This is a genomic window from Streptomyces sp. URMC 126 (assembly GCF_051386555.1).
Classification (GTDB): domain Bacteria; phylum Actinomycetota; class Actinomycetes; order Streptomycetales; family Streptomycetaceae; genus Streptomyces.
Genome location: NZ_JBPQTX010000015.1, coordinates 1 through 45,710, shown reverse-complemented (window position 1 = coordinate 45,710; position 45,710 = coordinate 1). Strand labels below are relative to the sequence as shown.

The 45,710-nt window shown below is 72.0% G+C and carries 45 protein-coding genes and 1 tRNA gene; 20 read left to right on the top strand and 26 right to left on the bottom strand.

Translation table 11 applies throughout. The features are described from left to right. The first annotated feature begins 45 nt into the window (after window positions 1–45). A complete protein-coding gene (locus ACSNOK_RS03720) occupies window positions 46–471 on the top strand; it encodes an arsenate reductase ArsC (protein ID WP_436779083.1) in 426 nt (141 codons plus the stop codon). A 93-nt stretch (window positions 472–564) separates the two neighbouring features. Here ACSNOK_RS03720 and arfB read toward each other — a convergent pair whose 3' ends face one another. Further along, window positions 565–993, bottom strand: a complete 429-nt coding sequence (gene arfB, locus ACSNOK_RS03715) for an alternative ribosome rescue aminoacyl-tRNA hydrolase ArfB (protein ID WP_185941537.1) — start codon at window positions 991–993, stop codon at window positions 565–567. Window positions 994–1,206: 213 nt separating this feature from the next. Between arfB and ACSNOK_RS03710 the strand changes: the two genes are divergently transcribed. Continuing rightward, a complete protein-coding gene (locus ACSNOK_RS03710; protein WP_436779082.1) occupies window positions 1,207–1,782 on the top strand; it encodes a TerD family protein in 576 nt (191 codons plus the stop codon). 107 nt (window positions 1,783–1,889) lie between these two features. Here the strand turns inward: ACSNOK_RS03710 and ACSNOK_RS03705 are convergent, their stop codons facing one another. Beyond that, entirely contained in the window at window positions 1,890–2,585 is a 696-nt protein-coding gene (locus ACSNOK_RS03705) for a class I SAM-dependent methyltransferase (RefSeq protein ID WP_436779081.1), read from the bottom strand. A 66-nt stretch (window positions 2,586–2,651) separates the two neighbouring features. Further along, a complete protein-coding gene (locus tag ACSNOK_RS03700; RefSeq protein ID WP_436779080.1) occupies window positions 2,652–3,101 on the bottom strand; it encodes a glycine-rich domain-containing protein in 450 nt (149 codons plus the stop codon). Window positions 3,102–3,512: 411 nt separating this feature from the next. On the opposite strand from ACSNOK_RS03700, the gene ACSNOK_RS03695 reads away from it, so the two are divergent. From ACSNOK_RS03695 to ACSNOK_RS03680, 4 genes are all read left to right on the top strand, one after another. Then, complete coding sequence (locus ACSNOK_RS03695) at window positions 3,513–4,292, top strand: helix-turn-helix domain-containing protein (protein WP_436779079.1); 780 nt, start codon at window positions 3,513–3,515, stop codon at window positions 4,290–4,292. A 287-nt stretch (window positions 4,293–4,579) separates the two neighbouring features. Continuing rightward, window positions 4,580–4,984 (top strand): YunG family protein, encoded by a 405-nt coding sequence (locus ACSNOK_RS03690; RefSeq protein WP_436779078.1) that lies wholly within the window; start codon window positions 4,580–4,582, stop codon window positions 4,982–4,984. 161 nt (window positions 4,985–5,145) lie between these two features. After that, window positions 5,146–5,442, top strand: a complete 297-nt coding sequence (locus tag ACSNOK_RS03685) for a hypothetical protein (protein ID WP_436779077.1) — start codon at window positions 5,146–5,148, stop codon at window positions 5,440–5,442. A 189-nt stretch (window positions 5,443–5,631) separates the two neighbouring features. Next, window positions 5,632–5,820, top strand: a complete 189-nt coding sequence (locus ACSNOK_RS03680) for an antitoxin (protein WP_436779076.1) — start codon at window positions 5,632–5,634, stop codon at window positions 5,818–5,820. Between the two features lie 248 nt (window positions 5,821–6,068). On the opposite strand, the gene ACSNOK_RS03675 is transcribed toward ACSNOK_RS03680, so the two are convergent. Further along, window positions 6,069–6,626: a GNAT family N-acetyltransferase gene (locus ACSNOK_RS03675; RefSeq protein WP_436779075.1), complete on the bottom strand. Its 558-nt coding sequence runs from the start codon at window positions 6,624–6,626 to the stop codon at window positions 6,069–6,071. A gap of 460 nt (window positions 6,627–7,086) precedes the next feature. Here ACSNOK_RS03675 and ACSNOK_RS03670 point away from each other — a divergent pair, with 460 nt between their 5' ends. The 3 genes from ACSNOK_RS03670 (at window position 7,087) to ACSNOK_RS03660 (ending at window position 10,899) form a co-directional block, all read left to right on the top strand. Further along, a complete protein-coding gene (locus tag ACSNOK_RS03670; RefSeq protein ID WP_436779085.1) occupies window positions 7,087–8,628 on the top strand; it encodes a M4 family metallopeptidase in 1,542 nt (513 codons plus the stop codon). An 81-nt stretch (window positions 8,629–8,709) separates the two neighbouring features. Then, entirely contained in the window at window positions 8,710–9,207 is a 498-nt protein-coding gene (locus tag ACSNOK_RS03665; protein WP_436779074.1) for a hypothetical protein, read from the top strand. Between the two features lie 111 nt (window positions 9,208–9,318). Further along, window positions 9,319–10,899: an MFS transporter gene (locus ACSNOK_RS03660; RefSeq protein WP_436779073.1), complete on the top strand. Its 1,581-nt coding sequence runs from the start codon at window positions 9,319–9,321 to the stop codon at window positions 10,897–10,899. 32 nt (window positions 10,900–10,931) lie between these two features. Here the strand turns inward: ACSNOK_RS03660 and ACSNOK_RS03655 are convergent, their stop codons facing one another. Further along, a complete protein-coding gene (locus ACSNOK_RS03655; RefSeq protein ID WP_436779072.1) occupies window positions 10,932–12,068 on the bottom strand; it encodes an aminopeptidase P family protein in 1,137 nt (378 codons plus the stop codon). A gap of 269 nt (window positions 12,069–12,337) precedes the next feature. Between ACSNOK_RS03655 and ACSNOK_RS03650 the strand changes: the two genes are divergently transcribed. Then, entirely contained in the window at window positions 12,338–14,503 is a 2,166-nt protein-coding gene (locus ACSNOK_RS03650) for an MMPL family transporter (RefSeq protein ID WP_436779071.1), read from the top strand. A gap of 197 nt (window positions 14,504–14,700) precedes the next feature. Here ACSNOK_RS03650 and ACSNOK_RS03645 read toward each other — a convergent pair. Continuing rightward, window positions 14,701–14,774 (bottom strand) — tRNA-Thr (locus tag ACSNOK_RS03645). Between the two features lie 190 nt (window positions 14,775–14,964). Here ACSNOK_RS03645 and ACSNOK_RS03640 point away from each other — a divergent pair. The 3 genes from ACSNOK_RS03640 to ACSNOK_RS03630 all read left to right on the top strand — a co-directional run bounded on the left by ACSNOK_RS03640 (window position 14,965) and on the right by ACSNOK_RS03630 (window position 17,506). After that, window positions 14,965–16,101, top strand: coding sequence for an ABC transporter ATP-binding protein (locus tag ACSNOK_RS03640; RefSeq protein WP_436779084.1), 1,137 nt, complete (start codon window positions 14,965–14,967; stop codon window positions 16,099–16,101). Between the two features lie 200 nt (window positions 16,102–16,301). After that, complete coding sequence (locus ACSNOK_RS03635; protein ID WP_436779070.1) at window positions 16,302–16,718, top strand: hypothetical protein; 417 nt, start codon at window positions 16,302–16,304, stop codon at window positions 16,716–16,718. Window positions 16,719–16,783: 65 nt separating this feature from the next. Next, complete coding sequence (locus tag ACSNOK_RS03630) at window positions 16,784–17,506, top strand: nucleotidyltransferase family protein (protein WP_436779069.1); 723 nt, start codon at window positions 16,784–16,786, stop codon at window positions 17,504–17,506. A 40-nt stretch (window positions 17,507–17,546) separates the two neighbouring features. Here the strand turns inward: ACSNOK_RS03630 and ACSNOK_RS03625 are convergent, their stop codons facing one another. The 3 genes from ACSNOK_RS03625 to cysS all read right to left on the bottom strand — a co-directional run bounded on the left by ACSNOK_RS03625 (window position 17,547) and on the right by cysS (window position 21,763). Next, window positions 17,547–19,151, bottom strand: coding sequence for a DoxX family membrane protein (locus ACSNOK_RS03625; protein WP_436779068.1), 1,605 nt, complete (start codon window positions 19,149–19,151; stop codon window positions 17,547–17,549). 198 nt (window positions 19,152–19,349) lie between these two features. Further along, window positions 19,350–20,300 (bottom strand): 23S rRNA (guanosine(2251)-2'-O)-methyltransferase RlmB, encoded by a 951-nt coding sequence (rlmB, locus tag ACSNOK_RS03620; protein ID WP_351503347.1) that lies wholly within the window; start codon window positions 20,298–20,300, stop codon window positions 19,350–19,352. A gap of 71 nt (window positions 20,301–20,371) precedes the next feature. After that, window positions 20,372–21,763, bottom strand: coding sequence for a cysteine--tRNA ligase (gene cysS / locus ACSNOK_RS03615; RefSeq protein WP_436779067.1), 1,392 nt, complete (start codon window positions 21,761–21,763; stop codon window positions 20,372–20,374). A 235-nt stretch (window positions 21,764–21,998) separates the two neighbouring features. Here cysS and ACSNOK_RS03610 point away from each other — a divergent pair, with 235 nt between their 5' ends. Both ACSNOK_RS03610 and ACSNOK_RS03605 read left to right on the top strand, forming a co-directional pair. Next, entirely contained in the window at window positions 21,999–23,192 is a 1,194-nt protein-coding gene (locus ACSNOK_RS03610; RefSeq protein ID WP_436779066.1) for an acyltransferase family protein, read from the top strand. 140 nt (window positions 23,193–23,332) lie between these two features. Continuing rightward, on the top strand, window positions 23,333–24,556 hold the full coding sequence (locus ACSNOK_RS03605; protein ID WP_436779065.1) for an acyltransferase family protein: 1,224 nt from the start codon (window positions 23,333–23,335) through the stop codon (window positions 24,554–24,556). A gap of 55 nt (window positions 24,557–24,611) precedes the next feature. Here the strand turns inward: ACSNOK_RS03605 and ACSNOK_RS03600 are convergent, their stop codons facing one another. From ACSNOK_RS03600 to ACSNOK_RS03585, 4 genes are all read right to left on the bottom strand, one after another. Continuing rightward, window positions 24,612–25,019 (bottom strand): PPOX class F420-dependent oxidoreductase, encoded by a 408-nt coding sequence (locus tag ACSNOK_RS03600; protein WP_436779064.1) that lies wholly within the window; start codon window positions 25,017–25,019, stop codon window positions 24,612–24,614. A gap of 133 nt (window positions 25,020–25,152) precedes the next feature. Continuing rightward, window positions 25,153–25,644, bottom strand: coding sequence for a 2-C-methyl-D-erythritol 2,4-cyclodiphosphate synthase (gene ispF / locus ACSNOK_RS03595; protein WP_436779063.1), 492 nt, complete (start codon window positions 25,642–25,644; stop codon window positions 25,153–25,155). Next, the gene (ispD, locus tag ACSNOK_RS03590) at window positions 25,634–26,434 is read right to left on the bottom strand and encodes a 2-C-methyl-D-erythritol 4-phosphate cytidylyltransferase (RefSeq protein ID WP_436779062.1); all 801 of its coding nucleotides are present in this window, start codon (window positions 26,432–26,434) and stop codon (window positions 25,634–25,636) included. The genes ispF and ispD overlap by 11 nt, the downstream gene beginning before the upstream one ends. A gap of 393 nt (window positions 26,435–26,827) precedes the next feature. Beyond that, the gene (locus ACSNOK_RS03585; RefSeq protein WP_003953493.1) at window positions 26,828–27,310 is read right to left on the bottom strand and encodes a CarD family transcriptional regulator; all 483 of its coding nucleotides are present in this window, start codon (window positions 27,308–27,310) and stop codon (window positions 26,828–26,830) included. Between the two features lie 521 nt (window positions 27,311–27,831). Between ACSNOK_RS03585 and ACSNOK_RS03580 the strand changes: the two genes are divergently transcribed. Next, the gene (locus ACSNOK_RS03580) at window positions 27,832–28,581 is read left to right on the top strand and encodes a DUF461 domain-containing protein (RefSeq protein WP_436779061.1); all 750 of its coding nucleotides are present in this window, start codon (window positions 27,832–27,834) and stop codon (window positions 28,579–28,581) included. Window positions 28,582–28,628: 47 nt separating this feature from the next. On the opposite strand, the gene ACSNOK_RS03575 is transcribed toward ACSNOK_RS03580, so the two are convergent. Together ACSNOK_RS03575 and ACSNOK_RS03570 are read right to left on the bottom strand one after the other, a co-directional pair. After that, the gene (locus ACSNOK_RS03575) at window positions 28,629–29,309 is read right to left on the bottom strand and encodes a response regulator transcription factor (protein WP_185941562.1); all 681 of its coding nucleotides are present in this window, start codon (window positions 29,307–29,309) and stop codon (window positions 28,629–28,631) included. A gap of 88 nt (window positions 29,310–29,397) precedes the next feature. Further along, complete coding sequence (locus ACSNOK_RS03570) at window positions 29,398–30,657, bottom strand: sensor histidine kinase (protein ID WP_436779060.1); 1,260 nt, start codon at window positions 30,655–30,657, stop codon at window positions 29,398–29,400. 206 nt (window positions 30,658–30,863) lie between these two features. Between ACSNOK_RS03570 and phoU the strand changes: the two genes are divergently transcribed. Both phoU and ACSNOK_RS03560 read left to right on the top strand, forming a co-directional pair. Then, window positions 30,864–31,553: a phosphate signaling complex protein PhoU gene (gene phoU / locus ACSNOK_RS03565; RefSeq protein ID WP_436779059.1), complete on the top strand. Its 690-nt coding sequence runs from the start codon at window positions 30,864–30,866 to the stop codon at window positions 31,551–31,553. A gap of 132 nt (window positions 31,554–31,685) precedes the next feature. After that, complete coding sequence (locus ACSNOK_RS03560) at window positions 31,686–31,811, top strand: hypothetical protein (protein ID WP_436779058.1); 126 nt, start codon at window positions 31,686–31,688, stop codon at window positions 31,809–31,811. Window positions 31,812–31,896: 85 nt separating this feature from the next. Here ACSNOK_RS03560 and ACSNOK_RS03555 read toward each other — a convergent pair whose 3' ends face one another. Continuing rightward, window positions 31,897–32,658, bottom strand: coding sequence for a phosphoglyceromutase (locus tag ACSNOK_RS03555; protein ID WP_436779057.1), 762 nt, complete (start codon window positions 32,656–32,658; stop codon window positions 31,897–31,899). Window positions 32,659–32,821: 163 nt separating this feature from the next. On the opposite strand from ACSNOK_RS03555, the gene ACSNOK_RS03550 reads away from it, so the two are divergent. Further along, the gene (locus tag ACSNOK_RS03550) at window positions 32,822–34,090 is read left to right on the top strand and encodes an MDR family MFS transporter (RefSeq protein WP_436779056.1); all 1,269 of its coding nucleotides are present in this window, start codon (window positions 32,822–32,824) and stop codon (window positions 34,088–34,090) included. 7 nt (window positions 34,091–34,097) lie between these two features. Here the strand turns inward: ACSNOK_RS03550 and ACSNOK_RS03545 are convergent, their stop codons facing one another. Together ACSNOK_RS03545 and mshA are read right to left on the bottom strand one after the other, a co-directional pair. Beyond that, window positions 34,098–34,625 (bottom strand): YbjN domain-containing protein, encoded by a 528-nt coding sequence (locus tag ACSNOK_RS03545; RefSeq protein ID WP_436779055.1) that lies wholly within the window; start codon window positions 34,623–34,625, stop codon window positions 34,098–34,100. Then, entirely contained in the window at window positions 34,618–35,985 is a 1,368-nt protein-coding gene (mshA, locus tag ACSNOK_RS03540) for a D-inositol-3-phosphate glycosyltransferase (protein ID WP_436779054.1), read from the bottom strand. Before mshA ends, ACSNOK_RS03545 begins: the two co-directional genes overlap by 8 nt. Before the next feature lie 150 nt (window positions 35,986–36,135). Here mshA and ACSNOK_RS03535 point away from each other — a divergent pair, with 150 nt between their 5' ends. Continuing rightward, window positions 36,136–36,951, top strand: a complete 816-nt coding sequence (locus ACSNOK_RS03535) for a class I SAM-dependent methyltransferase (protein ID WP_436779053.1) — start codon at window positions 36,136–36,138, stop codon at window positions 36,949–36,951. Window positions 36,952–37,167: 216 nt separating this feature from the next. On the opposite strand, the gene ACSNOK_RS03530 is transcribed toward ACSNOK_RS03535, so the two are convergent. The 8 genes from ACSNOK_RS03530 to ACSNOK_RS03495 form a co-directional block, all read right to left on the bottom strand. Further along, on the bottom strand, window positions 37,168–37,608 hold the full coding sequence (locus tag ACSNOK_RS03530; protein ID WP_436779052.1) for an NUDIX hydrolase: 441 nt from the start codon (window positions 37,606–37,608) through the stop codon (window positions 37,168–37,170). After that, window positions 37,605–38,867: a CHAD domain-containing protein gene (locus ACSNOK_RS03525; protein ID WP_436779051.1), complete on the bottom strand. Its 1,263-nt coding sequence runs from the start codon at window positions 38,865–38,867 to the stop codon at window positions 37,605–37,607. Before ACSNOK_RS03525 ends, ACSNOK_RS03530 begins: the two co-directional genes overlap by 4 nt. Beyond that, entirely contained in the window at window positions 38,848–41,253 is a 2,406-nt protein-coding gene (locus tag ACSNOK_RS03520) for an RNA degradosome polyphosphate kinase (RefSeq protein WP_436779050.1), read from the bottom strand. Before ACSNOK_RS03520 ends, ACSNOK_RS03525 begins: the two co-directional genes overlap by 20 nt. Window positions 41,254–41,493: 240 nt before the next feature. Beyond that, window positions 41,494–42,519 carry an ABC transporter permease gene (locus tag ACSNOK_RS03515; RefSeq protein ID WP_436779049.1) on the bottom strand — a complete coding sequence of 342 codons (1,026 nt, stop codon included), beginning with the start codon at window positions 42,517–42,519 and terminating at the stop codon, window positions 41,494–41,496. Next, window positions 42,516–43,451 carry an ABC transporter ATP-binding protein gene (locus ACSNOK_RS03510; RefSeq protein ID WP_436779048.1) on the bottom strand — a complete coding sequence of 312 codons (936 nt, stop codon included), beginning with the start codon at window positions 43,449–43,451 and terminating at the stop codon, window positions 42,516–42,518. Before ACSNOK_RS03510 ends, ACSNOK_RS03515 begins: the two co-directional genes overlap by 4 nt. Beyond that, window positions 43,448–43,960, bottom strand: a complete 513-nt coding sequence (locus ACSNOK_RS03505; RefSeq protein WP_436779047.1) for a GntR family transcriptional regulator — start codon at window positions 43,958–43,960, stop codon at window positions 43,448–43,450. Before ACSNOK_RS03505 ends, ACSNOK_RS03510 begins: the two co-directional genes overlap by 4 nt. Window positions 43,961–44,132: 172 nt before the next feature. Next, complete coding sequence (mshD, locus tag ACSNOK_RS03500) at window positions 44,133–45,065, bottom strand: mycothiol synthase (protein WP_436779046.1); 933 nt, start codon at window positions 45,063–45,065, stop codon at window positions 44,133–44,135. A 54-nt stretch (window positions 45,066–45,119) separates the two neighbouring features. Beyond that, window positions 45,120–45,710: hypothetical protein (locus ACSNOK_RS03495; protein ID WP_436779045.1), on the bottom strand; the 591-nt coding region annotated here is incomplete at its 5' end.

Below are 45,710 nucleotides of genomic sequence, written 5' to 3'. Positions count from 1 at the left end.
CCTCCCCCACCGGCCACCCGGCCACCCTCCCGGAAGGCTCCCCCCATGCCTGAGTCGGCCAAGCCCTCGGTCCCGTCGGTCCTGTTCGTGTGCGTCCACAACGCCGGACGCTCACAGATGGGCGCCGCCTTCCTCGCCCACCTGGGCGGCGACCGCGTCGAGGTGCGCTCGGCCGGCTCGGCCCCGGCGGACCGGGTCAATCCGGCCGTCGTCGAGGCGATGCGCGAGGTCGGCGTCGACATCTCCGCACGGACACCGAAACCGCTGACCACCGACGCCGTCCGGGCGTCCGACGTCGTCATCACCATGGGCTGCGGCGACGCGTGCCCCGTCTTCCCCGGCAAGCGCTACCTCGACTGGAAGCTCGACGACCCCGCCGGACAGGGCGTCGACGCCGTCCGCCCGATCCGCGACGAGATCGAGCGCCGGGTGCGCGGCCTGCTCGCGGAACTGGGCGTCTTCGGCGTCTAGGGACACGGCACCGCGCGGCGGCGGGGGCCATGCCGAACGCCGAGGCGCCCCGGCCCCGTCCCCGTCCCCGTCCCCGAAGCGACGCAGCGTCCGTCAGCCCCAGTCGCGCGCGGAGCGCCCCCGCTTCGTCTCGGCACGCTGCTTCTTCTCCCGCAGCCGCCGCTCGTTGATGCCGCGCGGTATGCGCGTCGGCTTCCTCGGCTTCGGCGGCGGCGCGGTGGCCTCGGCCAGCAGCGCGGCCAGCCGGACGGCGGCCGCCTCCCGGTTGCGCCACTGCGAACGGTGCTCCGACGCCCGTACGGTCACGACCCCGCCCACCAGCCGGCCCGCCAGCCGCTCCAGGGCGCGCTCCTTCCACACCGCGGGCAGGGCGTCGGTGGCCGCGAGGTCGAAACGCAGCTCCACCTGGCTGTCGCTGGTGTTGACATGCTGCCCGCCCGGCCCGGAGGAGCGCGAGAAGCGCCAGACGAGCTCGGCCTCGGGCAGGCTGACGGCACCGCGGATGACGTAGGGACCGGACATGCCTCCATGGTCCCCCGCGCGCTCCGCCCGCGTCACCTCGTTTTGCCCCACTCCGCACCCGGAACCGGGGCACGCGGGCCCGAGCGGCCATCAGAAAGCAGTAAAGAAAGTAAAGGGGGATGGAACCCCACCCCCCGTCATCGACGTTATCCCGGGTGACGGGACCGCGTGGCAGCACGCGGTCCGCGAGTCGATGAGAAAGGGATCACCCCCATGCCTGTAAGCCTGTCCAAGGGCGGCAACGTCTCCCTCACCAAGGAGGCCCCGGGCCTGACGGCCGTCACCGTCGGCCTCGGCTGGGACGTCCGCACCACCACGGGCACGGACTTCGACCTCGACGCGAGCGCGATTGCGGTGAACCCCAGCGGCAAGGTCTACTCGGACGCCCACTTCGTCTTCTTCAACAACAAGCAGACGCCGGACCAGTCCATCGTGCACACCGGTGACAACACCACCGGCGTCGGCGAGGGCGACGACGAGCAGATCAACGTCAACCTGGCGGCCCTCCCGGCCGACGTCGACAAGATCGTCTTCCCGGTCTCCATCTACGACGCCACCGCGCGCTCGCAGAACTTCGGCCAGGTCCGCAACGCCTACATCCGCATCATCAACCAGGCCGGCGGCGCCGAGATCGCCCGCTACGACCTGAGCGAGGACGCCGCCACCGAGACCGCCATGGTCTTCGGCGAGCTCTACCGCAACGGCGCCGAGTGGAAGTTCCGCGCCGTCGGCCAGGGCTACGCGTCGGGCCTCCAGGGCATCGCCCAGGACTTCGGCGTCAACGTCTGAGCCTGATCGCCTGACCCGGCGCGAAGACCCCCCACCTCACCTTTGGGGGGTCTTCGCCATGTGCGACTCAAGCGCGCACTACGCGGCCCGGGAAACAGCCCCGGGCCTCAGCGGCCGGAACTTTCGTTCGTTCCGACGGCTTCGACGAGCCTGTGCCTCTCCGTCTCGGCTCGCACGAGCAACGTCCCTTCGCATGCGCCTTTCGGCGGGTCGATGACCGTCGCCGTGATGTTCGTAAAGCATGCCCCCGCCAACAGGGATGCCCACTCGTGCGGGGAATGGTCCCAACGCGCCACCGCGCGCGCTTCCCGGAGACGTTCCCCCGGCCGCCGATCGGTCTGAGGCGGCTTGTGCGAGAAAGCGAACACCCCGCCGGCGGTCAGGCTCCGGCGCACCAGCGGAAGGAACGTCGTCGGGTCCGTGAACCACACCGGTCCGAAGATCGACAGCACGACGTCGAAACTGTCGGGGTGGGCGGCAAGGAAATCCCTCGCTTCTGCCGTCCGGAAGGAGAGGCCGGGCAGGTGGCCCCACCGCTTTTCCGCCTTCTCGCGTTGACTAGGTGCGATGTCGATGCCGACGCATTGGGCGCCAAGTGTCGCGAGGTGGGCGAGGTTGCAGCCGCTGCCACACCCGATCTCCAGCACACGCCGCCCCTCAACCCCACCGATCACCGATTCGTCGGGCCCGTGATCGGCGTACTGGGTCCAGTTCAACCAGGTGGCGGCTCCGGCGGCATTGCGGGTCCTGCGCGGCGTTCGGCCGGCCGCGTAACGTTCCCATGCCGCGGTGACTGCTTCCATGCGGTTCCTCTCACACGTGATGGCTCCCCCGACCCGGAGGAGCCATCCGTCCACCGAACCTCGCTGTTACTTCCCGCCGACCGGGCTGTCAGTGCATCCGGCGTGGCACTGGGAGCAGTCGGATTCGTCGGCGTTCCACAGCTCGTAGTCGATGGCGAACCCGGATGCCTTGATCGCTTGGACGGTTTCCCGCAAGGAGGGTGCCTCGCCGCCGCCCTGCTCGGAGAGGTGCGGGACGTGGTGGATGTAGTGTCCGGCAACCGCGTTGCAGAAGGCCGCGTAGTTGATGCTGTCGAGCACGAACGAGTGAACTCCGACGTCCACACGCGGTGCCGGGCCCATGTGGACGCCGGGCCGTTCGGCAGAAGTGACCAGGTAGGCGATCGTCTGGTCAAAGGTCCGTTCCGCCGTCTCACGCTCCACACTGTGGTCGCGCATGATCAGCCGTACCTCACGTTCCCACACTTCGGGGGTTACGAAGGACCGGGGGTCGCGCGTTTGTACTGCTGTTGCCATCGTGCTGTCCTCCTGTTCCGGAGTGGTGCACTGCACTTGCCGACCAGGTCGGCCGTCACCGCTTTGAGGCGGGACATGACCGCCCGGGCGTTCTGACCCGCTCCCCTGCAGGGGCGTTCACTGCCGGGAACGGAAGTTCATTGACCCGACGCGAGCGACAGTGGTACGGACCGCCGAAGATCGCGAGCGGAACTGGCAGCGGCGGGGGAGGTGGCGATCGTTAAGGCCAGTTGTCCATCCGGATCACAGTACGTACAGCCATGCGGGCCACCCCTTCCCCACACCCCCGTCGTGGAGATAGGTGTACCAGCGACTTCTGTAGTGACGCGGCGACCGTCAAGGCGTCATTTCGGCGTCATTCATCGGTCAAAAGCCCTGACGGACTGTCGCCTTCGGGCTTACTGTCGAAGCGTGGCCGAACCGAACACGATCCTTCGTGCCGTCAGAGTCAGCCTGCGTCTGTCCCAGGATGATCTCGCCCGGGCCATACGTGAAGCCGGCCAAGAGCTCGGGCAACCGAACGAGTGCGCAAAGCGCAATGTTCAGCGATGGGAGTCGGGGGCGGTCGGGATGCCTCGGCCCATCTACGTCAGACCCCTGGAGCGAGTGACTGGCTTGCCGATTGAGGCCCTAGGTTTCGCCTTACCGGCACCGAACGCTCGACCGAAACATCCGGCCGTGACGAACGGTTACGAGCCGGTGCAAGGAGAGGTGGTAGAGGTGGGAGTCGCAACAGCCCCGGAAGGCACCGCCCCCATGCCCAAACGAAGTAACCACGGAACGCTGTCTGGCATCTGGCTTTCCCGGTACGAGTACCACTCGTCCGGCCGAGGATCCGACTTCACAGGCGAACATTTCGTCGTCATCATCCAGCACGGCGACAAGCTGACCGCGCGATCCCTGCCGGAAGGCTCTTCCAACCCGGATTCCCCGCTGACGATGGACCTGACCGTGAACGGCAATGTCGTCACAGGTACGTGGCGGGAAGAGACCGCCCAGACCGGCTACTACGCTGGTGCGGTCTATCACGGGGCGCTGCAACTGCTGGTCGAGCCCACTGGCCGCAAGATGAGCGGGAAGTGGGTCGGGTTCGGGAAGGACTTCGACGTGAACACCGGCCCATGGGAGTTGACGTTCATGGATGCGTCCGTTTCGAAGACCACCATGGCCGAGTACAACCGTCGCCCCTGAACCCGCTCGGACGGTGGCCGGTCGTACGACCGACGCGTGGCCGACAGCGGTCCGGAACAGGCGAAACGGCAGAAGCCGGTGGCCTGGCGGCTGTGCGCAAGTACGGCCGGTGGACTACGTATGCATCCCCCGAGGGACGCGCCGGACCTCCTGTCCTCGGGCCGTGGGACATCCGGATGAGCGGTCGGCTGCTCTCCCTGCGGACGAACAGTCGATCTCCTTGTCCGGCGTGGCTTCCTGTGTCTCGAAGAGAGCTCATTGTCAGAGACGACTGCGATGCTGCCGGCATGACCCCTTGGAACCTGACCGACCTGGACCGTGCCCTGCGCGCCAGTTGGGCCGCCGACACCTGCTCTCCGGACGACCTCGCTCGCTCCGGCTGGCAGTCGGAGAATCCGGCCTGGGGCCACTGCGACATCACGGCCCTGATCGTCCACGACGTCTTCGGTGGCGATCTCATGGCCGGTGAGGTGCACCTCGACGGAGTTCGGCACGGATTCCACATGTGGAACCGGCTGCCCAGCGGGGTCGAGTTGGACCTGACGCGTGAGCAGTTCCGGCGGGGCCAGACGGTCACCGAGGGCTGGGTCGTCGAACGTCCGCCTGGGCCGTTGCGCCGATGGGACGAGTATCTCCTGCTTCGCGAGCGGGTCATCGAGCGTCTCGGCTTCCTGCCGGGGCCTGCTCTCTGAGCAGTTGGGGCACCCGGTCTCCCGCCTCCGGTCGAACGCGCGGGCCTGCGAGGAGATCCGCTTCCGCACCCCCGGGAGCATGCGCCGGCCCGCGCCCCGTACGGATGAAGCCCGGCCCGTCCCCGGGACGGCCGGGCCGCCGGGCGCCATCATCGGGCCCGATGGCCGACAGCGAGGAACCCCAGGAGCCCTTTCCCGAGCCCGACGACGACAGTGCGGCGCGCCACCGCCCGCAGCCGGTCTGCCACTGGTGTCAGGGCTCCGGCTTCGTCCCCCGCGTGCTTGCCCACAATCCCGGGCCCGACCCGTTCCGGGGGCCGGCCGACACCGTGCACCGCACGGGCCAGTGCAAGCACTGCCGCGGCACGGGGACGTACGACTCGGCCCTCGACCCCACCATCGGGCCCGAGGACCGGACGGGCGACGGGTCGTGGGGCGGCCCCTGGGGCGGGCCGTGACCGCGCGGCATCCCGGCGGGCCGTCGAAGGGACGTCGACGAGCCGTCGGCGGGTCGGCCGACAAGCGTCACCCACCTGGACACCGGCCGTATCCGTCGGCACCCCTGCCCCCACCCGCCGCACCCGGAGTGCGAATCGGAACGAATGCCGCGATGCTGGGTGGGTCAGGCATGCGTTAGGAGGACACCCATGTCCATGCTCGACAAGCTCAAGGGCCTGCTCAAGGGCCACGAGGACACCACCCGCCAGGGCGTCGAGAAGGCGGGCGACGCCTTCGACGCCAGGACCGGGAACAAGTACCAGAGCCAGGTCGACGCCGCCCAGCGGAAGATCGACGAGCAGTTGGGCAACCGTCCGCCCACGGACGGGCAGCCGTAACTCGCTCAACCGTAAGTCGCCCACGGACGAGCCGTCGTAGGGTAGCCGCTCACGGGCGGGGCCGGCGCCGGAAGGAAGTCGGCCCAGGCCCCTCGGCCGCCGGCCCGACGCGGGAGGCACCCACCGCTCCGGCGAACCGCCGAACCGCTCCGGCAGACCGCCGCTCCGGCGAACCACCGCACCGGGCGGGCTGATTCAGCCCGCCCGGTGCGCGTGCGCATGGACAAGCGCCACCGTCTGTGACACCCTCACCACAGCCGGTCGATCTCCCCGGAGTACAGTCCGATCCGGCTCCCCCGGAAGGCCGCCGCCGCCCGCCGCGCCCGGGCGGTGAAGAATCCGGCCATGGTGACTTTGTCGAACCCCGGACCGTCGCTCGGGAACGGATCACCCGGTGTCCCGCCGACGAGAACGGTCCCTTCCAGCGCCTCCCAGCCCGCGCTCTCGTAGAACGCGCGCAGTGGCCTGTCACAGGTGAACAGGCCGATGTCCGCCCCGTCCGCGGCGATCCACTCCCGCGCGGCGGCCACGAGCCGGCGCCCGTGGCCCCGGCCCCGCCGGGCCCGGTCGGTGACCACCGCGCTCAGCCCGGAGGCGCGGTAACGCGCGCCCGCGTGCTCGATCTCCTTCGACAGGACGTCGAGCGCCGCCGCCACCTCACCGTCCGGTGAGACGAGCAGCATCGCGACCGGGCGCAGCGCGGGGTCGGGCGGTCCGCCGCCGGCCCACACCTGGGCGCGCAGCGCTTCCGCCCGGGCGGCCAGCTCCGCCGGAACGCACCCCTCCGCGTAGGTCCTGACCTGCACTCCGCCTCCTTCGTCCGGCGCCCCCGCGGATCCGCCGGGGCTCCCGCGCGCGCCCGCCCGGCCGGGCGGAGCGGGGTGCGGCACGTCCGTACGCCGCCCGAGGGAAGCGCCGGACGAATCCACCCGAAACCGCCTGCCCACAGCCCACTTTGCGACACGTCCCAGGTGTCACTCGGGCCACTAGAGCCCCAACTCTGCCTTTCCTAAACCTGAAGCCCCAACTCCGACCGGAACTGACCCTTTTTTGAAAACAGCAGATCACATCCTTGTTGCGCCCCTGTCAAAAGCGGTCAGTTGCTGGCACGCTCTCCTCCATTCCGCTTCTGCACCCCTCAAGCACCAGCGGGCCGTCCCACCCCCGGGCGGCCCGTAACCCCCCTCAGAGGAGACAGAGTTGAGACTCACCGCCACCCCCCGCACCACGGCCCTGCGTGCCGCCGCTCTCGTCGCTTCCGCGGCGATGGTCGTCGTCGGCGTGCAGACGGGCAGCGCGAGCGCCTCGGGTGACCGTGACAGCGGAGGGCTGCCACTGACGCTCTCCGCGAGCCAGCGCACCGCCGCCATCCAGGAGGCCCAGAGCGGCGCGTCGGCGACCGCCGCCAAGATCGGCCTCGGCGGCAAGGAGAAGCTGATCGCCCGCGACGTCGTCAAGGACGCCGACGGCACCGTCCACACGCGCTACGAGCGCACCTACGACGGCCTGCCCGTGCTCGGCGGTGACCTGATCGTCCACGAGAAGGGCGGGGGCCGCTCGGTCACCAAGGCGACCGACGCGTCCATAGCCGTCTCGACCAGCGCCTCCGTGGCCCCGGCCGAGGCGAGGAAGTCGGCGCTGAGCGCCGCCGCCGACCAGAAGACCGCCAAGCCGGCCGGCCAGGAGCCGCGCAAGGTCGTCTGGGCCGCGCAGGGCAAGCCGGTCCTGGCGTACGAGACCGTGGTCACCGGCGTGCAGAAGGACGGCACCCCGAGCGAGCTGCACGTGATCACCAACGCGGCCACCGGGAAGAAGCTCTACCAGTACGAGGCCATCGAGACCGGCACCGGCACCAGCACCTACAGCGGCACCGTCCCGCTGACCACCACCAAGTCGGGCTCGCAGTACCAGCTCACCGACGGCGCGCGTGGCGGCCACAAGACGTACGACCTCAACCAGGGCCAGTCCGGCACCGGTTCGCTGTTCACCAACAGCACCGACACCTGGGGCAGCGGCCGGCAGAAGGCCGGCGTCGACGCGCACTACGGCGCGGCCGTCACCTGGGACTTCTACAAGAACACCTTCGGCCGCAACGGCATCCGCAACGACGGCAAGGGCGCCTACTCCCGCGTCCACTACGGCAACGGCTACGTCAACGCCTTCTGGTCCGACTCCTGCTTCTGCATGACGTACGGCGACGGCGAGGGCAACAAGAACCCCCTCACCTCCCTCGACGTGGCGGCCCACGAGATGAGCCACGGCGTCACCTCCGCCACGGCCAAGCTCGTGTACAGCGGCGAGTCCGGCGGCCTCAACGAGGCGACCAGCGACATCTTCGGCGCCTCCGTCGAGTTCTTCGCCAACAACAAGACCGACGTGGGCGACTACCTCATCGGCGAGAAGATCAACATCTTCGGTGACGGCAAGCCGCTGCGCTACATGGACAAGCCCAGCAAGGACGGCAAGTCCAAGGACAGCTGGTACTCCGGCATCGGCGGCGTCGACGTCCACTACTCGTCCGGCCCCGCCAACCACTTCTTCTACCTGCTCTCCGAGGGCAGCGGAAAGAAGACGATCAACGGTGTGACGTACGACAGCCCGACCGCCGACGGGTCCAAGGTCACCGGCATCGGCCGGGACAAGGCCCAGAAGATCTGGTACAAGGCGCTGACCACGCAGTTCACCTCGAACACCAACTACGCCAAGGCGCGCACCGGCACCCTGAACGCCGCCGCGTCGCTCTACGGCAACAACAGCGCGGAGTACAAGGCCGTGGCCGCGGCCTGGTCCGGGGTCAACGTCAAGTAATCCCGGCACACCGAGCGGTACCGCAGCCCGTGCCCCCGGCCGACGCGCCGGGGGCACGGGCGCCGTGACACCATCGGGGACGTGATCGACCTCGGCTACTCGCTCTCCCGCCGCTTCCCCGACCCGCCGCAGACGGACTACCGCACCGCCGACGTCCGGGCCCTGCGGCACGACCTCTTCTGCGGCGACGTCTACCTCGCCGACACCAAGGAGGACCGGGAGCTGTCCACAGCCTGGGGATGGGTGCCGGTGCTGGACTTCGCCTGGGCGCTGTGCGACATCGTCGAGGAGCTGGACCGCGACCCGCGCGGCTCCCGGTCGGCGACTCCCCGGTACGCCGAGCTCGACTTCACCGAGTCCAGCGACCGCATGCTCTTCGAGCGCCGCTTCGGCTGGGTGGAGGTCACCGCGGACTGGGCCCCCGTCGAGGAGCCCCCGCTCGTCCTCGACCACCGGGCGCTCCGCCGGGAGGCCCGGGACTTCCTGCACGACCTGATCGCCGACCTCTCCGACATGCACGAGGGCCTGGGCGACAACCCGGTCGTGTGGATGCTGCAGAGCCGCTTCCCACGCGTCTGACGGGGCTCCGGGGGGCTCATGGGTCGTAAGTGACCCGAGAGGCGCGTGTCACCCGGAGGGCCTAGGCTGATCCGAGAGCTTCTGCACCCTCATGGCTGCGAGGTTCCCTCCATGGCCTCCCCCACCGCACCGTCCTCCCCCGCGCCCTCCGCCTCCGCGACCGACCCCCGCCGCTGGTGGGGACTGATGTTCATCGGCCTCGCCCAGCTGATGGTCGTCCTCGACGCGACGATCGTGAACATCGCCCTGCCGTCCGCCCAGCGCGAGCTGTCGATGTCGGACACCAACCGGCAGTGGGTGATCACCGCGTACACCCTGGCCTTCGGCGGGCTGCTGCTGCTCGGCGGCCGGGTCGCCGACCTGGTCGGCCGGAAACGGACGTTCCTCGCCGGGCTGGTCGGCTTCGCCGTCGCCTCGGCGCTGGGCGGCGCCGCGCAGACGGACTGGCAGCTGTTCGGCGCCCGCGCGCTGCAGGGCGTGTTCGCCGCCCTGCTGGCGCCCTCCGCGCTCTCCCTGCTGACGACGACGTTCACCGACCCGCGGGAGCGCGGCAAGGCCTTCGGCGTGTACAGCGGCATCGCGGGCGCCGGATCGGCCGTCGGCCTGCTCGCGGGCGGCCTGCTCACCGAGTACCTGGACTGGCGCTGGTGCATGTACGTGAACGCCCCGATCGCGCTGATCGCGTTCGCCGGCGGCCTGTGGTCGCTGCACGACCACCGCCCCGAGCGGCGCCCCCGGCTGGACCTGCGCGGCGTCGTCCTCGCCTGCGCGGGCCTGGTCGCCGTCGTCTACGGATGCAGCGAGGCCGAACCACGCGGCTGGGACAGCCCCCTCGTCCTCTCCATGCTGATCGCCGGAGTGCTGCTGCTGGCCCTGTTCGGCTGGTGGCAGACCCGGGCCGGCAGCCCGCTGCTGCCCCCACGCATCGTGCGCGACCGCAACCGGGCGGGCGCCTTCCTGACGCTGGGCCTGGCCGTGATCGCCATGTTCGGGATGTTCCTGTACATGACGTACTACTTCCAGGACGTCCTCGGCTACCGGCCGGTCGAGGCCGGTCTGGCGTTCCTGCCGATGTCCGTCACGATCATCCTCACCAGCACCCAGATCGCCTCCCGGCTGCTGCACCGCCTGCCGCCGCGCCTGCTGATCTCGCCGGGGACGCTGCTGGCCGCCGTGGCCCTGTTCCTGCTGACGTTCCTGCCGGTGAAGGCCGACTACGTGGCGCACGTCCTGCCGTCGACGCTGCTGTTCGGCCTGGGCATGGGGCTGATCTTCGTGGCCGTGATGGACACCGCGACGAAGGGCGTCGACCCGAACGACTCCGGCGTCACCTCCGCCACTGTCAACACCTGCCAGCAAGTAGGCGGTTCGATCGGCACGGCCCTGCTCAACACCATCGCCACCTCCACCGCCGGCACGTACGTCGCCGCCCACCTGAAGTCGGCGGCGGCCACCGGCCCGGTCACCCCGGCGGTGCGCTCGGCCATCGCCAAGGACGGGGTGGTGCACGGCTTCCACGTCGGACTGGCCTGGGCCTCGGTGATCATGCTGGCGGCCTCCGTGGTGGCCTGGTTCGTGATCACGGCCCCGGCGCCGCGCGACGGGCACCGGACCGCGGGGGACGGCGCGGACGAGGACCGGCGAGCGGGGGACGCGGAGTACGACCCGCGCCGTATGCGCGCGGGCCCCTGAACCGCCACCCCGGTCACGGACGGCCGGCACGGTCACGATACGACCAGCAGCTCCCGCCCCGTCGTGTTCAGCCGCCTGCCGCCGTCCTCCGTGCACACCACGATGTCCTCGATCCGCACCCCGAAGCGGCCCGGCAGGTAGATCCCGGGCTCGATCGAGAAGCACATCCCCGGTACCAGGGTGAGGTGTTCGCCCTCGACCATGTACGGCGGCTCGTGGGTGGTGACGCCGATCCCGTGGCCGGTCCGGTGGACGAAGTACTCGCCGTAGCCGTGCCGGGCGATCACCTGGCGGGCCGCCCGGTCGACGTCCTGGCAGGCCGCGCCCGGCCGGACGGCCTCGAACGCCGCCTGCTGCGCCTCCCGGACCAGGTCGTGGACCTTGCGCTCCTCCGCGCCCGGCTCCCCCACGTGGACCGTGCGGGTGGTGTCGGAACCGTAGCCGTCCATCAGGCCGCCAAAGTCCATGACGACCATGTCGCCGTCCTGGATGACCCGGTCGCCCGCCTCGTGGTGCGGGTTGGCACCGTTGGGGCCGGAGCCGACGATGGTGAAGTCCACTTGCTGGTGGCCATGCTCGCGGAGCAGCCGATCCAGGTCAGCGGCCACCTCGCGCTCCCGCCGCCCGGCGAACGGCAGCCGGACGATCTCCTCGTACGTGGCGTCGGCCGCCGCCCCCGCCGCCGCGAGCCGCTCCACCTCGTAGGCGTCCTTGACCGCGCGCAGCATCGGCAACGCCTCGGTCAGCGCGGCGTGGGCGCCGCCGGGGCGCAGCCGCTGGAAGGCCAGCAGGTGCAGGGCCCAGGTGTTGTCGGAGACGCCGTACCGGCCCCGCGGTTCGAGGTGGTGGGCGAGCGCGTCGTAGGGGTTCTCGGCATCCCGCCAGCCGGCGACGGTCAACGCCGTTGCGCCGGGCGCCTTTTCGGCGTCGGGCCGCTCCAGCTCGGGGACCAGCAGCAGCGGCCTGCGGCCGGGGGTCACCACCAGCGCGGTGAGGCGCTCGGTGACGGGCGGGTGGTAGCCGCAGAGCCAGGCCAGGTCGGGGCCGGGCGCGATGATCAGTCCGGCCATGCCGGCCTGGGCGGCGGAGCGGGCCGCGCGCTCCATCCGGGCCGCGTAGTGGCCCGGGTCCAGCGGGCCGGAGGACGCTTCCATCGACGTGATCGCCATGGGGGCAGCGTAATCCGGGTGGAGACGTTCGGCAGGTGATCTCTACCTCACGGGTGAGACGCCTCTCCTCCGAGGGGAGGAGAGACCCCCACCCCAGGGCCGATTTTCCCCTGATTAATCGACTATTCGTTGGACCCGGGTAAGGAGCGTCCCTAGCGTAGGGATGCCCGCGCGGGGGGCCATGCCCTCCGCCGGACCGCACCAAGTCCTTGCACTATTCACACAGTGTTCCCGTAAATCCACGCAATTCCAAGGGGGAGCTCCTCACCATGTTCCGACGAGTCGGACGGTTCGCCGTCCACCGGCCCTGGGTCACGATCCTGGCCTGGATCGTGGCCGCCGTGGCCCTCGGCATTCTGGCCCCCGGCCTGAAGTCCACCACGGACCAGGCGGAGTTCCTGCCGTCTCACTACGAGTCCGTCAAGGCGGGCAAGGTTCAGGAGAAGGCGTTCCCCCAGGACGAACAGGCCGCCGCGCTGGGCGTCTTCAAGCGTGCCGACGGCGGGAAGCTCACCGCCCAGGACAAGCGGGACGTGGCGAAGGTCGCGGCCGGCCTGGACGCCAAGCATTACAAGAAGATATCGAAGGTGGTGACCAACGAGAAGGCCGTCTCCCCCAACCAGGAGATAGCCCTGGCCAACATCTACTCCAGCGAGAAGAACTGGTCGGACAAGGACGTCACCAAGTCCATCAAGAGCCTGCGTGAGGACGCCAAACCGCTCCTCAAGGGCACCCAGTTGAAGCTGGGCGTCACCGGTCAGGCGGCGTCCAACCTCGACGCCGAGGAGTCGTCCGGCGACACCGACGCCATGATCATGATGGCCACGCTGGTCCTCATCATCGTGCTGCTGCTGGTCATCTTCCGCAGCCCGCTCATCGCCATCCTGCCGGTCGTCATCATCTTCGTCGTCGCCTCGGTGGCCAACGGCCTGATCGGCACGGCGGCCTCGGTCGGCGGCCTCAAGGCCGACGCCAGCATCACCCCGATCCTGATCGTGGTGCTCTTCGGCGTGGGTACCGACTACATCCTCTTCCTGCTCTTCCGCTACCGCGAGCTGCTGCGCAACGGCGAGGAGCCCAAGGCGGCCCTGGCCGAGGCGGTCGCGCGGGTCGGCGAGACGATCGCCTCCGCCGCCGGCGCGGTCATCGCCTCGTTCCTGGCGCTGCTGCTGTCCACGATGGGCATGATGAAGGCCATGGGCCCGTCCCTGGCCATCGCCGTCGCGGTGACCCTGGTGGCCGCGCTCACCCTGGTCCCGGCCGTCTTCTCGCTGCTCGGCACCAAGGCGTTCTGGCCCTCCAAGGCCTGGAAGAAGACCCCGAAGAACCGCATGGCCAACGGCGTCGGCGGTATGGTCTCCCGGCGTCCGGGCCTCGTGGCCGCCCTGTCCGCCGCGGTCCTGGCCGTTCTGGCGGTCGGCGCGTTCGGGTTCAAGTCGCAGTTCGACATGGAGAGCCAGCTGCCCGAGAAGCTGGAGTCCGTCCAGGCGATGAAGGACCTTCAGAAGGGCTTCTCCGCCGGCCAGGCCGACCCGTCCACGGTCTTCGTCAAGTCGAAGGACGGCAAGCCGCTCGACACCGGCTCGCTGGAGGCGTTCCGCGGCAAGCTCAAGGACGTCAAGGGCGTGGCCGAGGTCAGCCCGGGCGTCCCGAGCAAGGACAAGTCCGTCGTCCAGTTCAGTGTGATCACCAAGGCCAAGCCCAGCGCCGACGAGGCCATCGAGCTCGCCGGCGGCGACCTGCGCGACACCGCGCACAAGGCGGCTCCGCAGGGCACCGAGGCCCTGGTCGGAGGCACCTCGGCGGTCCTCGCCGACATCGAGAACGCCGTCGCCCACGACTACAAGGTCGTCTTCCCGGTCGCCGGTCTCGCGATCATGCTGATCCTGGGTCTGCTGCTCCGCAGCGTGGTCGCGCCGGTCTACCTGATGATCGCGGTCGCCCTCGGCTTCGGCGCCACCCTCGGCTCCACGGTCTGGCTGTTCCAGGACCTCAAGGGCGAGGACGGCATGCTGTTCATGCTGCCGATCATCATCTATCTCTTCGTGGTGGCGATCGGTACGGACTACAACATCCTGATGGTCGCCCGCCTCCGCGAGGAGGTCCGCAAGGGCGTGCCGCCACGCGAGGCCATCCGCACCGCGGTCGCCCAGTCGGCCCCGACGGTCGCCTCCGCGGCGATCATCCTGGCCGGTACGTTCGGTGTGCTGCTGCTCGCCGAGAACTCCATGCTCCAGCAGATGGGCTTCGCGGTCGCCTTCGGCATCCTGCTCACCGCGTTCGTGATGGCGATGCTGCTCGTGCCGACGGTCACGTCGCTGCTGGGCCACAAGGCGTGGTGGCCGGGCCACCAGGACGCTCCGCGTGAGGACCCGCTGGTGAAGGCGGAGTACGGCGGCACGCACGACGCGCCGTCGTACAGCGGACACCGGTAGGAGACCGGTGGCGCCCCTGCCGCCTACGGCGGTGGGGGCGCCCCTGCCCCGCCCTTTCACCGTTTCTCGGGGGGGCGAGCCCCCGCACCCCCGAAACCGCGCTCCGCGCGGTTGTCCTCAAACGCCGGACGGGCCGGCCGGGGGCAACGACAAAGCCCGGGCCTAAGGCCCGGGCTTCGCTCTGCGCGCAGCGAGAGAGCCGCCTGTCGGGTTCGAACCGACGACCCCCTGTTTACAAGACAGGTGCTCTGGCCAGCTGAGCTAAGGCGGCACGCGGCAAGCACGCGGAAGCAGTCTAACCGGAGACAGCCCCGCCGCTCCCCCCGATTTTCGCGACCGCGGACTGCTGACAACCGCCCGGTCCGGAGGTAGCGTCACCGGCAACCCGTCCGCATTGGACTGGACCACTCCCTCTACTCGGATCGTCCGGCACGTTCCTGCCGGTGAAGGGACCCACCACCATGGCCACGGTCACGTACGACAAGGCGACCCGGATCTACCCGGGCTCCGACAAACCCGCCGTCGACCAGCTCGACATCGAGATCGAGGACGGCGAATTCCTCGTCCTGGTCGGCCCGTCGGGCTGCGGGAAGTCCACCTCCCTGCGGATGCTCGCGGGCCTGGAGGACGTCAATGGCGGCTCGATCCGCATCGGCGACCGCGACGTCACCAACCTGCCGCCGAAGGACCGGGACATCGCCATGGTGTTCCAGAACTACGCGCTCTACCCGCACATGACCGTCGCCGACAACATGGGCTTCGCCCTGAAGATCGCGGGCGTGCCCAAGGCGGAGATCCGGCAGAAGGTCGAGGACGCGGCACGCATCCTGGACCTCACGGAGTACCTGGGCCGCAAGCCGAAGGCGCTCTCCGGCGGTCAGCGGCAGCGCGTGGCGATGGGCCGGGCGATCGTCCGCGAGCCGCAGGTGTTCCTGATGGACGAGCCGCTGTCGAACCTGGACGCCAAGCTGCGCGTGCAGACCCGCACCCAGATCGCCGGCCTCCAGCGGCGCCTCGGCATCACCACCGTCTACGTCACCCACGACCAGGTCGAGGCCATGACCATGGGCGACCGGGTGGCGGTGCTCAAGGACGGCCTCCTCCAGCAGATCGACTCGCCGCGCAATATGTACGACCGCCCGGCCAACCTCTTCGTCGCCGGCTTCATCGGCTCCCCGGCCATGAACCTGGTCGAGGTGCCGATCACCGACGGCGGCGTCAAGTTCGGCAACAGCGTGGTCCCGGTCTCCCGCGAGGCGCTGGCCGCCGCGGCCGACCGCGGCGACCGGACGGTGACCGTCGGCGTCCGGCCCGAGCACTTCGACGTCGTGGAGCAGAACGGCGACACGGCCCGGATGCTGAGCAAGGAGACCGACGACGCCCCCGCCGGCCTGGCCGTCACGGTCAACGTGGTCGAGGAGCTGGGCGCCGACGGCTATGTGTACGGCACGGCGGAGGTCGGCGGCGAGACGAAGGACCTGGTCGTCCGCGTCAACGGGCGGCGCGTGCCGGAGAAGGGCTCCGCCCTGCACGTCGTCCCGCGCCCCGGCGAGCTGCACGTCTTCTCGACCTCGTCGGGCGAGCGGCTGAGCGATTGATTCACGCCGCCGTGCCGCCCCGCGCCGGGCGGCACGGCGGGCCTTACAGGCGGTCAACCGGACGCGTCACCGATTCCACGGCGACCTCCCCTGGTCCGGGCCCACGGGCGTCAACTCTTCCCCCTGAAGGCCCACGGTAATGCCACCCGATCGGGTGACTAAATGTCGCGGTCTCATTACGCCTCGCTACCATCTGCGGCATGAACCAGGCCGCCCGCCGCATCGGCAGAACCCTCGCCCTCGTCCTCCCCGTCGTCATGGTGCTCTCCGGGACCCTCGCCGTCACCCGGGTCCCGTGGGCGGCGCCCACCGCCGAGTCCCAGGTGCTCACCGCGTCCTCGGACACCGCCTCCAGCCAGGCCAGGGCCCGCGCCCCGCACGAGGTGCTGCGGGACAAGCTGCTCACGGAGCTCCAGGAGAAGAACCCCGGAGTGGCGCTGACCCACCTCCAGGAGGCCACCAACGGCCGCCCCTCGCTGGCGCGTTACTGCGTGGACATCGCCCGCGTCCTGGGCCAGGCCGCCGTCGCCAAGTACCACTCCGCGAAGAAGGCCCAGGCGTACTCGCGCCCGGTCTGCGACACCTCGTACGCCTCCGGGGTGGCCCAGGGCCACTGACGGCCCTCCCACCCCGGCGGCGGCCGGTCGCACCGCACCCCGCGGCACGGCATATCGTGCGGGGCATGACCGGCACGCACCCCGTCCCCACGCCCGCGCAAGCCGTGATCCTGGCCGGAGGCCAGGGGTCACGGCTTCGCCCTTACACCGACGACCGTCCCAAGCCGATGGTCGAGATCCCCGGCACCGGCGTGCCCATCATCGGCCACCAGCTGGCCTGGCTCGCCGCCGAGGGCGTCACCGACGCCGTCGTCTCCTGCGGCCACCTCGCCGAGGTGCTCCAGGCCTGGCTCGCGTCGGCCGACCTCCCGCTGCGGGTGACGACGGTGGTGGAGAAGGAGCCGCTCGGCCGCGGCGGCGGCCTCAAGCACGCCGCCGCCTCCCTCCCCCACCCCGACCGGCCCTGGTACGCCACCAACGGGGACATCTGGACGCGGTTCTCGCTCCGCGAGATGGCCGCCTTCCACCACGAGCGGGACGCCACCGCGACCCTCGCCCTGGCCCGCCCCCGGATCCCCTGGGGAGCCGTGGAGACCGACGAGTTCGGGCACGTCCTGGACTTCATCGAGGCCCCGCCCTCGCCCTACCTGATCAACGCGGGCGTCTACGTCTTCTCGGCGGGCTTCGCCGACCTGCTGCCCGAGCGCGGCGACCACGAGCGCACCACCTTCCCCCGGCTCGCCCGGGAGCGGCGGCTGGCGGGCTACCCGCTGCCGCACGGCGCATACTGGCGGGCCATCGACACCGCCAAGGACCTGACGGAGGCGGCCCGGGAACTGGCCGGCTGACGTCCCTCCGACGCGCCGCGGCCGGGAGCCGGCCTCCGGCTCAGCCGAGGAGGCCGCCGAGGGCGCCACCGCCCGTCATGCCTCCGGTGGAGCCGGTGCCTCCCGACGACGTCCCGCCACCGGTCGACCCGCCGGTGGTCGCGGCACCCGTGGGGCTGTGCGGCGCGGCCGGGGCGGCGGGACGCTGGTGGGGCGTCCGGGTCGCCGGACGGGTGCCGGGCGTACCGGCCGCCGGGTGGCCGGAAGTCGCCGCCCCCGTCGGGGACTTCACCGACCCCGGAACGGCCGGCTTCGCGCTCGGTGACGGCGTCTTCCGGCCCGTGGCGCTCGGCCGGGGCGTCCCCGGCGTCGCCGAGCCGTGGGCGCCGCCGCGCGGGGTGGAACCGGCCGACGGACGCTGCGGGAGCGGCGAACCGGGCAGGTTGTTGACCGGCGGGGCGGACGGGCCCGGCGCCGGGGCCGGCCGCGAGGAGCGGACGGCGCCGCCGAGCATCGAACCCACCAGCAGCGACAGGCCGATGAGCACCGTCGCCATGACCGTGCCGCGGCGCAGCACCCGCCGCCGCAGCTGCCCGATCCCGGCCCGGGGGCCGAGCCGCCGCCACGCCTCGCCGGCGAGCCGGCCGTCGACGGAGTACACCGGGGCGCCCGCGATCACCAACGGGCTCCAGGCGGCCAGGTAGATGATGTCCGGGGCGTCGTAAGCCGGAACGGTCCGCCAGCTGACGGTGACCAGCAGGGTGGCCGAGAGCAGCACGCCGACGGCGGCGGCGAGGCGCTGCCAGAGGCCGAAGATGGTGAGGACGCCGACGATGATCTGGAGGAAGGCCACGGTCAGGCCCGCGCCCACCGGGTGGGCCAGCGCCAGCTCCCGGAGCGGGGCGGCGGCGGGCCAGGGGTGCAGCGAGGTCAGCCAAGTGACCATGGAGCCGCGCTTGCCGCCGTCGAAGTAGACGGGGTCGCACAGCTTGCCCATGCCGGCGTAGACGGAGATCAGACCGAGGAAGACGCGCAGCGGCAGCAGGACGACGCCCAGGTTCATCCGGCGCCCGGGGTAGTAGGCGTGCAGGTCGGAGTCGCCGCGGTCGCGGCCGTCGCTTCCGGTGCCCTCGCCGTCCTCGTCGGACCAGTCGCCCTCGTTCTCGTCGAACTCGCCGTAGTCGTACGGCTGTTCGTCGAACGCCCCCCGGGCCGGGCGGACCCCGGCGAGCAGCGGCTCCCCCGGTTCGACGGGACCTCGGGGGCCGATGACGGTGGTCGGGGCGTCGTCGACGCCGATCCTCGGCAGGACCTGGGTGGCCCCGGCCTCGCCGCCGGCGCGGGCGGCCCCGGACTCCCGCACGGCGTCGAGGAGCCGGGTCGGCGCCGCGTCACCGGGCTCGGCCCGCCCGCTCCACACCACGGGGGCCCGGCGTTTGGCCGGGCCCTTGACGGTGGGCAGCTGCGCCGTGTCGGCGGCGACTCCGGCGTAGTGCCGGGCGGCTGCGTGCGGGGGACGCGCGAGCTGCACGCGGAAGCTCAGGTGGTTGCCGGAGACCTGCGCGGGGTCGGACGGGACTTTCACCGTACTCAGCGCGGGCTGGTCGTCGTACCCGGAAGAGCTTCCCCCCGTAGGTGTGCGGGGTGTTCTGGTGTCCACGCTCATCTAACCGAGTGACCGGAGCTTAGGACACTGCCTTGACCGACACGGGTGTCCGAGACCCGTCAAGACGGGCAACAGGCGGAACCGCAAGGGCCGGACGGGGAGAAAATCGGCCCCGTCCGGCCCTTGCGTACACCGCGCTCGGCGCCCTTCCACCACGGACCGCGGCGCACCGCGGAAGACCGCCGGGCGGCCGCGCCGTCACGCCCGGCGGCGCGCCGCCTCGTACAGCACGACGCCCGCCGCGACACCGGCGTTCAGCGACTCGGCGCCGCCCGGCATCGGGATGCGGACCCGGAAGTCGCAGGTCTCGCCGACGAGCCGGGAGAGGCCCTTGCCCTCGCTGCCCACGACGATCACGACCGGGCCCTCCAGCGCGTCCAGCTCGTGCAGCTCGACGTCGCCGTCGGCGGCCAGGCCGACGACCATCAGGCCCTCCTTCTGGTACGCCTCCAGCGTCCGCGTCATGTTCGTGGCGCGGGCGACGGGCGTCCGGGCGGCGGTGCCGGCCGAGGTCTTCCAGGCGCTGGCCGTCATCCCGGCCGCGCGCCGCTCGGGCACGACCACGCCGTGGCCGCCGAAGGCGGAGACGGAGCGGACGACGGCGCCGAGGTTGCGCGGGTCGGTGATGCCGTCGAGGGCGACGATCAGCGGGTCCTCGCCGTCGGCGTGCGCCGCCGCGGTGAGGTCCTCGGGGTGCGCGTAGTCGTACGGCGGCACCGAGAGGACGAGGCCCTGGTGGTTGAGGCCGTTGGTCATGCGGTCGAGCTCGGGGCGGGGGGCCTCCATGAGGTTGAGGCCCTTGTCCGTGGCGAGCTGGAGCGCCTCGCGGACGCGCTCGTCGTTGTCCAGGTACTGCTGGACGTAGAGCGTGGTCGCGGGGACGCCCTCGCGCAGCGCCTCGACCACGGAGTTGCGGCCGACGACGAGCTCGTTGGTGCCCTTGGGGCCGCCGCGGCGCGGGGCCGGGCGGCGGGCCGCCTGCTTGGCCTGGGCGTTCGCGACGCGGTTCTTCTTGTGGCCCTTGCGCATGTGCGCGGGCGGGGTCGGGCCCTTGCCCTCCAGGCCCCGGCGTCGCTGGCCGCCGCTGCCGACCGTCGCGCCCTTCTTGTTGGACGTGCGGCGGTTCCTGCGCTGGCTGTTGCCGGCCATGGGGTCACCTGTTTCTTCACTGCCAGAGCCGCTGGCCGCGACTCAGTAGACGTACGTACGAAAAGTGTCGCTCAGGAAAGCGACCAGCGCGGGCCGGACGGGGTGTCCTCGATCGCGAGACCGGACTGCTGGAGCTGGTCGCGGAGGGCGTCGGCGGTGGCGTAGTCCTTGCGGGCGCGGGCCGCCTGGCGCTGCTCCAGCACCATCCGGACCAGCGAGTCCACCACACCGTGCAGGTCGTCGCCGCGGTCGCCGCCGGACCACCGCTCGTCCAGCGGGTCCAGGCCCAGGACGCCGAGCATGGCCCGCACCTCGGCCAGACGGGCGACGGCGCCCTCCTTGTCGTCGGCGGTGAGGGCCGCGTTGCCCTGGCGGACGGTGGTGTGCACGACGGCCAGCGCCTGCGGGACGCCGAAGTCGTCGTCCATCGCCTCGGCGAAGGCGGGCGGCACCTCGGCCGCCGGGGGGACCGTCTTCCCCGCCTTCTCGGTGACGCGCTGCACGAACCCCTCGATCCGCGCGAACGCCGACTCGGCCTCCCGCAGCGCCTCCGGGCTGTACTCGATCATCGAGCGGTAGTGCGGGGTGCCCAGGTAGTAGCGGAGGACGATCGGGCGCCACTCCTTGACCATCTCCGAGACGAGCACCGAGTTGCCCAGCGACTTGGACATCTTCTCGCCGCTCATGGTGACCCAGGCGTTGTGCACCCAGTAGGCGGCGAAGTCGTCGCCGAAGGCCTTGGCCTGGGCGATCTCGTTCTCGTGGTGCGGGAAGATCAGGTCGAGGCCGCCGCCGTGGATGTCGAAGGCGGTCCCCAGGTACTTGTGCGCCATGGCCGAGCACTCCAGGTGCCAGCCCGGGCGGCCGCGGCCCCAGGGGGTCTCCCAGCTGGGCTCGCCCTCCTTGGCCGCCTTCCACATGGCGAAGTCGCGCGGGTCGCGCTTGCCGGTCTCGCCCTCGCCGGAGGGCTGGAGCAGATTCTCCAGCTCCTGGTTGGAGAGGCGCAGGTAGTCGGCGTAGGAGCGGACGTCGAAGTAGACGTTGCCGTCGGCGGCGTAGGCGTGACCCCGCTCGATCAGCCCGCGCATCATCTCGATCATCTCGGGGACGTGGCCCGTGGCGCGCGGCTCGACGGTCGGGGGCAGGCAGCCCAGGGCGTCGTAGCCGGCGTTGAACGCGCGCTCGTTCTCGTAGCCGATCGCCCACCAGGGGCGGCCCTGCTCGGCCGACTTTTTAATGATCTTGTCATCGATGTCGGTCACATTGCGGACGAACGTCACGTCGTAGCCGCGGTAGGCGAACCAGCGGCGCATGATGTCGAAGTTCAGCCCCGACCGGATGTGTCCGATGTGCGGCGCGGCCTGCACGGTCGCGCCACACAGGTAGATCGAGACGCAGCCCGGGACGAGCGGGGAGAAGTCACGGATCTGCCGGGCGCTGGTGTCGTACAGGCGAATAGTCACGGAACCAGGGTAGTGGTCCCATGGCAGTGCCCCGGGCGCGCGGCACCCGGATCCGACCCTGATCCGGACCCCGAGCGCCCTCGGGGGCGTGCGCGGCCGGGCGCGGAGCGGTCGGGACGCGCCCCCTCGGCGCGCTTTGCCCGCTATTTAATGTTTTGCGGCAAAAATGCAATTCCGCGTGGTAACTTCCCGGGCACACCTCGGGACCGGAGCGCCGCGGACACCAGGAGGGGCGTTGCACTCCACTCTGCCGGTACAGCAGGAACACCCCCAACCCCGGGAACCGTCCCCGACGTCCGGCGCGCGCCGCCCGGGCCGGCTGGCCGCCCTGGACGGGCTGCGGCTCTGCGCGGCACTGATGGTGGTCGCCTACCACTGGATCGCCTTCGGCAGCGGCGCCTGGGGGCACCGCTCCGCCCGTGACCTCTTCCCCACCGCGTACCTGCCCGCGTCCTACGGCTGGCTGGGCGTCCAGCTCTTCTTCCTGATCAGCGGGTTCGTGATCTGCATGAGCGGCTGGGGCAAGGGCGTCGGGCAGTTCGCCGTCTCCCGGATCACCCGGCTCTTCCCCGCCTACTGGTTCGCGGTCCTGCTGGTCGCTCTCGCCGTCCGGCTGTGGCCCGTGGTCAACTCCCCCACCGCCCTCCAGGACGTCGCCGTCAACCTCACGATGCTCCAGGAACCCCTGGGGGTGGAACCGGTCGACGGCGTGTACTGGACCCTCTGGATCGAGGTCCGCTTCTACCTGCTGTTCGCCCTGGTCGTCCACGGGGGGCTCGACTACCGGCGCGTCGTCGCCTTCTGCGGGCTCTGGGGCGCCGGCGCGGTCGTCGCCCGGGCCACCGGCGACCAGCTGCTCGAACGCGTCCTGCTGCCCTACGACTGCTGGTACTTCATCGCGGGCATCGCCTTCTACCTGATGTACCGCTTCCGCCCGGCCCCGCTCCTCTGGCTGATCGTCGGCGGCACCTTCCTGATCGCCCAGCACGACCTGCTCGTCGCCGAGCGCCGCGCGGAGGCGTACATGGGCCACCGGGTGCCCCACTGGCCCACCCTCGCCCTGGTCGCCGTGTTCTACCTCTCCCTGATGGCGGTCGCTCTGGGGTGGACACGGCGGCTGGACTGGCGTTGGCTGTCCACCGCGGGGGCGCTGACCTATCCCCTCTACCTGCTCCACGAGCGCCTCGGCTGGGTGGTCATCCGGTACGCGGACGGGCATCTTCCGCGCCACGTACTGCTCCCCCTCCTGCTGGCGGGGGCGCTGACGGCCGCCTGGCTGGTGCACCGGGGGATCGAGCGCCCGCTGGCCCGCCGGCTCGGGGACGCGCTGCGGCGCGCCGTCGCACGGCGGGGGGCAGGCCCGCCGGGCCCGGCCGGCACCGTCCGGTCACCCGGTCGTCACGCGACCGTCGGGGAACGGCGGGGATGAATACCACCATCCAGGGGAGACGGTGGAGAAAAACCGAGACAGGAGACCACGGTCGCAGCCATGCGCACGTCCTCTGTGTCAGCATTCCCGCACACCCCCGCTCTGTATGACGATCTGACTAGCCCACGGAAGAGGACGACATGCGCTTCGCCAGGCGAGGTGGACTCGACGGCGCCCCACGAGCCGTCCGGCGCCCGGCACCCCGGCTCGCCGTACTGGACGGCCTCCGTCTGGTGGCGGCCCTCATGGTCGTGGTCTTCCACTACACCGCCCTGCGCGGCGGTTGGGACCGGCACCCGGACAAGGTCTTCCCGGTCCTGCGGACGGTCACCCGCTACGGCTTCGTCGGCGTCGAGGTCTTCTTCCTGATCAGCGGTTTCGTCATCTGCATGAGCACCTGGGGACGGTCGCTCGGCGACTTCGTGGTCTCCCGCGTCTCCCGGATCTACCCCGCCTACTGGTTCGCGGTCTTCCTCACCGCCGGGGTGATCACGCTGTGGCCGCAGGTGCGCACCGTGGAGAGCTGGGACGTCGTCCTCACCAACCTCACGATGGTCCAGGAGGCCTTCGGGGTCTGGGACGTGGACGGCGTCTACTGGACGCTGTTCATCGAGCTCAAGTTCTACGCCCTCTTCGCGATCGTGGTGGCCACCGGCGTCACGTACCGCAAGTGCGTCCTGTTCTGCGGCGTCTGGACCGTCGCGGCGGTCGTCGCCCCGCAGTCCGACAGCAAGCTGCTGGAGATGTGGGCGACCCCGCTCTACACGCCCTACTTCGTGGCCGGCATCGCCTTCTACCTGATGCACCGCTTCAAGCCCACGGCGCTGCTGTGGGGCATCACCGCGATCTCCCTGCTGATCGCGCTGCACGGGGTGCCCAAGCGGGTCGCCGACAACACCAACACCAGCATCCCGACCTGGCCGGCCAAGCTGCTGGTGGTCGCGGCCTTCGTGCTCATGGCACTGATCGCGCTGGGGTACTTCAACCGGATCCAGTGGCGCTGGCTCACCACCGCCGGCGCCCTCACCTACCCGCTGTACCTCATCCACCAGTACATCGGCATGACCGTCATCCACGGCCTGCGCTCCCACATCCCGCCGTACCCGCTGGTGGCCGGCCTGATCGCGGTGATGCTGACGGCCGCCTGGCTGATCCACCGCTGTATCGAACGCCCGGTGGGCAAACGCCTGCGGCGCGCGATGCAGCAGGGCATGGAGGAGATGCGCCGCAACTCCACCGTCCCCGCGCTGCGCAAGCCCGACCCGCAGAGCGGCCTGGCGATCCTCCAGGAGCCTCGCAACTCCAAGCCCTTCGAACCGGCCGAGTCCGGCCGGGTGGGTGCCGGCACGGTCGACGGCGGCTGAGGACGGACGACGCGCGGACGCGCCCCCCGGGGAACGGGGGGCGCGTCCGGCCGTCTCAGAGCCTGCCGACCACCTTGCGCGGCCTGACGCGGACGACGATCCGCTCGGCGTCGTTCTTCGCGTCCGGGTTGAAGTCCGCGTACGCCTTGCCCGTGTACTTGCGGGACAGCTCGTCGATGAGCTCCTGACCGCCCTCGGTGGTCAGCTCCGCGGTACCGCGGATCTCGGCGTAGGTGTAGGGGGCGTTCGGCGGGTTCACCAGGACGGTGATCCGCGGGTCGCGGCGGAGGTTCCGCTCCTTCCGGCGCCCGACGGTCGTCGAGATCAGCAGGTCGTCGCCGTCCCGCTTGATCCAGGTGACCGACAGCTGGGGGCTGCCGTCGGGCTGGACGGTGGCGACGGTGACGAAGGCGGGGTTGTCGTCCAGGTACTGCTTCAGGTCGTCCGAGAGCGTGGCTGACACCTTCCGGGTCCTTCCCTCAGTGACGGGCGCGCACCGGGCGGGTGCGCGCACGGCGAAGTGCGGTACCGGATCACCGTAAGCCACGCCACCGTCACCGAGGGGGGCAATGCCGCCTACGGCAGGGGTGCCCCGCTCAGCGCCGGTACACCAGCGCCGTCGCCACCGCCGCCAGGCCCTCCGCGCGGCCGGTCAGGCCCAGCCCGTCGGTGGTCGTCCCGGAGACGGACACCGGGGCGCCCACCGCCTCCGACAGCACGCGCTGCGCCTCGGCCCGGCGCTTGCCGATCTTCGGGCGGACGCCGATGACCTGCACCGCCACATTGCCGATCCCGAAGCCCTCGGCGCGGACGATGCGGGCGGCCTCGGCCAGCAGCGTCACGCCGGAGGCGCCGGACCACTCGGGGCGGTCGGTGCCGAAGTGGGCGCCCAGGTCGCCGATGCCGGCGGCGGAGAACAGCGCGTCACAGGCGGCGTGCGCGGCGACGTCGCCGTCCGAGTGGCCGGCGAGGCCGTGCGTAGCGCCCTCCCAGAGCAGGCCCGCGCACCACAGTTCGCGGCCCTCCTCGAAGGCGTGCACGTCGGTGCCGATTCCCACCAGGGGCAGGGCCGGTACGTCAGAAGCCATCGTTGGCCCTCCTCCGGGCGATCACTGCCTCGGCCAGCACCAGGTCCAGCGGCCTGGTCACCTTGAACGCCTCCTCGTGCCCGGGGACGAGCACGACGGGGACGCCCAGCCGCTCGACCATCCCCGCGTCGTCGGTGGCCCCGTCGCCCTCGCGGGCGGCCGTCTCGAACTTCGCGTGGGCGGCGTCCAGGGTCTGCCGGTCGAAGCCCTGCGGGGTCTGCACGGCCCGCAGCAGGGCGCGCTCCGGGGTGCCGGTGACGGTCTCGGGGCCGCCGGCGTCCGCGCCGTCGCGCGGGGCGACCTGCTTGACCGTGTCGGCCAGCGGCAGGGCCGGCACCACGGCCGGGTGGCCGGAGCGGACGGCCGCGACGACGGAGTCGACCGTGTCGACGGGGACGAGCGGGCGGGCCGCGTCGTGGACCAGGACGATCCCGACGTCGTCGGGCAGGGCCTTGAGCCCCAGGCCGACCGACTCCTGCCGGGTGGCTCCGCCGGGGACGACCGTGACCTCGGTCCGGTCGCCCGCGAGCGGGAACTCGTCGAGCAGCGACCGCACCTCGGCCTCGCCGTCGGGCGGGGCCACGACCACGACCAGGGAGACGGCCCGGGAGGCGGTCATCGCGCGGACGGCGCGCACCAGCATGGGCGTACCGCCGAGGGCGCGCAGCGCCTTGGGTGCGCCGGGGCCGAGCCGGACGCCGCGGCCGGCCGCGGGGATCACCGCGGCCGTACGGGGCGCGGGTGGGCCGGAAGTCTCCGGCCGGGCGGGAACGGTGGCTCGATCAGACATCGCGTTGGCGTTCAGGTTTGCTTCCTCGGCCGAGGTGGGTATGGCCTGGGGGAACCCCGAGCGCGCAGGGCTCGGGACAATTCCGGGCGCTCACCGTGACCAGCCCCTTCCGTGAACGACTGGTCCGGCCGCTCGCCCGCCCGACATCCGTGCGGCGGACCCTCGTCATGGAATGACACGGGTACGTTCGGTGACACGGGTGGTACGGCGGGTGCGGGTCCGGGTTCACCGGTCCCGGCGGAGCGGGGATGCCGTGCCGGAGCAGAGATGCCGCAGCGCCCGTCGGACGAGCTGTTCGTTCGTCAGCGGGCACCGCGGCACTTCCACGTCGCGACTGCGTCGCACTACTTCTGTTGTGCGGCGGGGAGCCGGCACCTGAGCGTCAGGTGTGCGTCAGGACGCGAGAACCTCGTCGAGCAGGGCCTCGGCCTTGTCCTCGTTCGTGTTCTCAGCGAGAGCGAGCTCGCTGACCAGGATCTGACGGGCCTTGGCGAGCATGCGCTTCTCGCCGGCGGACAGACCGCGCTCGCGCTCCCGGCGCCACAGGTCGCGGACGACCTCGGCGACCTTGATCACATCGCCGGAGGCGAGCTTCTCCAGGTTCGCCTTGTAGCGGCGCGACCAGTTGGTCGGCTCTTCGGCGTACGGCGCCCGAAGAACCTCGAAGACCCGGTCGAGCCCGTCCTGGCCGACCACATCGCGAACACCGACGAACTCCGCATTGTCCGCCGGCACCCGAACCGTCAGGTCACCCTGGGCGACCTTCAGCACCAAGTAGGTCTTGTCCACGCCTTTGATCTGGCGAGTTTCGATGGCCTCGATCAGCGCGGCCCCGTGATGGGGATAGACCACGGTGTCGCCAACCTTGAACGTCATGTGACAGGTACCCCTTCCGTGGCTATCCAGTCTAACACGGGAAGTGTTGGTTCTGAATGGCGTTTCCGCAGGTCAGGGCATATCTCGGGGCTTGACAACAGCGGCCGGGACGTGCTGCGCGGGGGTTCCGGAAGCAGGTATTCGCAGGTCGGAGCGGTTGTCCGGGGCAAGCGAAACGGGCACGTTACACGTACCGGGACGGGCACGCGAGCGGTCGAACGTCCCGTTTTGCCGGGGTCCGGTCGTGGCAGTTCCGGTACTCCGTTCGGGGCGGCGGCTCCTTCCGCGCGCGCATTACGGAATTGATCAAGCCGAACTTGATCAATTCCGTAACTCACTCTCCTCACCACTCACATTCCTTACCGATAATCCACCGGACGGCTCCTCGGATAAGCCGGTGGTAGGACGCCTCGCGGCCGAGTGGACCTTGAGGGGCGGGTCGGGTGCGGGGCCCGCGCGACGGCTCGGTAACCTAAGCGCGCTGACACACCTCTTACTTCGTCCAAGGAGATGCCGCCGCCGTGAGCAGCAGCCTTCGACGCGGCGCTCTCGCCGCCACCGTCCTCGCGCTCTCGATCGTCTCGCTCTCCGCCTGCGCGGCGGGCAACGACGCGGGGACGCTGCAGGTCAAGCCGGACAACGCCGCCGCCTCCGTCGGTGCCATCAAGCTCCAGAACGTCAACGTGGTCACCCAGCCGGGCCAGACCGCCACCGGTCCGGCCGTGATCACGGGCCAGGTGTTCAACAACGGTGACGAGGACCAGTCGCTGACCGCCGTCAAGCTGCCCGGCAAGAACGTCACGGTGCAGCTCACCGGCGCCAAGGGCAGCGGCCCGGTGGTCGTCCCGGCCGGGGGCTCGGTGACGCTGGGCGGCAAGGGCAACGCCTCCGCCGTCCTGCCGAACGGCCGCGAGAGCCTGAAGGACGGCGCGCAGCAGCAGCTGTCCTTCGTCTTCAGCCGCACCGGTGACGTGCGGGTCGGCGCGTTCGTCGTCCCGGCCACGAGCTACTTCAAGGACTGGGGTCCCAGCGAGGCCCCGCAGGCCTCCGGCTCCCCGCAGCCGGGCAAGCCGGGCGGCGGCAAGCAGGGCAAGCCGGGCGCGACCGCCCCGGTCTCCGGCGGCGCCTCCGCGCCGGCCTCCGACAAGGCCGGGGACAAGGCCGGGGACAAGGCCAAGAAGGACGGAAAGCCGGAGAGCGGCGACAAGAACGACAAGGCCAAGGGCGACAAGAACCGCCAGACGCCCGCCGCGCCCGACACCGAGCGCTGACGCTCCTCGCGCGGATGTGGCCGGGGCCCGGACGGTGCGGGCGCGGTCTACGGCTCGAACTTGTAGCCGAGACCGCGCACCGTCACCAGGTAGCGCGGGGCGCCCGGATCCGGCTCGATCTTGGCGCGCAGCCGCTTGACGTGGACGTCGAGCGTCTTGGTGTCGCCCACGTAGTCCGCGCCCCACACCCGGTCGATGAGCTGCATCCGGGTCAGCACCCGTCCGGCGTTCCGCAGCAGCATCTCCAGCAGGTCGAACTCCTTCAGCGGCAGGTCGACCTTGCCGCCGGCGACGGTGACGACGTGCCGGTCGACGTCCATCCGCACCGGGCCGGCCTCCAGGGCGGCGGGCGCGACCTCCTCGGGCTCTCCCCTGCGGCGCAGCACCGCGCGGATGCGGGCGACCAGCTCGCGGGAGGAGAAGGGCTTGGTGACGTAGTCGTCGGCCCCTATCTCCAGGCCCACGACCTTGTCGATCTCGCTGTCCTTCGCGGTGACCATGATGACGGGCACGTTGGAGCGTCCCCGCAGCTGCCGGCAGACCTCGGTGCCGGGCAGGCCCGGCAGCATCAGGTCGAGCAGGACGAGATCGGCGCCGTTGCGCTCGAACTCCTCCAGGCCCTCGGGGCCGGTGGCCGCGATGGCGACCTCGAACCCCTCCTTGCGCAGCATGTAGGACAACGCGTCGCTGAAGGACTCTTCGTCCTCGACGACGAGCACTCGGGTCACGGGGCGACCTCCGGTCGGATCTCGTTCTGGCGGTGCGGGCGGAAGGAGAGCATGGGGCCGGCGACGGGGCACGTGGGGCGCGGGTGACTCACCGGAGCGTCTCCGGGGTGGCGAGCCCGGCGTCGAGGCGGCCCCGGGCACCGGCCGCGGCCGGCGGATCGTCGGCGCCGGCCCGGTGCATCCGGAGCCGGTCGCGGCCGACGCCCGCCTCCGGCAGGCGGAGCGTGAAGGTGGACCCCTGGCCCTCGGCGCTCCAGACCGTGACCTCGCCGCCGTGCGACGCGGCCACGTGCTTGACGATCGACAGGCCGAGGCCGGTGCCGCCGGTGGCCCGGGAGCGGGCGGGGTCGACCCGGTAGAAGCGCTCGAAGACCCGCTCGCGGTCCTTCTCCGATATGCCGATGCCCTGGTCGGTGACGGCGATCTCGATCAGGTCGCCCCCGGGGGCGGCGACCCGGCGGGCGGCGATGCCCACTCTGGTGCGGGCGGGACTGTAGTTCACGGCGTTCTCGACGAGGTTGCCGAGCGCAGCGGCGAGCTGCCCCCGGTTGCCCCAGACGTGCAGGCCGGCGGCGCCGCCCGAGGCCATGGTGATCTGCTTGGTGCCGGCCTGGTGGCGGCAGCGGTCGACGGCCTCGGCGACGAGCTCGTCCACCCGGACGGGCTCGGCGTCCTCCAGGGGGTCGTCGTTCTGCACCCGGGAGAGGTCGATCAGCTCCTGGACCAGGTTGGTCAGCCGGGTGGCCTCGATCTGCATCCGGCCGGCGAAGCGGGTGACCGCCTCGGGGTCGTCGCTGGCGTCCATCACGGCCTCGGAGAGCAGCGACAGCGCGCCGACCGGGGTCTTGAGCTCATGGCTGACGTTGGCGACGAAGTCCCGGCGGACGGCCTCGATGCGGCGGGCCTCGGTGAGGTCCTCGACCAGCAGCAGCACCAGGCGGGAGCCCAGCGGCGCCACCCGGGCGGAGACCGCGAGGGCCTCCCCGCGGCCCGTGCCGCGGCGCGGCAGATCCAGCTCGACCTGGCGTATCTCCCCGTCCCGCCGGGTGTCGCGAGCCATCTGGAGCATCGCGTCCACGGCGAGCCGGCCGCCGCGCACCAGGCCCAGGGCGTACGCCGCCGAGCTGGCCTTGACGACGGCGTCGCCCTCGTCGAGCACGACGGCCGAGGACCGCAGCACGGAGAGGACCGTGTCGACGCCGGGCGGCAGGACCGCGTCGGTGTGCAGCGAGCTGCGGCTGGGGCGCGCCTGATCCCGCTCGCTCCAGCGGAACGCCAGCATGGCGATCACGCCGGTGCACAGGCCGGCGAGGGCTGCCGCTGCGGCGACCGCCGCGTCCACGTTCATGCCTCCAGGTTATGTGGGGGCACCGACAGCCCCACAGCGAAATGGGGGGCGTCTCGAACACACGTTGCCGAGAGTTCACCTTGAGGTCGGCGGTGGTTCACTCCGGGGGTCGACACCCGTCGCGTTCCGGCCGGATCGTGGTACCGGGACGGCCGATCCGGCGGGTTCCCCGGCCGTCGCACCACTCGAAGCGAGAGAAGGACACGATGCGGGACGCGTACCACGAGGAGCTGGACTCGATAGGCGACGGGCTGGTCGAAATGGCCCGGCTCGTCGGCTCCGCCATAGGGCGTGCCACGACGGCGATCCTGGACGCGGACCTCAAGCTCGCGGAGGCCGTGATCGCCGGGGACGGCAAGGTGGACGACCTCCAGCGGGACCTGGAGGCGCGGGCCATCGCGCTGCTGGCCCGGCAGCAGCCGGTCGCCACGGACCTGCGGATCGTGGTGACGTCGCTGCGGATGAGCGCCGACCTGGAGCGTTCGGGCGACCTCGCGCAGCACGTCGCGAAGCTCGCCCGGCTGCGCTTCCCGGAGACGGCGGTCCCGCGCGACCTGCACTCCACGGTGCTGGAGATGGGCCAGCTCGCCCAGCGGCTGATGGCCAAGGCCGGCGAGGTGCTGATCACCAAGGACGTCGACCTGGCGCTCCAGCTGGAGCAGGACGACGACGCCATGGACCTGCTGCACCGCGCCCTCTTCCAGCACCTGATGGACGACCGCTGGCAGCACGGCATCGAGACGGCCGTGGACGTGACCCTGCTCGGCCGCTACTACGAGCGGTTCGCCGACCACGCCGTCTCCGTCGCCAAGCGCGTCGTCTACCTCGTCACCGGGGAGCACGCGGACGAGCTCGGCCAGACGGCGAGCGCCCCCGGCGCGAGCGAGACACCGTGATACCCCGCGTGCGCCCGTGCGCTCCCCGGCGCTCCCGGTGCGCCCGCACACTCGTACACCCTGCGCATTGACGGCCGGTGTGCGATGAGCGTTGAGTGGGGTGTGGCAGACCACCCATCGAGGAGGTACCGCATGACCGGTTCCCCAGACCGTGTGACGCCCGCAGCACCCGCGATGAGCGGTTGCAACTGCGGTCCCGGCTGCCAGTGCGGCTGCCAGAGCGGCGGCTCCTGCAACTGCGGCGGCGGCTGCGGCTGACACACCTCATCCACGTCACTCACGGGAAGGGCCCCCGAGCGGCCGACGCCGCTCCGGGGGCCCTTGCCCGTACCGGGCCGGTGTCCTACTTCTTCTTGCCCTGGTTCTTCACGGCCTCGATCGCGGCCTTCGCGGCCTCCGGGTCGAGGTAGGTGCCGCCGGGGACGACCGGGCGGAAGTCGGCGTCCAGCTCGTAGGCGAGCGGGATGCCGGTGGGGATGTTCAGGCCCGCGATGTCGGCGTCGGAGATGCCGTCCAGGTGCTTGACCAGGGCGCGCAGCGAGTTGCCGTGGGCGGCGACCAGGACGGTGCGGCCGGCCAGCAGGTCCGGGACGATGCCGTCGTACCAGTACGGCAGCATGCGGACGACGACGTCCTTGAGGCACTCGGTGCGGGGGCGCAGCTCCGGGGGGATGGAGGCGTAGCGCGGGTCGTCGCTCTGGGAGAACTCGGCGCCGTCCTCCAGGACGGGCGGCGGGGTGTCGTACGAGCGGCGCCAGAGCATGAACTGCTCCTCGCCGAACTCGGCCAGGGTCTGGGCCTTGTCCTTGCCCTGGAGGGCGCCGTAGTGGCGCTCGTTCAGCCGCCAGGAGCGGTGGACGGGGATCCAGTGGCGGTCGGCCGCCTCCAGGGCCAGCTGCGCGGTGCGGATGGCGCGCTTCTGGAGGGAGGTGTGGACCACGTCAGGGAGCAGGCCGGCGTCCTTGAGCAGTTCTCCGCCGCGGACGGCCTCCTTCTCGCCCTTCTCGTTCAGGTTGACGTCCACCCAGCCGGTGAACAGGTTCTTCGCGTTCCACTCGCTCTCGCCGTGGCGGAGGAGGATGAGCTTGTACGGTGCGTCGGCCATGCCCTTGAGCGTAATCGACGGGGCGGGGACGCCGCTCCCGGCGTGCCTCCCGGGACGTTTGACGCACCCCGTCAATTGAATGGCGTGCCCACGCCAGGCGCTCGTAACGTGCGGACCATCGGACCGGCACTTACCGACAGGGGGCGGACGCGTGATGGGGCGCATGGGCAGGGCGGCGCGGGACAGTGTGGCGGGGCTCCCCCGCGCGTTCTGGTGGCTGTGGGTCTCCACCCTGGTCAACCGGCTGGGTTCGTTCGTCTCCACGTTCCTGGCCATCTACCTGACGCTGGAACGCGGCTACTCCGCCTTCTTCGCCGGGCTCGTCGCCGCCCTGCACGGGCTCGGCGGGGTGATCGCCTCGGTCGGCGCGGGGGTGATGACCGACCGGCTCGGGCGGCGGCCCACACTGATGGCCGCCCAGGTGTCGACGGCCGCCTCGGTGGCGCTGCTCGGCTTCGTGCACGATCCGATGTGGATCGCGGGCGCGGCGTTCCTGGTGGGGCTGGCGAGCAACGCGTCCCGGCCCGCCGTCACCGCGATGATGGCCGACATCGTCCGGCCCGAGGACCGGCTCCGGGCCTATTCGATCAACTACTGGGCGATCAACCTCGGCTTCGCGATCTCCTCCACGGCGGCCGGCTTCGTCGCCGAGTACAGCTACCTGGCCGGCTTCCTCGGGGAGGCCGCGATCACGCTGGCCTGCGCCCTCCTGTGCTACTTCACGCTCCCCGAGTCGCGGCCCGAGCCGGCCGCGCCGTCGGACGCCGGCGGCGCGCCCGCCGTGGGGCTGGGCACGGTGCTGCGGGACGGGCGGTTCATGGGCGTCACCGGCCTCGCCTTCCTGGTGGCGCTGATCTTCACGCAGAGCTCGGTGGCACTGCCGGTGGCCATGGGCCGGGCGGGGCTCTCCACCCATGACTACGGGATGGTCATGGCCGTCAACGGCGTCATGATCGTCGCCTTGCAGATCCCGGTGACCCGCCTCATCGAACGCCGCGACCCCCGGCTGCTGCTGGTCTTCTCCGCCCTGCTCGCCGGCTACGGCTTCGGGCTGACGGCGTTCGCCGGTTCGGTCGGCTTCTTCGCGGTGACCATCGCCGTCTGGACGCTCGCCGAGATCGTCAACGCCCCCACCCAGTCCGGCATGGTCGTGCGCTTCTCGCCGCTCCACGCGCGGGGCCGCTACCAGGGCGTGTTCTCGCTCTCCTGGACCCTGTCGTCCCTGGTCGCGCCGCTGACGGGCGGCGCCGTCATCGAGGAGTTCGGCGCCGGCGCGCTCTGGGCCGGGTGCGCGGTGATCGGCACGTTCGCCGCGGCCGGCTACTGGCTGCTCACCCGGAACCTGCCGGAGGAGGGCGCCATGGACACGGTGTACGCCGCGGGCGGCGGGAGCCGGGAAAAGCGCTCGGCCCCCGCGCCGCAGGAGGCTTGACGCCCCGTCAGGACGACGGTGCGTCGGGCCCGCCGCGCCCCTCGCCCGTCAGCCGGCCGAACGCCTCCAGGTTGCGCGTGGACTCGCCCCGCGCGGTGCGCCACGCGTACTCCTTGCGGATCGCGCTCGCGAACCCCATCTCCAGCAGGGTGTTGAAGCTGCCGTCGGCGTTCTCCAGCACCACGCCGAGGATCCGGTCGACCTCCTCCGGCGTGACGGCGGCCAGCGGCAGCCGGCCGACGAGGTAGACGTCGCCGAGATGGTCGACGGCGTAGGCGACCCCGTACAGCCGGGTGTTGCGCTCCAGCAGCCAGCGGTGCACCGCCTCGTGGTTCTCGTCGGGGCGGCGCACGACGAAGGCGTTGACGGAGAGGGAGTGGTTGCCGACGACCAGCGACACGGTCGTCGACAGCTTCCGCGTTCCGGGCAGCTTCACGACGTACGTGCCGTCGGACGGGCTCTCCCACTCCAGCCCGGCCTCGCCGAGCGTCCGCTCGATGACCGTCTTCGCGTCGGACATGCGCTGATCAGACATGTGCCGAGCGTAGGCGACGCCGCCGCTCGCCGATCGCCTCGGTGTACACCGCGGCCGTGGCGGCGGCGGCCGTGTCCCAGCCGAACGACCGGGCGTGTGCCGCCGCCGCGGCGCCCATCGTGGCCGCGAGCTCCGGGGCGTCCGCGAAACGTTCCAGCGCCCGCGCGTAGTCGGCGGGGTCATGGCCGTCGACCAGGAAGCCGCTGGTCCCGTGCCGGACCGCCACCGGCAGGCCGCCCACCGCCGCCGCGACGACCGGCGTGCCGCACGCCTGCGCCTCCACCGCCACCAGGCCGAACGACTCGCTGTGCGAGGGCATGACCAGCACGGACGCCGCCCGGTACCAGTCCGCGAGCCGCTCCTGGTCGACCGGCGGGCGGAACCTGACCACGTCGGCGATGCCCAGCCGGGCGGCCAGCTTGTGGAGCTCCTCCGGCTTCGCCATGCCGCTGCCGCTCGGCCCGCCGACCACCGGCACGACCATCCGCGACCGCAGCGCGGGACGCCGGTCCAGCAGCTCGGCCACCGCGCGCAGCAGCACGTCCGGCGCCTTCAGCGGCTGGATCCGGCCCGCGAACAGCGGAACCAGCGCGTCCTGCGGCAGCCCGAGCCGCTCCCGGGCCGCGGCCCGGCCGTCGGCCTCCCGGAACCGCTCCAGATTGACGCCGGGATGCACGACGGCGACCTTGTCGGGGGCCGCGTCGTAGTGCCGGACGAGCTCCTCGGCCTCCCCCTCCGTGTTGGCGATCAGCCGGTCGGCCGCCCGGACGATCTGCGTCTCGCCGATCACCCGGGCCTGCGGCTCCGGGGTGTCCCCCTCGGCCAGCGCCGCGTTCTTCACCTTGGCCATCGTGTGCATCGCGTGCACCAGCGGCACGCCCCAGCGGTCGGCCGCCAGCCAGCCGACGTGGCCGGACAGCCAGTAGTGCGAGTGCACGAGGTCGTAGTAGCCCGGTCTGTGGCCCGCCCACGCCTGCGTCACCCCGTGCGTGAAGGCGCACAGCTGGGCCGGCAGCTCCTCCTTCGCCAGCCCCTCGTACGGACCCGCGTCGACGTGCCGGACGAGGACGCCGGGCGCCAGCTCCACGGCGGGCGGCAGCTGACCGGTGGTCGCCCGGGTGAAGACCTCCACCTCGATGCCGAGCGCGGCCAGGCGCTTGGCGAGCTCGACAATGTAGACGTTCATGCCGCCCGCGTCGCCCGTGCCGGGCTGGTGCAGCGGCGAGGTGTGGACGCTGAGCATCGCGACGCGGCGCGGCAGCCGGCCCTGCGCGCGGCGCAGGAACTGCTGCGACCGGGCGAAGGGGCTGCCCTGCGTACGGGTACGGCGCGTGCCGCGCCGGGGTGCGTACTGGCTCACCGTTCGGGTCCTCCGTCCGCCTGGGGGGCGTGCGTACGTCAGGGGTCAACCCTTCGAACACGGGGCCGGGGATTCCCCTTCCCTCCTTTACCAAAGAGTGATGCGGCCCTCACGGTCCGGTGCCGTACCGGAACCGCTTACGCTCGGTGCATGGCCGCCGTCCGCCCCTCCCCCGCCCCGCAGCACCGCCCCGTCGGGACGGCGACCCGCGGCACGACCAATCCGAACCGGTTGCGCCGGATGGACCGCTGGATCACCGCCGCCCACGCCTCCGCGCTGCGCCGCGCCGCCGACCCCGTCGCCGTCGACCTCGGCTACGGGGCCGCCCCCTGGACCGCCGTCGAGCTGCTGGAGCGGCTGCGCCGGGTACGCGCCGACGCGCGGGTGGTCGGCGTCGAGATCGACCCGGCCCGGGTGGCCGCCGCCGTGCCGTACGAGCGCGACGGGCTGACCTTCGCCCACGGCGGCTTCGAGGTGCCCCTCGCGGCCGGGCGGCGCCCGTTGATCATCCGGGCGGCGAACGTGCTGCGGCAGTACGACGAGGCTTCCGTCGCCGCCGTCTGGGAGCGGCTGTGCGCCCGGCTCGACCCCGACGGCCTCCTCGTCGAGGGCACCTGCGACGAGATCGGCCGCCGGCACGTGTGGGTCGCGCTCGGCCCGGAGGGGCCGCGCACGGTCACCTTCGCGACACGGCTCGGGTCGCTCGGCACGCCGTCGGACCTGGCGGAACGGCTGCCCAAGGCGCTCATCCACCGGAATGTGCCGGGGGAACCCGTGCACGCTTTCCTGCGGGACTTCGACCGGGCTTGGGCCGCCGCCGCTCCCTACGCTTCGCTGGGGGCCCGGCAGCGGTGGATACGGGCGGTGTCCGGCCTGGCCGGGGACTGGCCGCTCGCGGACGGGCCTCGGCGGTGGCGGCAGGGGGAGGTCACGGTGCGGTGGGAGGCGGTGGCCCCTCGGGGGTAGGCGCGCCCCGGTCCCACCCCTTCGCCGCTTCCTGGGGCTGCGCCCCAGACCCCCTTTTCGCGGCTTCGCCGCTCGTCCTCAAACGCCGGACGGGCTGAAATTTCGCGCCCGGGCGCCGTACTCAGCCCGTCCGGCGTTTGAGGACAGCGCCCGCAGGGCGCTTCGGGGGTGGGGGGGCTCGCCCCCGCGAGAAACGGTGAAAGGGCGGGGCCGGGGCTACCCCTCCCCCAGCGCGGCCAGGAGCGCATCCACCAGCCCCCGGTCCCGCTCGTGCGTCAACCTCCGCCGTGCCTCCTCCGGCGACAACCACGCCAGCCGATCGACCTCACGATTGGGAACGAAGGTGCCGGAGACAGGCAGGCCCGCCCAGTAGCGGACCTCCTTAAGACGCCCGTCCGCGACCGGGTAGCGGGAGGTCGGGAGGGCCGGGCCCAGGACACAGTCCAGTCCCGTCTCCTCGCGGACCTCACGGAGCGCTCCGGACCGCGCGTCCTCGCCGCGCCTGAGCTTGCCCTTCGGGAAGGACCAGTCGAGGTACTTCGGCCGGTGGACGAGCGCGAGCTCGACGCCGCCGCCCGGTCCGCGCCGCCAGAGGACGCAGCCGGCGGCGCGGACGACCGCGTCCTCCGACCCGGCCTCCGGCCGTATCGGCTTCACCGCGCCACCCCCATCCGCTGCCAGGCCCGGCCGAAGGCGAAGCGCGCCGCCTCCACCTCGTACCGCTGGTCCGCGTGGAGCACCCCCAGGGCGTACGCCGTGGCCGGGGCGATGCGCGGGGTACGGGCGGCGGCCGCGGCGTAGGCGGCGGCCTCGGCCGCGTCGCGGTGCCGGTCGAGGGCTTGGCCGGCGTTCAACAGCCGCACGGTGAGGCCGGGTTCGATCTCCGTCTGGTGCTGCTCGTCGAGCACCTCCTGTGCGTACCGGCGCAGCCGCACCAGCAGCCGCACCTGGTGCCAGGGGGCGTCCTGGCGGCTCTCGGCGGCCGGGACGCCCGCGTCGGCGAGGCCGTGGGACAGCGCCTCGGCGTTGTAGGGCAGGCCGGCGGCGGCGAGCGGCAGCGTGCCGACCGCTTCCAGGAGGAGCCGGTGGCTCTGTTCGGCCAGCAGCGGCAGGGCGTCCTGGGCCGGCAGGTCGTGGGCGGACGGGTCGAGCGGCGGGTCGGTCGACAGGACGGCGACGGCGTCCGCGACCGCGTGGAAGCGCGCCGAGCCCAGGGCCTGGAGGGCCGCCGAGTGGGCGCGCGTCCGGGCCAGCGTGAGCTGGCGTTCGAGCAGTGCTCCGGCGCGCGCGGCGCCCACGGCGGGCGCCGCGGCGCTCCCCGCCTCGGCCGCGCCGGACAGCCGGTGCAACGCGCCCCGCAGCCGGGCCAGCCGGGCCGCGCAGGCGTACTCGCGTCCCAGCGTCTCGGTCAGCCAGGCGAGTTCGGACCGGAACTGGTCGGTCCAGGGCACTTCGGCCAGCGGGCGGAAAACGTGGAGCGTCCCCGAGATACGGCGGGCGGCGCCGCGCAGCAGCCGGACGGCCTCGGCCGCCTCCTCGGCCGCGCCCCCGGCGCCGTGCCCGCTGTCCCCGTGCAGCCGCAGGCCGCGCAGGAACTCCGTCGCCTGCTGGTGCAGATAGCGGGCGAGCACGTCGGCGGCGCTGCCCGTGCCGTGCGGCGGGCGGCCGGTGTCCGGCGCCCGGCGTGTCGGGGGCGTCCGGGGCGGCTGGTGTGTCCGGGGCGTCTGAGGTGTCCGGGACGGCTCGGGTGACCGCCCGGCGCCGGGCGGCGCGACGGCCGTGGTCGTCGCCGTGTCCGCCCTGTTCGCCGTCGGGTCCGCCCTGTCCGTCGTCGCGTCGGCCCTGTTCGCCGTCGAGTCGGTCCGCCCCCCGGCCGCGGTGAGGGCGCCCGGGATGTCACGGGGTCGCTGTGCCACGCCGGCGCCTCCGGGCGTCGATGAGGATTTCCTGGACGTTGCGCAGCGGCCGGCCGTCGGCGTCGGTCGCGCGCCGGGTCCAGCCGCCGTCCGGGCCGAGGTGCCAGGACGCGGTCCGGTCGGACATGCCGAGTTCCAGCAGCCGGCTGAGCGAGGCGCGGTGCGCGGGGTCGGTGACCCGGACGAGCGTCTCGATACGCCGGTCGAGATTGCGGTGCATCATGTCGGCGCTTCCCAGCCAGACTTCGGGCTCGCCGCCGTTCGCGAAGGCGAAGACACGGGAGTGTTCCAGGAACCGTCCGAGGACGCTGCGCACCCTGATGTTCTCCGACAGGCCGGGCACACCGGGCCGCAGCGCGCAGATCCCGCGCACCCACACGTCCACCGGGACGCCCGCGCGCGAGGCGCGGTACAGGGCGTCGATCACCGTCTCGTCCACCATCGCGTTGACCTTGACGCGGATGGAGGCGGGCCGTCCGTCCCGGCGGTGGGCGATCTCCCGGGAGATGCGCGCCACCAGGCCGTCGCGGAGCGAGCGGGGGGCGACCAGGAGCCGCCGGTAGGTCTGCCGGCGGGAGTAGCCGGACAGCCGGTTGAAGAGGTCGGAGAGGTCGGCACCCACCTGCGGGTCGGCGGTGAGCAGGCCCAGATCCTCGTAGAGCCGGGCGGTCTTGGGGTGGTAATTGCCGGTTCCCACATGGGAATAGCGGCGGAGGGTGTCGCCCTCCTGCCGGACCACCAGGGACAGCTTGCAGTGCGTCTTGAGCCCGACGAGCCCGTAGACGACGTGGCAGCCGGCCTCCTCCAGCTTCCGCGCCCATTTGATGTTCGCCTGCTCGTCGAAACGCGCCTTGATCTCGACCAGGACGAGGACCTGCTTCCCGGACTCCGCGGCGTCTATCAGCGCGTCGACGATCGGGGAGTCACCGGACGTCCGGTAGAGCGTCTGCTTGATGGCGAGGACGTCCGGGTCGGCCGCCGCCTGTTCGAGGAAGGACTGGACGGAGGTGGAGAACGAGTCGTACGGATGGTGGAGCAGCACGTCCCGCTCGCGCAGGGCGGCGAACACGTCGGGCGCCGTCGCCGACTCCACCTCGGCCAGGTCCCGATGGGTCCCGGCGACGAACTTGGGGTACTTCAGCTCCGGCCGGTCCAGCGCCGCGATATGGGACAGGGCGGTGAGGTCGAGCGGGCCCGGCAGGGGATAGACCTCCGCGTCGGAGATCTTCAGCTCGCGGATCAGCAGGTCCAGGACGTACGGGTCGATGGACTCCTCGACCTCCAGCCGCACGGGCGGGCCGAAGCGGCGGCGCATGAGCTCCTTCTCCAGCGCCTGGAGCAGGTTCTCCGCGTCGTCCTCCTCGACCTCCAGGTCCTCGTTGCGCGTCACCCGGAACATGTGGTGCCCCAGCACCTCCATCCCCGGGAACAACTCCTCCAGATGCGCCGCGATCACGTCCTCCAGCGGCACGTACCGCTGCGGCGACGCCTCCAGGAACCGGGACAGCAGCGGCGGAACCTTCACCCGCGCGAAGTGCTCGTGCCCGCTGACCGGGTTGCGGACGACCACGGCGAGGTTGAGCGAGAGCCCGGAGATGTACGGGAAGGGGTGCGCCGGGTCGACGGCGAGCGGGGTGAGGACGGGGAAGATCTGCCGGCGGAAGAGGGTGAAGAGGCGGGACTGCTCCTTCTCGGTCAGCTCCGGCCAGCGGATCAGGTGGATGCCCCGCTCGGCCAGCTCGGGGGCGACGTCCTGCTGGTAGCAGGCGGCGTGCCGGGCCATGAGCTCGCGGGAGCGGGTCCAGATCAGCTCCAGCACCTCGCGCGGCTGGAGGCCGGACGCGGAGCGGGTGGCGACGCCGGTGGCGATGCGGCGCTTGAGGCCGGCGACGCGGACCATGAAGAACTCGTCGAGGTTGCTCGCGAAGATCGCCAGGAAGTTGGCGCGCTCCAGCAGCGGGGTGGCAGGGTCCTCGGCCAGTTCCAGGACGCGTTCGTTGAACGCCAGCCAGCTCCGTTCGCGGTCCAGGAAGCGGTTCTCCGGCAGCGGCTCGCCGTCCCGGGCGGGGTCCTCCTCGCGGTCGTCGTAGCCGTCGGCGTAGTCGATGCCGGCGGCATCCGCGCCGGCCGCCTCGGCGTAGCGGGCGGGGTCGTGCCCCTGCCCGTCGTAGCCGTGCCCGGGCCCGTCACCGCCGCCGTAGCCGTCATAGCCGTCGAGGTCGGCGTCCAGGTCGGGTTCCGGTTCCGGGACGTCCGGGGCGGCCGGGCCCGGCCCGTGCGCGGCGGTCAGGAAGCCGACGGGGCGCGCGGCCGCGTACCGGTCGCCGGACGGCCGCTCGTCTTCCCCGTCCTCCCGGGGGCACGAGAACGCCGGAGGGTCTGCCATGCCCTCATTGTTCCGCTCGTCCGGGAGGGCGGGCACGGCGGAGACCGCGGTTCCGCGTGGCCTGCGTTGTCGTGCGTGGGGGGCGACCGGCTGCATTCCGCAAGACTGGCAACCGCTGTTGAATCACGGGTAACGCCCACATGGCGTGCGGGAAACCCGAGAGCCTCTCGGGGGTGACCGGAGGATTCCGGGTGGTGAGCCGGGGTTCCTGATGGGCCGGCCCGAGGGCGGCCATCGCCGCTACGGCACCGAGTGCCGTACCCAGCGCACCGCCGCCCAGGCCGCGAGCGCCGCTAGGGCCGTGAGGATGCCCGCCTCCAGCCACGCCAGGGGCCAGTGGTGCGCCGGGGAATGGAGGTCGAGGTACCAGCGGTCGGCGTCGTGCGCGGCGAGGCAGCGCTCGGGGGAGACCCCGATGCCGCAGACGTCATCCGGCAGACTTTCACCCGAACGGGTGAGGAGGCCGCGTCCCAGGACCCACGTTCCGTCGCTCGGGTACCCGGGCATGCTCAGCGAGACCGCCCGCGTGCGCGGCCACAGATAGGGCCGGACGAAGCCGAGCGCGAACCGCACCAGCCCGTACCCCACCAGGGTCAGGACCATCGCCGCCACCGTGCGCCGGGTCACCAGCGCGGCCAGCGCGCCGAGCGCGACCCCGCACAGGGCGCCGGCGACCGGCACCGGGCCGAGCATCCCGAACGAGTCGTACCAGCGCTGGCCGGGCAGCAGCTCCGGGGGAACGGCCGTCCAGCACCAGGTGTAGAGCGCCGACATCAGCGACACCCCGACGAGCACCAGCACCACGGGCACGGCGAGTTTGGCCGCGAGCCAGCAAGCCGGGGTGCCGGACTGCGTCCAGGCCAGCCGCCACGTACCGCTCTCCAGCTCCCGGGCGACCATCGGCCCCGCTGTGAACAGGCCCGCCAACAGCGGCACATACTGCACGACCAGCCCGTTGAAGTGCAGCGCGTCCCCGTACCCGGCCTGGAAGTCGGCGGCCGGCGACCAGCGTTCGGCGCATTCCGGTCCGCCGTCCGCGCACAGGTCGCGCAGCGTCCGGACGTCCGCGTTGTGGCGCAGCATCAGGCCGAGGAGCGCCAGTTGCCCGAGGTAGAGCAGCAGGAGTCCCGCCAAAGTGATCAGCGTGGCCCGGTGCTGGCGCAGGACGAGCCAGACGAACCCGCGCGGCCGCAGCCGGTCCCGGCGGCTCACCGGCGGGGTGGCGGTGGGATCGGACGGGGGTACGGGCGTCAGGGTGGCGGTCACGCGGCGGCCCTCCCGGACCGGGGCTCGGCGCTCGGGGTGAGCAGGGGCGGCACTTCGGGGGCGCGGAGGTGGGCGAGGAGCAGGTCCTCCAGGGTGGGCTCCGAGATCTGCCACTCCCCCGCGACCGGCCCTTCCGGCCGGAGGACGGCGGTGAGCTGCCGGCCCGTGATCCGCGACGAGACGACCGTGTGCGCCCCGAACGCCCGGGGCGGCTCCGGGCCCTCGTGGCGGCCCACGACGACGCGGTGGACGCCGATCAGGTCCTCGACCTCGCCCGCCAGCCGGATCCGGCCGTCGCCGAGCAGCAGCAGGTAGTCGCAGACGCCGTCGAGTTCGGACAGGACGTGGGAGGCCAGCACGATGGTGGTGGCGTGTTCGGCGGCCTCGGCCATCAGGGCCGCGGTGATCTCGTGTCGCACCAGCGGGTCGAGGTCGGCCATCGGTTCGTCCAGCAACAGCAGGTCGGGGCGCTTGCCGAAGGCCAGGGCCAGCGCGACGCGGGTGCGCTGGCCGCCGGAGAGGGCGCCGACGCGGGCGTGCGCCGGCAGGTTCCCCTCCCGGACGAGCCGCTCCGCCGCCGCCTGGTCCCAGCGGTCCGGGTTGAGCTCGCGGCCCATGCGCAGGGTGTCGGCCACCGTGAACTGCGGGTACAGCGGCTTGTCCTGAGGCAGGTACGCCACCCTGGGCCGCGTCCCGGCGCCGCCCGCCGGCCCGCCCAGCACCTCCAGCCGGCCCGACTGCGGCCGCCGCAGCCCCGCGACGACGGACAGCAGGGTGGACTTGCCGGCGCCGTTGGGTCCGACGAGCGCGCAGACCCGCCCCGTGGGCACCCGGAACGAGCAGTCCCGCAAGGCCTGGGTACGCCGCTGCTTCACCCCCAGCCCGACCGCCTCGATGGCGGTTCCGCCGGGGACATAGGTCAGGTCGGTCATCCGGTCCCCTCGTCGGCGCGGGCGGTGCGGGTCGTGGTGACGGGTGTGAGGGGTGTGGTGGTCGTGTCCGGCGCCGGGGATCCGGCTTCCGGCCCGGCCGCCACGGCCCGTTCCTCGCCGGGCGGTACGCCGTCGAAGCACGCCTCCAGCACGGACGTCATCAGGGCGGCGACGTCGGCACGGCCGAGCCCGGCCGCACGGGCCCGCTCGGCCCAGCCGGCCAGCTCGACGCCGAGCGGCGAGTCCGTGGCGGCGCCCGGCCGGGCCAGGGAGCGCCGGACGAACGTCCCGAGCCCGGGGCGCGCCTCGACCAGGCCCGCGCGGTCGAGTTCGCGGTACGCCTTCAGCACCGTGTTCGGGTTGATGGCGGTGGCCGCGACGACCTCGCGGGCGGTGGGGAGCTGGTCGCCGGGCATCAGCAGGCCCAGCCGCAGCGCCTGTTCGACCTGCCGGGCGATCTGCACGTAGGGAGCGACGCCGCTGCGGCGGTCGATGCGGAACTCGACCACGCCCTCACCCTGCTTCCACTCGACGGCCGGCCCGCCCCACACGGGGGTGGGGCGGTTCCACCAATTACCTAGTGAAAGCAGGATGACGGCACTCCGCTTCCTCCGTCAACACGCCTGCGGATGTACACCCCACCCGTCCGCATACCCGTCCGCGTACGCGTCCGACGCGCGGTCAGGACTCCGTGCGGTACATCAGATCCGTCTCGTGGACCGTGAACCCCAGCCGCTCGTACACCGACACGGCCGCGGCGTTGTCCGCGTCCACGTACAGCATCGCCGTCGGCAGGCCCGCCGCCGCGAGGTGCCGAAGGCCGATGGTGGTGAGGGCCTTGCCGAGTCCGCCGCCCTGGGCCCCGGGGCGGATGCCGACGACGTACACCTCACCGAGCCGTTCCTCGGCGTGCACCTTCGTCCAGTGGAAGCCGACGATCGCGCCGTCGCGCTCGGCGAGGAAGAAGCCCTCCGGGTCGAACCAGCTCTCGGCCTTGCGATCGTCCAGGTCGCGCTGGGTGAGCGAGCCCTGTTCCGGGTGGTGGGCGAACGCCTCGGCGTTGACGGCGAGCCACTCCGCGTCGTCGGCGCCGGGACGGAAGGTCCGGACGGTGACACCCTCGGGCAGCCGGGGCTCGGGGAGGTCGAGGTCGTCCAGCGGACGCCGCATCTGCCGCAACTCGCGGAACAGGCTCATCCCCAGCACCTGCGCGAGATGCCGTGCGGCCGGATGACCGCCGTGTGCCCACACGCGCAGCCGCTTCCCGGACTCTCTCAGCAGCGCGTTGCCCAGCGCCCGGCCGTGACCGCGTCCCCGGTACGCCGGGTGCACGACGAGCTCGCCGGCGGGCGCCTCGACGGGATCGGTGTCCTCCAGCTGCGCGTACCCGGCGAGAGCCTCCACGCCGTCCGTCACGTCGTGCAGCAACAGATGCCGTACGCCCGGCCGGCCCCCCTTCAGCTGGAGCCGGCCCTGCTCGGAGACGGCGTGCCGGCCGTCGGCCGCCGCGGCCTCCGCGATCAGCCGGAGCACGTCCCGCGCGCACTCGGGCGTCGGCTCGTCCAGCACCTCGACGCGGCGCCGCCCGCTCTCGTCGTTCCACTCGTCAGTCATGGCCCCGAGCCTATGCCGCGGCCGGAAGCGGGCCCGGGCGGCGTCCGCTCCCGGTCAGTGCCGGCTGTTGAGGTAGCCGATGGCGGTGGCGCCCCACCAGCCGAGTTGTGAGAGCAGGACGGTGGCGGCGCAGCGGAGGGTCAGCGTCCGGGACGCGGGCGCCCGTCCGGCGGCGACGGCGTCCAGACGCGGCTGGAGCGCCCGGGCGTGGAGACCGTTGAGGGCCACGAGGAGGACGAGGCCGAGTTTGACGCGCGTGAGCGGGGAGCCGGGGTCGGGGTGGAGCAGGACGCCCGTCCCGACGAGACCGGCCAGCCCCAGCCAGACCGGCAGATGGACCGCGCCCGCCGTGCGCAGGACCTCCGGCAGCGCCTTGCGGCCCGTCAGCCACAGCAGACCCAGCCAGTCGACGGTGAGCACGGCCCCGAAGCCGATGAGGAGCGAGGCGAGGTGGACGAAGAGCGCGATGTCGTGGAGGAGCGGGTCGGTGCGCAGGTGGACGGCGGTCCAGACCGCCGCGGCCCAGAGGGCGCAGAGGCCCACCGCGGCGGCGGAGTGGAGGACGGGCCGGGTGACGAGAGGAGCGGGACCGGCCGGGGCGGACACGTGGGCTTCCTTCGGGGGCTTCGACGGGCGGGGATGGAG

What these genes read in the sequence shown, in the direction of transcription:
- ACSNOK_RS03535 (WP_436779053.1), top strand. Translation starts at nt 36,136, where the DNA reads ATGGCCGCCGTCCGCCCCTCCCCCGCCCCGCAGCACCGCCCCGTCGGG.
- rlmB (WP_351503347.1), bottom strand. Translation starts at nt 20,300, where the DNA reads ATGGCCGGCAACAGCCAGCGCAGGAACCGCCGCACGTCCAACAAGAAG.
- ACSNOK_RS03510 (WP_436779048.1), bottom strand. Translation starts at nt 43,451, where the DNA reads ATGACCGACCTGACCTATGTCCCCGGCGGAACCGCCATCGAGGCGGTC.
- ACSNOK_RS03550 (WP_436779056.1), top strand. Translation starts at nt 32,822, where the DNA reads ATGGGCAGGGCGGCGCGGGACAGTGTGGCGGGGCTCCCCCGCGCGTTC.
- ACSNOK_RS03685 (WP_436779077.1), top strand. Translation starts at nt 5,146, where the DNA reads ATGGCCGACAGCGAGGAACCCCAGGAGCCCTTTCCCGAGCCCGACGAC.
- ACSNOK_RS03650 (WP_436779071.1), top strand. Translation starts at nt 12,338, where the DNA reads ATGTTCCGACGAGTCGGACGGTTCGCCGTCCACCGGCCCTGGGTCACG.
- mshD (WP_436779046.1), bottom strand. Translation starts at nt 45,065, where the DNA reads ATGACTGACGAGTGGAACGACGAGAGCGGGCGGCGCCGCGTCGAGGTG.
- ACSNOK_RS03690 (WP_436779078.1), top strand. Translation starts at nt 4,580, where the DNA reads ATGACCCCTTGGAACCTGACCGACCTGGACCGTGCCCTGCGCGCCAGT.
- ACSNOK_RS03560 (WP_436779058.1), top strand. Translation starts at nt 31,686, where the DNA reads ATGACCGGTTCCCCAGACCGTGTGACGCCCGCAGCACCCGCGATGAGC.
- ACSNOK_RS03670 (WP_436779085.1), top strand. Translation starts at nt 7,087, where the DNA reads ATGGTCGTCGTCGGCGTGCAGACGGGCAGCGCGAGCGCCTCGGGTGAC.
- ACSNOK_RS03545 (WP_436779055.1), bottom strand. Translation starts at nt 34,625, where the DNA reads ATGTCTGATCAGCGCATGTCCGACGCGAAGACGGTCATCGAGCGGACG.
- ACSNOK_RS03700 (WP_436779080.1), bottom strand. Translation starts at nt 3,101, where the DNA reads ATGGCAACAGCAGTACAAACGCGCGACCCCCGGTCCTTCGTAACCCCC.
- ACSNOK_RS03660 (WP_436779073.1), top strand. Translation starts at nt 9,319, where the DNA reads ATGGCCTCCCCCACCGCACCGTCCTCCCCCGCGCCCTCCGCCTCCGCG.
- ACSNOK_RS03630 (WP_436779069.1), top strand. Translation starts at nt 16,784, where the DNA reads ATGACCGGCACGCACCCCGTCCCCACGCCCGCGCAAGCCGTGATCCTG.
- ACSNOK_RS03710 (WP_436779082.1), top strand. Translation starts at nt 1,207, where the DNA reads ATGCCTGTAAGCCTGTCCAAGGGCGGCAACGTCTCCCTCACCAAGGAG.
- ACSNOK_RS03640 (WP_436779084.1), top strand. Translation starts at nt 14,965, where the DNA reads ATGGCCACGGTCACGTACGACAAGGCGACCCGGATCTACCCGGGCTCC.
- arfB (WP_185941537.1), bottom strand. Translation starts at nt 993, where the DNA reads ATGTCCGGTCCCTACGTCATCCGCGGTGCCGTCAGCCTGCCCGAGGCC.
- phoU (WP_436779059.1), top strand. Translation starts at nt 30,864, where the DNA reads ATGCGGGACGCGTACCACGAGGAGCTGGACTCGATAGGCGACGGGCTG.
- ACSNOK_RS03635 (WP_436779070.1), top strand. Translation starts at nt 16,302, where the DNA reads ATGAACCAGGCCGCCCGCCGCATCGGCAGAACCCTCGCCCTCGTCCTC.
- ACSNOK_RS03625 (WP_436779068.1), bottom strand. Translation starts at nt 19,151, where the DNA reads ATGAGCGTGGACACCAGAACACCCCGCACACCTACGGGGGGAAGCTCT.
- ACSNOK_RS03570 (WP_436779060.1), bottom strand. Translation starts at nt 30,657, where the DNA reads ATGAACGTGGACGCGGCGGTCGCCGCAGCGGCAGCCCTCGCCGGCCTG.
- ACSNOK_RS03680 (WP_436779076.1), top strand. Translation starts at nt 5,632, where the DNA reads ATGTCCATGCTCGACAAGCTCAAGGGCCTGCTCAAGGGCCACGAGGAC.
- ACSNOK_RS03705 (WP_436779081.1), bottom strand. Translation starts at nt 2,585, where the DNA reads ATGGAAGCAGTCACCGCGGCATGGGAACGTTACGCGGCCGGCCGAACG.
- ispF (WP_436779063.1), bottom strand. Translation starts at nt 25,644, where the DNA reads ATGGCTTCTGACGTACCGGCCCTGCCCCTGGTGGGAATCGGCACCGAC.
- ispD (WP_436779062.1), bottom strand. Translation starts at nt 26,434, where the DNA reads ATGTCTGATCGAGCCACCGTTCCCGCCCGGCCGGAGACTTCCGGCCCA.
- ACSNOK_RS03555 (WP_436779057.1), bottom strand. Translation starts at nt 32,658, where the DNA reads ATGGCCGACGCACCGTACAAGCTCATCCTCCTCCGCCACGGCGAGAGC.
- ACSNOK_RS03520 (WP_436779050.1), bottom strand. Translation starts at nt 41,253, where the DNA reads ATGGCAGACCCTCCGGCGTTCTCGTGCCCCCGGGAGGACGGGGAAGAC.
- ACSNOK_RS03605 (WP_436779065.1), top strand. Translation starts at nt 23,333, where the DNA reads ATGCGCTTCGCCAGGCGAGGTGGACTCGACGGCGCCCCACGAGCCGTC.
- ACSNOK_RS03720 (WP_436779083.1), top strand. Translation starts at nt 46, where the DNA reads ATGCCTGAGTCGGCCAAGCCCTCGGTCCCGTCGGTCCTGTTCGTGTGC.
- ACSNOK_RS03655 (WP_436779072.1), bottom strand. Translation starts at nt 12,068, where the DNA reads ATGGCGATCACGTCGATGGAAGCGTCCTCCGGCCCGCTGGACCCGGGC.
- ACSNOK_RS03585 (WP_003953493.1), bottom strand. Translation starts at nt 27,310, where the DNA reads ATGACGTTCAAGGTTGGCGACACCGTGGTCTATCCCCATCACGGGGCC.